This is a genomic window from Nguyenibacter vanlangensis (assembly GCF_038719015.1).
GTDB classification, from domain to species: Bacteria; Pseudomonadota; Alphaproteobacteria; order Acetobacterales; family Acetobacteraceae; genus Gluconacetobacter; species Gluconacetobacter vanlangensis.
Map to the genome: position 1 here is coordinate 3542429 of NZ_CP152276.1, position 57671 is coordinate 3600099.

General features: G+C 68.0%; 43 protein-coding genes (2 of these 43 running past the window's edge). 27 read left to right on the forward strand and 16 right to left on the reverse strand.

Translation table 11 applies throughout. The features are described from left to right. Both malQ and treY read left to right on the forward strand, forming a co-directional pair. Positions 1 to 1203, forward strand: partial view of a 4-alpha-glucanotransferase gene (malQ, locus tag AAC691_RS16525; RefSeq protein WP_342630253.1) — the 3' portion only. It extends 894 nt beyond the left edge of the window; 1203 of the gene's 2097 nt are visible here — the last part of the coding sequence; its start codon lies beyond the left edge, outside the window; its stop codon occupies positions 1201 to 1203. Beyond that, positions 1200 to 4112, forward strand: coding sequence for a malto-oligosyltrehalose synthase (gene treY / locus AAC691_RS16530; RefSeq protein WP_342627696.1), 2913 nt, complete (start codon positions 1200 to 1202; stop codon positions 4110 to 4112). Before malQ ends, treY begins: the two co-directional genes overlap by 4 nt. An 11-nt stretch (positions 4113 to 4123) precedes the next feature. Here the strand turns inward: treY and AAC691_RS16535 are convergent, their stop codons facing one another. Both AAC691_RS16535 and AAC691_RS16540 read right to left on the reverse strand, forming a co-directional pair. Then, the gene (locus tag AAC691_RS16535; RefSeq protein ID WP_342627697.1) at positions 4124 to 5446 is read right to left on the reverse strand and encodes a cation:dicarboxylate symporter family transporter; all 1323 of its coding nucleotides are present in this window, start codon (positions 5444 to 5446) and stop codon (positions 4124 to 4126) included. Positions 5447 to 5501: 55 nt separating this feature from the next. Beyond that, positions 5502 to 7898 (reverse strand): TonB-dependent receptor domain-containing protein, encoded by a 2397-nt coding sequence (locus AAC691_RS16540; protein ID WP_342627698.1) that lies wholly within the window; start codon positions 7896 to 7898, stop codon positions 5502 to 5504. Positions 7899 to 8311: 413 nt separating this feature from the next. Here AAC691_RS16540 and AAC691_RS16545 point away from each other — a divergent pair, with 413 nt between their 5' ends. From AAC691_RS16545 to AAC691_RS16565, 5 genes are all read left to right on the forward strand, one after another. Beyond that, positions 8312 to 9010 (forward strand): GntR family transcriptional regulator, encoded by a 699-nt coding sequence (locus AAC691_RS16545; RefSeq protein ID WP_342627699.1) that lies wholly within the window; start codon positions 8312 to 8314, stop codon positions 9008 to 9010. 85 nt (positions 9011 to 9095) lie between these two features. Further along, positions 9096 to 10415, forward strand: coding sequence for an allantoate amidohydrolase (locus tag AAC691_RS16550; protein ID WP_342627700.1), 1320 nt, complete (start codon positions 9096 to 9098; stop codon positions 10413 to 10415). A 31-nt stretch (positions 10416 to 10446) separates the two neighbouring features. Continuing rightward, positions 10447 to 11667: an alanine--glyoxylate aminotransferase family protein gene (locus tag AAC691_RS16555; protein ID WP_342627701.1), complete on the forward strand. Its 1221-nt coding sequence runs from the start codon at positions 10447 to 10449 to the stop codon at positions 11665 to 11667. A 142-nt stretch (positions 11668 to 11809) separates the two neighbouring features. Next, positions 11810 to 12544 carry a metallophosphoesterase family protein gene (locus tag AAC691_RS16560; protein WP_342627702.1) on the forward strand — a complete coding sequence of 245 codons (735 nt, stop codon included), beginning with the start codon at positions 11810 to 11812 and terminating at the stop codon, positions 12542 to 12544. A gap of 230 nt (positions 12545 to 12774) precedes the next feature. Beyond that, a complete protein-coding gene (locus AAC691_RS16565) occupies positions 12775 to 13521 on the forward strand; it encodes a VC0807 family protein (RefSeq protein WP_342627703.1) in 747 nt (248 codons plus the stop codon). On the opposite strand, the gene AAC691_RS16570 is transcribed toward AAC691_RS16565, so the two are convergent. Beyond that, a complete protein-coding gene (locus tag AAC691_RS16570) occupies positions 13466 to 14455 on the reverse strand; it encodes a hypothetical protein (RefSeq protein ID WP_342627704.1) in 990 nt (329 codons plus the stop codon). The genes AAC691_RS16565 and AAC691_RS16570 overlap by 56 nt on opposite strands. 61 nt (positions 14456 to 14516) lie before the next feature. On the opposite strand from AAC691_RS16570, the gene AAC691_RS16575 reads away from it, so the two are divergent. From AAC691_RS16575 to AAC691_RS16590, 4 genes are all read left to right on the forward strand, one after another. Then, on the forward strand, positions 14517 to 14843 hold the full coding sequence (locus AAC691_RS16575) for a hypothetical protein (protein ID WP_342627705.1): 327 nt from the start codon (positions 14517 to 14519) through the stop codon (positions 14841 to 14843). 369 nt (positions 14844 to 15212) lie between these two features. Further along, entirely contained in the window at positions 15213 to 16361 is a 1149-nt protein-coding gene (locus AAC691_RS16580; RefSeq protein ID WP_342627706.1) for a DegT/DnrJ/EryC1/StrS family aminotransferase, read from the forward strand. Between the two features lie 86 nt (positions 16362 to 16447). Then, complete coding sequence (locus AAC691_RS16585; RefSeq protein WP_342627707.1) at positions 16448 to 17869, forward strand: FAD-dependent oxidoreductase; 1422 nt, start codon at positions 16448 to 16450, stop codon at positions 17867 to 17869. 66 nt (positions 17870 to 17935) lie between these two features. Then, a complete protein-coding gene (locus AAC691_RS16590; RefSeq protein ID WP_342627708.1) occupies positions 17936 to 19222 on the forward strand; it encodes an acyltransferase in 1287 nt (428 codons plus the stop codon). 66 nt (positions 19223 to 19288) lie between these two features. Here the strand turns inward: AAC691_RS16590 and AAC691_RS16595 are convergent, their stop codons facing one another. Then, on the reverse strand, positions 19289 to 20053 hold the full coding sequence (locus AAC691_RS16595) for a hypothetical protein (RefSeq protein WP_342627709.1): 765 nt from the start codon (positions 20051 to 20053) through the stop codon (positions 19289 to 19291). A gap of 719 nt (positions 20054 to 20772) precedes the next feature. After that, positions 20773 to 21423 (reverse strand): LysE family translocator, encoded by a 651-nt coding sequence (locus AAC691_RS16600; RefSeq protein WP_342627710.1) that lies wholly within the window; start codon positions 21421 to 21423, stop codon positions 20773 to 20775. Positions 21424 to 21605: 182 nt separating this feature from the next. Here AAC691_RS16600 and xylB point away from each other — a divergent pair, with 182 nt between their 5' ends. The 3 genes from xylB (at position 21606) to AAC691_RS16615 (ending at position 26857) form a co-directional block, all read left to right on the forward strand. Beyond that, positions 21606 to 23066, forward strand: coding sequence for a xylulokinase (gene xylB / locus AAC691_RS16605; protein WP_342627711.1), 1461 nt, complete (start codon positions 21606 to 21608; stop codon positions 23064 to 23066). Between the two features lie 127 nt (positions 23067 to 23193). Beyond that, positions 23194 to 25137, forward strand: coding sequence for a hypothetical protein (locus tag AAC691_RS16610; RefSeq protein WP_342627712.1), 1944 nt, complete (start codon positions 23194 to 23196; stop codon positions 25135 to 25137). Next, on the forward strand, positions 25127 to 26857 hold the full coding sequence (locus AAC691_RS16615; RefSeq protein ID WP_342627713.1) for a PEP/pyruvate-binding domain-containing protein: 1731 nt from the start codon (positions 25127 to 25129) through the stop codon (positions 26855 to 26857). Before AAC691_RS16610 ends, AAC691_RS16615 begins: the two co-directional genes overlap by 11 nt. A gap of 114 nt (positions 26858 to 26971) precedes the next feature. Here AAC691_RS16615 and AAC691_RS16620 read toward each other — a convergent pair whose 3' ends face one another. Then, on the reverse strand, positions 26972 to 27667 hold the full coding sequence (locus AAC691_RS16620) for a tetratricopeptide repeat protein (RefSeq protein WP_342627714.1): 696 nt from the start codon (positions 27665 to 27667) through the stop codon (positions 26972 to 26974). A 206-nt stretch (positions 27668 to 27873) separates the two neighbouring features. Here AAC691_RS16620 and AAC691_RS16625 point away from each other — a divergent pair, with 206 nt between their 5' ends. Together AAC691_RS16625 and AAC691_RS16630 are read left to right on the forward strand one after the other, a co-directional pair. Further along, positions 27874 to 30162, forward strand: a complete 2289-nt coding sequence (locus AAC691_RS16625; protein ID WP_342627715.1) for a TonB-dependent siderophore receptor — start codon at positions 27874 to 27876, stop codon at positions 30160 to 30162. Continuing rightward, the gene (locus AAC691_RS16630) at positions 30162 to 30842 is read left to right on the forward strand and encodes a Fe2+-dependent dioxygenase (protein WP_323992993.1); all 681 of its coding nucleotides are present in this window, start codon (positions 30162 to 30164) and stop codon (positions 30840 to 30842) included. The genes AAC691_RS16625 and AAC691_RS16630 overlap by 1 nt, the downstream gene beginning before the upstream one ends. 319 nt (positions 30843 to 31161) lie before the next feature. Here the strand turns inward: AAC691_RS16630 and AAC691_RS16635 are convergent, their stop codons facing one another. The 3 genes from AAC691_RS16635 to AAC691_RS16645 all read right to left on the reverse strand — a co-directional run bounded on the left by AAC691_RS16635 (position 31162) and on the right by AAC691_RS16645 (position 36151). Continuing rightward, entirely contained in the window at positions 31162 to 32568 is a 1407-nt protein-coding gene (locus AAC691_RS16635; protein ID WP_342627716.1) for an amino acid permease, read from the reverse strand. Between the two features lie 102 nt (positions 32569 to 32670). Further along, the gene (locus AAC691_RS16640) at positions 32671 to 35040 is read right to left on the reverse strand and encodes a TonB-dependent receptor domain-containing protein (RefSeq protein ID WP_342627717.1); all 2370 of its coding nucleotides are present in this window, start codon (positions 35038 to 35040) and stop codon (positions 32671 to 32673) included. 172 nt (positions 35041 to 35212) lie between these two features. After that, the gene (locus tag AAC691_RS16645) at positions 35213 to 36151 is read right to left on the reverse strand and encodes a LysR substrate-binding domain-containing protein (protein WP_342627718.1); all 939 of its coding nucleotides are present in this window, start codon (positions 36149 to 36151) and stop codon (positions 35213 to 35215) included. A gap of 431 nt (positions 36152 to 36582) precedes the next feature. On the opposite strand from AAC691_RS16645, the gene AAC691_RS16650 reads away from it, so the two are divergent. The 7 genes from AAC691_RS16650 to AAC691_RS16680 all read left to right on the forward strand — a co-directional run bounded on the left by AAC691_RS16650 (position 36583) and on the right by AAC691_RS16680 (position 43437). Continuing rightward, the gene (locus AAC691_RS16650; RefSeq protein ID WP_342627719.1) at positions 36583 to 39048 is read left to right on the forward strand and encodes a TonB-dependent receptor domain-containing protein; all 2466 of its coding nucleotides are present in this window, start codon (positions 36583 to 36585) and stop codon (positions 39046 to 39048) included. A gap of 83 nt (positions 39049 to 39131) precedes the next feature. Beyond that, on the forward strand, positions 39132 to 40328 hold the full coding sequence (locus AAC691_RS16655; protein WP_342627720.1) for an amine dehydrogenase large subunit: 1197 nt from the start codon (positions 39132 to 39134) through the stop codon (positions 40326 to 40328). 51 nt (positions 40329 to 40379) lie between these two features. Then, positions 40380 to 41000, forward strand: coding sequence for a methylamine utilization protein MauD (locus AAC691_RS16660; RefSeq protein WP_342627721.1), 621 nt, complete (start codon positions 40380 to 40382; stop codon positions 40998 to 41000). Positions 41001 to 41054: 54 nt separating this feature from the next. Next, on the forward strand, positions 41055 to 41609 hold the full coding sequence (locus AAC691_RS16665; RefSeq protein WP_323992980.1) for a methylamine dehydrogenase light chain: 555 nt from the start codon (positions 41055 to 41057) through the stop codon (positions 41607 to 41609). Between the two features lie 38 nt (positions 41610 to 41647). Continuing rightward, positions 41648 to 42178: a hypothetical protein gene (locus AAC691_RS16670; RefSeq protein ID WP_342627722.1), complete on the forward strand. Its 531-nt coding sequence runs from the start codon at positions 41648 to 41650 to the stop codon at positions 42176 to 42178. Between the two features lie 147 nt (positions 42179 to 42325). Then, positions 42326 to 42862 (forward strand): MauE/DoxX family redox-associated membrane protein, encoded by a 537-nt coding sequence (locus AAC691_RS16675; RefSeq protein ID WP_342627723.1) that lies wholly within the window; start codon positions 42326 to 42328, stop codon positions 42860 to 42862. Further along, a complete protein-coding gene (locus AAC691_RS16680) occupies positions 42859 to 43437 on the forward strand; it encodes a thioredoxin-like domain-containing protein (RefSeq protein ID WP_342627724.1) in 579 nt (192 codons plus the stop codon). The genes AAC691_RS16675 and AAC691_RS16680 overlap by 4 nt, the downstream gene beginning before the upstream one ends. 170 nt (positions 43438 to 43607) lie before the next feature. Here the strand turns inward: AAC691_RS16680 and lepB are convergent, their stop codons facing one another. Both lepB and AAC691_RS16690 read right to left on the reverse strand, forming a co-directional pair. Next, positions 43608 to 44372 carry a signal peptidase I gene (lepB, locus tag AAC691_RS16685; protein ID WP_342630254.1) on the reverse strand — a complete coding sequence of 255 codons (765 nt, stop codon included), beginning with the start codon at positions 44370 to 44372 and terminating at the stop codon, positions 43608 to 43610. 286 nt (positions 44373 to 44658) lie between these two features. Then, positions 44659 to 44799 carry a hypothetical protein gene (locus tag AAC691_RS16690; protein ID WP_342627725.1) on the reverse strand — a complete coding sequence of 47 codons (141 nt, stop codon included), beginning with the start codon at positions 44797 to 44799 and terminating at the stop codon, positions 44659 to 44661. Between the two features lie 433 nt (positions 44800 to 45232). Between AAC691_RS16690 and AAC691_RS16695 the strand changes: the two genes are divergently transcribed. Then, positions 45233 to 46345: a class I SAM-dependent RNA methyltransferase gene (locus AAC691_RS16695; RefSeq protein WP_342627726.1), complete on the forward strand. Its 1113-nt coding sequence runs from the start codon at positions 45233 to 45235 to the stop codon at positions 46343 to 46345. Positions 46346 to 46430: 85 nt separating this feature from the next. On the opposite strand, the gene gabT is transcribed toward AAC691_RS16695, so the two are convergent. Then, the gene (gene gabT, locus AAC691_RS16700) at positions 46431 to 47708 is read right to left on the reverse strand and encodes a 4-aminobutyrate--2-oxoglutarate transaminase (protein ID WP_342627727.1); all 1278 of its coding nucleotides are present in this window, start codon (positions 47706 to 47708) and stop codon (positions 46431 to 46433) included. Positions 47709 to 48308: 600 nt separating this feature from the next. Between gabT and AAC691_RS16705 the strand changes: the two genes are divergently transcribed. Beyond that, positions 48309 to 49736 (forward strand): carbohydrate porin, encoded by a 1428-nt coding sequence (locus tag AAC691_RS16705; protein ID WP_342627728.1) that lies wholly within the window; start codon positions 48309 to 48311, stop codon positions 49734 to 49736. Between the two features lie 115 nt (positions 49737 to 49851). Here the strand turns inward: AAC691_RS16705 and AAC691_RS16710 are convergent, their stop codons facing one another. The 4 genes from AAC691_RS16710 to AAC691_RS16725 form a co-directional block, all read right to left on the reverse strand. Next, entirely contained in the window at positions 49852 to 50154 is a 303-nt protein-coding gene (locus AAC691_RS16710; RefSeq protein WP_342627729.1) for a hypothetical protein, read from the reverse strand. A 278-nt stretch (positions 50155 to 50432) separates the two neighbouring features. Beyond that, positions 50433 to 51503: a histidinol-phosphate transaminase gene (gene hisC / locus AAC691_RS16715; protein WP_176640966.1), complete on the reverse strand. Its 1071-nt coding sequence runs from the start codon at positions 51501 to 51503 to the stop codon at positions 50433 to 50435. Positions 51504 to 51693: 190 nt separating this feature from the next. Continuing rightward, on the reverse strand, positions 51694 to 52275 hold the full coding sequence (locus AAC691_RS16720; protein WP_342627730.1) for an ankyrin repeat domain-containing protein: 582 nt from the start codon (positions 52273 to 52275) through the stop codon (positions 51694 to 51696). Between the two features lie 49 nt (positions 52276 to 52324). Further along, positions 52325 to 53437, reverse strand: a complete 1113-nt coding sequence (locus AAC691_RS16725; RefSeq protein WP_342627731.1) for an MBL fold metallo-hydrolase — start codon at positions 53435 to 53437, stop codon at positions 52325 to 52327. 469 nt (positions 53438 to 53906) lie between these two features. Here AAC691_RS16725 and tkt point away from each other — a divergent pair, with 469 nt between their 5' ends. Further along, positions 53907 to 56018: a transketolase gene (gene tkt / locus AAC691_RS16730; RefSeq protein WP_342627732.1), complete on the forward strand. Its 2112-nt coding sequence runs from the start codon at positions 53907 to 53909 to the stop codon at positions 56016 to 56018. Between the two features lie 138 nt (positions 56019 to 56156). Next, positions 56157 to 57671, forward strand: partial view of a bifunctional transaldolase/phosoglucose isomerase gene (locus AAC691_RS16735; RefSeq protein ID WP_342627733.1) — the 5' portion only. 1353 nt of this gene lie beyond the right edge of the window; 1515 of the gene's 2868 nt are visible here — the first part of the coding sequence; the start codon lies at positions 56157 to 56159; its stop codon lies off the right edge, out of view.

Below are 57671 nucleotides of genomic sequence, written 5' to 3' on the forward strand. Positions count from 1 at the left end.
GTGCGGCGCGGGCCGCGCGGCGGCAACTGGCGGATCTGGCCCACCGCCCTCCGCAATCCCGGCAACCCCGAGGTCGCGCGCATCGCCGCCGAGCGCCGGAACGATGTCGGCTTCCACCTCTTCCTGCAATGGCTGGCCGCCCGCAGCCTGGACCATGCCGGCGCCGCCGCCCGCCAGGCCGGCATGCGGATCGGGCTGATCGCCGACCTGGCCGTCGGCACCGACCCGACCGGCAGCCAATGCTGGTCGGACCAGGACGATTTCCTGATCGGCGCCTCGGTCGGCGCCCCGCCCGACCCGCTCGGCCCGCTGGGGCAGAACTGGGGGCTGACCACCTTTTCGCCCGGCGCGCTGCGCACGCACGGCTATCGCGCCTTCATCGACACGCTGCGCGCCACGCTGGCGCGCCAGGGCGGGGTACGGATCGACCATGTGATGGGGCTCGAACGGCTCTGGATCATCCCCGAGGGCGCATCGGCCACCGACGGCGCCTATCTCGCCTTTCCCCGCCAGGACCTGATGCGGCTGGTGGCCCTGGAATCGGCCCGCCACGGCGCCATCGTGATCGGCGAGGATCTGGGCACCGTCTCGCCCGGCTTTCGCGGGCACGCGGCGCGGCGCGCGATCCTGGGCATGAACGTGCTGTGGTTCCAGCGCGGCGCGGACGGCGCCTTCCTCCCGCCGGAAAAATGGGGCCGCAACGCGGTGGCCATGACCACCACGCACGACCTGCCCACCGTCGCCGGCTGGTGGCAGGGCACCGACATCGCCTGGCGCAGGGCCCTGCGCCAGTTGCCCAGGGATACGCGGGCCGATGATGTCCAGGCCGCCCGCGCCCGCGACCGCGCGGCGCTTTGGACGGTCCTCCGCCCTGCCGCGGCGGCGGCCGATCGCTCCTCCGCCCAGCCCTCCGCTGCCCAGCCGTCCGCCGCCCAGCCCTCCGCCGACCCGCCGCCCGCCACGCCCGACGGCGCGGCCATGGTGACCGACGCGGCGTCGCGCTTCGTCGGTGCCACCGCCTCGCCGCTGGCCATCCTGCCGCTCGAGGACCTGCTGGGCCTGTCCGAACAGCCCAACCTGCCCGGCACCGTGTCGGGCCATCCCAACTGGCAGCGCCGCTACCCGGCGGGGCGCGACCTGCTGGCCGGCCCCGACGCCGCCCGCCGCCTGGCCCTGCTGCGCGACGGGCGCCAGGCACCATGACATCGGACCCCTCCCCAACCGGTGTCCCGGCCAAGCCGCGCGCCACTGCCCGCCTGCAATTCCATGCCGGCTTCACCCTGGATGACGCGGCCGCCCTGGTCGATTATTTCGCCGATCTGGGCATCAGCCACCTCTATGCCTCGCCCCTGCTGGCCGCCCGCCCGGGCTCGACCCACGGCTACGACACGCTCGAATACGGCCGCATCAACCCCGAACTGGGCGGCCACGCGGCGCTGGCCCGGCTGGTCGGCCGCCTCCGCGCCCGCGGCATGGGGCTGATCGTCGATATCGTGCCCAACCACATGGCCGTCGGCGGCAGCGGCAATGCCTGGTGGGACAGCCTGCTCTGCTGGGGCAGGGCCAGCCCGTACGCCCATTATTTCGACATCGACTGGTCCCCGCCCGATCCCGCGCTGCGCGACCGCGTGCTGCTGCCTTTCCTGGCCGCCCCCTATGGCGACAGCCTGGCGAAGGGCGAGCTGGATCTGCGCTTCGATCCCCGGGACGGGCGTTTTTCCTGCTGGCATCACGACCATCGCTTCCCGATCTGCCCCAATCATTATGCCGGCCTGTTCTCCGACGGCGACCTGCCGCCCGTGGCGGCCGCGCTGCTCGGCGCGCTGCGCACCGTCCCGCCCTGCGCCGCCCCGGCCTATCTGGCCGCGCTGGCCGACTGGTCCCGCGAGGCCGAGGGCGCGCGCCTGATCGGCCACGCCCTGGCCCGCCACAGCGCGGCCACGACGGCCGGCCGCGCCCGGCTGCACGCGCTGCTCGAACGGCAGCATTACCGCCTGGCCTGGTGGCGCACCGCGTCCGACCTCATCAATTGGCGGCGCTTCTTCGACATTACCGGCCTGGCCGGGCTGTGCGTCGAACATCCCGATGTGTTCGACGCGGTGCACGGCACGATCGTCGCCCTCTACGGCCAGGGGCTGATCGACGGGGTCCGCGTCGATCATATCGACGGGCTCACCGCCCCCGGCGCCTATTGCGACCGCTTGCGCCGGGCCCTGGCCGCGGTCGCGCCCCAGCGCCCGCCGGACGCCCCGCCCGGCCCGGCGATCTATGTGGAAAAGATCCTGGCCGCCGACGAGGCCCTGCCCGCGTCCTGGGGCGTGGACGGCACCACGGGCTACGATTTCCTCGAACAGGTCGATCTGCTGCTGCACGATGCAAGCGGGGGCGACGCGCTGAACGACCTGTGGGTCTGGAGCGCCGGCGGCGCCCTCAGTTTCGATGCCGAGCAACGCGCCGCCCGGCAATCGATCCTCGATCGCGGACTCGCGGCCGAATATGCGCGTGCGGTCCACGCCCTGGCCGCCCTGGCCGCGTCGGATGCGCGCACGCGCGATTTCACCCAGGCCGCCATCGCCCGCGTGCTGCGGCAGGTCCTGCTGGCGTTCCCGGTCTATCGCACCTACGCCGCCGAACGCGCGCGTGAAACCGGTGCGGCGTCCCGGCTGCTGCACGATATCTGCCGCCAGGTGCGCCCCACCCTGGCCGCGTCCCAGCACCCGCTGCTGGACTGGCTGGAACGCCAGCTCGACGGCAGCCTGCTGCCCGACACCGCCGACGCCATCGCCTGTTTCGAGCACCTGACCGCGCCCCTGGCCGCCAAGGCGGTCGAGGACACGGCCTTCTACCGCTATGGCCGGCTGCTGTCGCGCAACGATGTCGGCACCCACCCCGGCCATTTCGCCGGCACGCCGCAGGGCTTCCACGCCGCTTGCGCCGCCCGCCGTCACGACTGGCCGGACGCCATGCTGGCGACCGCCACCCATGACCATAAACGGGGCGAGGACGCGCGCGCGCGCCTGGCCGTCCTGTCGGAACCGGCCGCCGACTGGGCCCGCACCGCCATGGCCTGGTGCGAACACAACCTCCCCTTGCGCCGCCGCGCCTACGGCGTGCCGAACATCCATCGCGCCTCCGGCGCGTCGAATCTCCATCGCGCCCACGGCGCGCCTGGTCTCCATGGCGCCGACGGCACGCCGAGCTTCCACCGCGCCGACGGGGCGTCGATCCCCGACCGCGCCGACGAACTGATCCTCTACCAGACGCTGATCGGCGCCTGGCCGCTGCCCGACGCCGGCGGCGCGTCCATCCTGCCGCCCGATTTCCGCGACCGCATCGCCGCCTGGCAGACCAAGGCGCTGCGCGAGGCCAAGCGCCATACGGACTGGACGGACGTGAACCAGGAATACGAGGAGTCCTGCAGCGCCTTCCTCGACGGCCTGCTCGACGCAAAGGCATCCCACGGCTTCCCCGCGATGATGGACGCCTTCGTGTCCCGCATCGCCCCGGCCGGCGCGCTGAACGGCCTGTCGCAGACGCTGCTGCGCCTGACCGCGCCCGGCATGCCCGATCTCTACCAGGGCTGCGAATTCTGGGATTTCAGCCTGGTCGATCCGGATAATCGCCGGCCGGTCGATTACGCCGCCCGCGCCGCAGCACTCGCATCCGGCGCCGACCTGCCCGCGCTGGCCCCCCATTGGCGCGACGGCCGCATCAAGCAGCGATTGATCGCCGCCCTGCTGCGGGCCCGCGCCGACCATCCCGCCCTGTTCGCGCGCGGCAGCTACCACCCGCTGCGCGTGCAGGGCGTGCGGCGGCACCATGTGCTGGCCTTCGCCCGCCTCCTGGACGGCCAGGCCCTGCTGGTCCTGGCGCCGCGCCTGGTCCTGCCGCTCGCCCCCAGCCCGGACGACCTGTCCTGCCCGGACGGCACCTGGCGCAGCACCACCCTGGACCTGTCCGGCCTCCCCGACAGCCAGGTGGCCCGTACTTCGGGGGCCCGCACCTGGCGCTCGCTCCTGCGCCCCGGCGCGGTCTTCGACGACGCGGCCCTTCATCGCCTCGCGCCGCTCGCGGACACGCTGCCGTTCGATGTCCTGCTCAGCGCATCATAACGGCATGCCAGCTATTCTCCGCCCAGCACCTCCTCCTTCAACACGTCCTTGCCCAGCACCGCCGCGATCCGCCGCCGGTCCAGGCGCCCTTCCCAGGCGCCGATCACGACGGGCGCCACGCAATTCCCCGCCAGGTTCCCCACCGCCCGGGCGATCCCGATGAACCAGTCCACCGCCAGCAGCATCACCAGGCTGGCCGCCGGAATCGCCGGGGTCGCGGCCAGGGTGGCGGCCAGCACGACGATGCCCATCCCCGGCACGCCATGCGCACCCTTCGAGGTCAGCAGCGCGGTGCCCAGCATCACGGCGATCTGCCACGCCGTCAGGTGCGTCCCCGTCGCCTGCGCCAGGAACATCACCGCCAGCCCCAGATAGATCGACAGCGCATCCAGGTTGAAGGAATAGCCCGCCGGCACCACCAGCCCGACCACCTGCCGGTCCACGCCCATCCCTTCCAGCTTGGCCATCACGCTGGGCAGCACCGCGTCCGACGCCGTGGTGGTGAAGGTGATCGCCAATTCCTCGCGGAAATGGTTCAGGAACCGCACCGGGCTGACGCCCGACAATTTCAGGCACGTCCCCAGCCCGACCACGATGAACAGCGCGATGGCGACGAAATACAGCACCACGAATCCCGCCAGATGCGCGATGGCGTTCATGCCGTACCGCGCCGTCGTCGTCGCCATCGCCCCGAACACGCCCAGCGGCGCCAGCATGATGACGATGCGCATGATGCGCGAAAACAGGGCCGACAGCGCATCGACCAGCCGCATGATGGGCGCCCCGGCCGCGCCCATCTGGCTCAGGCAGCACCCGCTCAGGATCGCGAAGAACAGGATCTGCAATATGTTGCCCTGGGCGAACGCATCGACCGGCGAGCGCGGCACCAGCGACAGCAGGAAGGCCGTGATCCCGCCTTCGTTCAGCATATGCCCGTGGCGGGCATAGGATTCGATCATCCGCGCATCGTCGCCGCTGGGCACATAGGCCAGGCCCGCCCCGGGCCGGACCAGCATCGCCACCCCCACGGCCGCGCACAGCGCCGCGGTGGTCATCGCCTCGAAATAGATCAGCGCCTTGGCGCCCAGCCGGCCGACGGTCCGCAGCGACCCCGCGCCGACGATCCCCGTCACCACGATGCAGAACAGCAGCGGCCCCACCGCCATCACGATCAGCCGCAGGAACAGGTCGGTCGTCCAGCGCGTCTCGGCCGCCAGCCCGGGCGCCGCCAGCCCCAGCGCGCATCCCAGCGCCCCGGCCACGACGACCTGCAGGAACATGCCGGGTCGTCCGCCGCCGCTCGCCCACGCGCCGGTGTCGCTCGCCTCGCTCATCGGGGTCATCTCCTCGCGCTTGCCGGTCGGGGGTGCATCGCACCCCCTGCCTGCGTCAATAGGTGAAATTGATCCGCCCGCCGACGAAGCGCGGCAGCCCCGGGATCACGCCATAGAACGTGGCCTGCGTGCCCGCCGACAGCCAATAGCGGCGATCGGTCAGGTTCTGGCCATAGACGGTGACCGACCAATGCTGCCGGGGGGCCGCGAAGGTCAGGAAGGAATTGACCAGGAAATAGGCCGGCGAGCGATAGATGCCCGTCTGGCCGATATATTGCGGCTGGGTCTGCCGCCCGCGATAGGAATAGTCCGCGTCGAAGATCATCCGGTACTCACGGAAGACGGGCCACGTATAGGTCGCTGCCCCCGACAGCGTCAGGTTGGCCAGTCCCATGTTCACGCCGTCATAATTCGTGTTGATGGCCTGCCAGACGCCGGTCGTGGCGAAATGCGCCGTGGTGGCGCTGCGGTTCAGGCTCTGGAACTGCGAATAGACGCCGTTCTGGTAACCGAAATTCTGGGTCAGGACCAGGCCGCGGAACGGATGGGCCTCGGCATCGAACTCCGCGCCATAGATATACGAACGCGGCGCGTTCACATAGCCGCCCAGCACGCCATAGGGCGGGACCAGGATCGTCCCCAGCAATTGCTGGTCGCGATAATCATAGTAGAATCCGGCGGCATTGAAACGCAGGCGGCGATCGAACAGCATGGTCTTGAAACCGCCTTCATAGGTCAGGATCTGTTCCGGCTTGAACGGACGAAGCTGCGCCGCCTGCTGCGTGATGTTGGCCGAGAACCCGCCCGGCTTGAAGCCGCGGCTGACCATCACATAGCCCATGATGTTGCGGGTGAACTGGTACTGCGCGCCGACCCGGCCGCCGAACTGGTTGGTCAGCGCCCCGCTATTGCCGAAATTCGTCGGCGTGCCGATGACCGCGCCCGTGTTCAGGTTGTAGTTCGCGCTGGTGACGTTCAGCATCTGGCGGTCGTCGGATTCATGCTCCAGCGCGCCGATGATGCGCAGCCTGGGCAGGATCCGATAGGAAAGCTGCAGATACTGGTTGAAATTCTGCTGGTCCTGGCCATAGCGCGTCTCGTTCAGCGGCGTCGTGCCGGGACGGTCCGAGGAATCGTACCAGAAATTCTGCGCCATGCGCGATCGGCTGTAATACAGGCCGCCCTCCCAGTGGAAGCGCGCACTGGGGTCGATCGATTCCAGCCGCACCTCCTGCGAGAACACGTTCGTCTGGTTGTTGCGGAACATGTTGCCATAGGCCAGGATCGAATCCGTCTGGTTCGTCAGCTCGTGCTCGTCCACCATTTCATAGGCGCTGATGGTCGATAGCCGCCCCCACGCGAAATTCTTCGTATAGCGCGCATTCGCGCCCCAGAAGAGGTTGTCCTCGCGCGGCCTGGTATCGTTCGCGCTTATGCCCAGGATCTTCGCGAAGCGCGGATCCAGCCCCCACTCCGTCTCGTAAAGGTCCTGCGTCACCGGCACGTGGTACGAGTTGTACAGGTTGTGGCCCGACGCATATTCGGACTGGTCCGTCGTCCAGTGCCCGCCGATGATCAGGTTCGACGTGCTGTCGATGTCCCATTTCAGCTTGGCGCGCAAAGCCCCCAGGTCGGCATTGCCGAAACCCTGCCCCGCCGCATTGTGCTGGTAGCCGCCGCCGGTCAGGGACTGGCCGGACAGGCGCAGCGAGACGGACTGCGACACGGGCCCCGAGACATACCCCTCGACGCGGTTGCGGCCATAGCTGGCGATGTCCTCGGTCAGCCCCGCATGGAACCGGCGCGTGGGGTCGGCGCTGTGGAAGTCGATCTCGCCGCCCGTCGTGGCCTGGCCGTGGGTATAGCCCGACGGCCCCGGCGCGATCGAAATATCGTCGAGGTCGAACATCATGCCGGTCGTCATGATCGAGACGGGCAGCGCAACCCCGTCCAGATAGGGCATGGTCGAGGGCGTGTTGTTCTGCGTGAAATCCGTCAGCCCCACGCCGCGCAGCGTGAAGTTCAGCGCGCCCGAGCCGAAGGACGGCTGGATGGTCAGGTTTGGGGCGACGCGCTGGATGTCGGTCATGGTGCGGATGTTGCGATTGAGCAGGTCCTGGCGCGAAATCACCGTTTCCGAATGCGCGTTGTGCTGGCCCGCGCCGGTCACGCCGTGACGCGCCGACACGGTCACGGCCTCGGCCTCGGCGCGCGGCGCCGGGACGGGTGTGCGGGCAGGTACGGCGTGGGCCGCCTTGGATGCCGCGCCCCGGATCGAACCTGGGACCGAACCAGAAACCGAACCGGGGGCCGAACCCTGGGCCAGCGCCGGCAGCGGCAGCAAAAGGCCGGCCAGGATGCTGCCCAGGGTACTGTTCAGGCTCACCCGCCGCCGCAGGGACGGGCGTCGCGGCAGGCGTAAGGGGCAGGCGGGTGAAAAGGGCGGGCGCATGCGGGTTTCCTTGTCCAAATGCCAGAATCCAGAAGCGAGGGGGCGGAAATGACGGCATCTGTCATTCCCGAATCGTCGCCCGTCCCGCGGCCAGTCTGATGGCGCAATCTGATCTACAAAAAGCCACAGAAAATCGATCAATCGTTGCATACAAGATATAAGACAAGCGCCCGCAAAACGCGCCCTCTTTACACAAAGGTGACAAATTTTTTAAATCTAAAACGTAACATATTAAAAATATGAGGAAAATTTCCTCGTAATCCACTGTGCTCAGACAAAATAGATCAATTATTGTGCATAAAATAATGCATAAGAACAAATAATAATCACATCAAAATGGGACGCCCAATCGGCTCTGATCCGCCGACATCATACAGATTGCGAAATGTCGTCCCGTTGGTCATAGTCCTTGTATGCGAGACGCCGCCAAAGACGATGCACACAAGACGCCGCACCTGATCGAGGACCGCATCATTCATGCGGCGCTCTCGGGCCGCATCGCGCCCGGCGAACGGCTGGGCGAGAAGGAATTGTCCGAAATCTTCGGCGTCTCCCGCACCCTGGTGCGCGAAGCGATGATGCGCCTGCAGGCCCGTGGCATCGTCGAGGTCTCGGCCCGGCGCGGCTGGTTCGTCGTCGAACCCTCGGTGCGCGAAGCCCAGAACACCATCGACGCCCGCCGCGCGCTGGAAGTCGGCATGCTGGTCACGCTCGGCCGGGTGGACGCGGCCGCGATCCGCGCATTGCGCGCGCATGTCCACGCCGAACAGCAGGCCATCGCCGGCGGCGACCGCGCCGAACGCAGCTACCTGCTCGGCCATTTCCATGTCTGCCTGGCCGAAACCCTTGGCAATCCGGTGCTCGCCGCCCTGCTGCAGGACCTGACCACCCGCACCGTGCTGATCGCCGCCCTCTATCAATCCTCGCACGACGCGCACGAATCCTGCCGCGAGCATGACGAGATCATCGACGCGCTCGAACACGGCGACACGCAAGGCGCCGCACGGCTGATGGACACGCATCTCCGCCATGTCGAGAAGGCGCTGAACTATCGCAGCGCCTCCAACCGGCTGGACCACCTCAAGGCCGCGCTCCAGGCCACGCCGCGCTGACCCGGTTCGCGCCCCCATCTCGTGCCCTGCGGATTGCCTTCCATTCCATCTTGTATACAAGACGCTGAGCCGGCAGGATATCCTCGTGCCCCATTCCCCCCTTGCCACACCAACTCGCTCCCCCGGCGCCCGTCCCTCCGGTGATCGCCCTTCCGGTGCCCGCGCGGTATCGCGGTGCGACCTTTTGGGCGAGGTACCCTATTCGGACGTGCCGGGGCAGTTGTTCCGGCCCTATCTGGGCGGCGGGCACGCGGCGACCCTGGACCGGATCGCCGCCTGGATGGCCGAGGCCGGGATGCGCGCGCGCATCGACCCGGCGGGCAACATCGTCGGCCGGTATGAGGGCAGCATGCCCGACGCCCCGGCGCTGCTGCTCGGCTCGCATGTCGACAGCGTGCGCGACGCCGGCCGCTATGACGGCATGCTGGGGGTGATGCTGGGGATCGAAACCGTCGCCCATTTCGCCGAACGCGGCCGGCGCTTTCCCTTCGCGCTCGAAGTGATCGGCTTCGGGGACGAGGAAGGCTCGCGCTTTCCGGTCTCGATGCTGTGCAGCCGCGCGGTGGCCGGCGCGCTGGCCGGCCAGGACATGGCCCAGGACATGGTCGACGCCCAGGGCACCAGCCTGGCCGACGCGCTCGGCGGCTTCGGCCTCGACCTGGCCCGCTTCAGCCAGGCCGCGCGGCGCCGCGCCGACGTGCTGGCCTATGTCGAGGCCCATATCGAACAGGGCCCGGTGCTCGAAGCCGCGGACCGGCCGCTGGGCGTGGTCAGCGCGATCGCCGCGCAATATCGCTTCCAGGCGGATGTCACCGGGGTGGCCGGCCATGCCGGCACCATGGCGATGGATCTGCGCCGCGACGCGCTGGCCGCCGCGGCCGAAATGGTGCTGGCGATCGAACGGATCGGCGGCGGCGGCCCGCCCGACCTGGTGGCCACCGTCGGCCGGCTGGCGGTCGGTCCCGGCGTGCCCAACGTGGTGCCCGGCACGGTCGGCTTCACCATCGACGTCCGCGCCGGCACCCATGCGGTGCGCGACGGCGCGGCCCGGGCGATCCGCGCCGCCCTGTCCGAGATCGCCGCCCGCCGCCAGGTCACGCTGGACCTGGCGCAGCAGCAGGATTTGCCGGCCACCCCGTGCGACCCGGCGCTGACCGGGCTGCTGGAAGAGGCGGTGCGGCAGGCCACCGGCCACGCGCCGCACGTGCTGGTCAGCGGGGCAGGGCACGACGCCATGGCGATGGCCCGCCTGGCGCCGGTCGGCATGCTGTTCCTCCGCTGCGCCGGCGGCATCAGCCACAACCCGGCCGAGGCGGTCGACGAAGCCGACGCCGACTGCGCGCTGCGGGCGCTGACCGATTTCGTGGCGCGCTTCGCCGAAGCGCACCAGGCCGGCCGGCGCTGACGAAAAGACGAGACGGAGGAAGGAGCCGCCCATGTTCGGACAGATTGACCCGCCGCACCGGCTGCTGATGGGCCCGGGTCCGGTGAACGTGCATCCGCGGGTGCTGCGCGCGATGGCGGCGGACATGCTGGGGCAGTTCGACCCGGAGATGACGGGGTATATGAACCAGACGATGGCGCTGTATCGTCATGTGTTCATGACGGAAAACCGCTGGACCTTCCTGGTCGACGGCACGGCGCGGGCGGGGATCGAGGCGGCGCTGGTCTCGCTGGTCGAACCGGGGGCGCGGCTGCTGGTGCTGCGCGCCGGTCGCTTCGGCCTGCTGCTGTCGGAAATCGCCGGGCGCATCGGCGCCGACATCCGCACCCTCGACATCCCCTGGGGCGAAGTCGCGACCCGCGGGCAGATCGAGGCCGCGATCGTCGAGCACCAGCCGCAAATCTTCGCGGCCATCCACGGCGACACCTCCACCACCATGGCGCAGCCGCTGGACGGGGTGGGGGACATCTGCCGCCGCCACGGCGTGCTGTCCTATGTCGACGCCACCGCCACCTTGGGCGGCATGGCGGTGGCGACCGATGCCTGGGGGGTGGATGTGGTGACGGGCGGCCTGCAGAAATGCATGGGCGGCCCGCCGGGCTCGGCGCCGATCACGATCTCGGACCGCGCGGCGGCGCACATCATGGCCCGCCGCCATGTCGAGGCCGGGATCCGCACCGCCGACAGCCGCGACGGCGCGCGGCCGCGCATCGGCTCGAACTATTTCGACCTGGCGATGGTCATGGATTACTGGTCCGAGCAGCGGCTGAACCACCATACCGAGGCGACCTCCATGCTCTATGCGGCGCGCGAGGCGGCGCGGATCATGGTGGAAGAGGGGCTGGAGGCCCGCTTCGCCCGGCACCGCGCGGCCGGGGCGGCGATGGGCGCCGGGCTGCGCGCCATGGGGCTGGCCCTGTATGGCCAGGACGCGCATCGCATGACCAACGTCACCGGCGTGCACATCCCCGATTGCATCGACGGCGAGGCGGTGCGCACCCGCATGCGCGCGGAATTCGAAATCGAGATCGGCACCGCCTTCGGCCCCCTGGCGGGGAAGATCTGGCGCATCGGCGCCATGGGCTACAACGCCATGAAGCACAAGGTGCTCATCACCCTCGCCGCACTCGAAGCCTCCCTCCGCGCCGAGGGCTTCTCTCTCCCGCAAGGCAATGCCGTCGACGCCGCGCGTGCGTCCTACGCGGCCGCGTAACGCTGGCGGCACCGGCCAGGGGCGCTGCCCTTGGACCCCGCCAAAGGCCGGCGGCCTTTGGAAACCGTTTCGTTTATCAATGGATTATGGTTGAGGGGCTGCGATTCCTTGCGGCGCGGCGCGCGGGGTGTAGAATCCGCGCATGAAGATCGCGGTCATCGCGGATAGTCACGGCAATCTGCTCGCGCTGCAGGCGGTGCTGCGCGACATCGGCCGCCTGCACCCCGACCTGGTCGTCAATCTCGGCGATCTCGTCTCGGGCCCGTTCGACCCGGCCGGCAGCGCCGATGCCCAGATGGCGCTGGGTGCCGCGACCCTGGCGGGCAACCACGAACGGCAGGTGCTGGCCGGTGCGACCGGCGCCTCCGACGCTTTCGCCCGTCCCCGCCTCGCCGACCGGCACCTGGCCTGGCTGCACACCCTGCCGCCGACGCTCAGCCTGCTCGACGGCGATCTCTTCGCCTGCCACGGCAGTCCGGCCGGCGGCGATCTGGATTATCTGCTCGAAGACGTCTCCGCCGGCCACGCCGCCCTCGCCCCGGACGAAACGATCCGCCGCAAGCTGGCCGGCATCGGCCATGCCAGGGTCGTGCTCTGCGGCCACACCCATATCGCGCGCATCGTCACCGCCGGCGACGTGCTGGTCGTCAATCCCGGCAGCGTCGGCATGCCGTCCTTCCGCGACGACCGCCCCTGTCCCCACGTCATGGACGCCGGCAGCCCCCACGCCCGCTACGCCACCCTGACCCGCGCGCCGCAAGGCTGGGCGGCCACCCTCCACGCCGTGCCCTACGATCACCAGGCCGCCGCCCGCCAGGCCGAACGGAACGGCCGGTCCGAAGTCGCATTCGCCGTCCGGACAGGCCGCAGCCCGTAACCCTCCAGCCCACCCGCAACCCGCATCCGAACTGCCGCGACATTAATGTTGACAATGTTACCATTTGGCGTGATGATGACATCGTCAACATAGGATTGCGTCCATGCGTCGCCAAATCGACCGCTGATCCGCGATGTCGTCACGCTCATCGCCGCCACCCATCGCGCGCGCCAGCCCCACCACATGCCGCACGACTCACACGGCAACCCGATCGCGACAGGACTCCGCCCATGACGACGCAGCCCGCCCCGCAATCCTCCGGCCTGCTGGCCTGGTTCCGCCGTGCCGGGTGGAAGGCCGCGCTCGATGTCGGCACGAATATCGTCCTGCCGGTCCTGGTCTATGATGCCGTTCGCCCGGCCTGGGGCGCGGCCGGGGGCCTGATGGCCGCGTCCCTGCCGCCCCTGCTGTTCAGCGCGGGCGAATTCTGCCTGACGCGCCGCATCGACGCGCTGTCGTTCATCGTGCTGGCGGGCATCATGCTGTCCCTGCTGGCGCTGCTGGGCGGCGGTTCGGAAAAATTCCTGCAACTGCGTGAAAAGATGGTGACGGCCGTCATCGGCATCGCCTTCCTCGGCTCGGCCGCGATCGGCCGGCCGCTCGTCTATCCGCTCGCCCTCGCCACCCTGCGCCGCACCGCCCCTTCCGCCGCCGTCGCCTTCCAGGCCCGGCGCGACCATCCCGCGATCCGCCGCGTCATGCTGCGCATGACCCTGGTCTGGGGCGCCGGCCTGCTCGCCGACGCCCTGGCCGGCGTCGCCCTGGTCTTCGCGCTCGGCGTCCGCGCATACCTGCTGGTCGCGCCGCTCCTGTCCTATGGCAGCATCATCGGCCTCACCCTCTGGACCGCCTGGTATCGCCGCCGCGCCCTGACCGGCTTCGCGGACATCGCCGCCGTTCCCTCCTTGCGGCGCGCTGCTCTCACCGCGGATAATAATGCCGATAAGTCCGCAGCACGCTCGGAAAAGCCTGCCTGACGATGCTTCTGATGCCCAGAGCGGCACCGTTGAGGCCGAACTGGTAATTCCTCACCATGTTCCGCATGACAGTGACGGGATAGATGTCGCGGAACAAGCCGAGCGCCCCGTCGGCGGCCAGCGCCTCGTACAGAAAACTCCCCTCCGGGGGCGCCATGTCTTTCCAATATCCCATGCCCGTCAGAATATTGTTGAACAGATGCAGCGTGATGGCCTGCCCGCATTTCGCGGCGCATGCGTCGCGCCATTCCGGCAGAAGGACTTTCTGGATGTCGTAATGCTCGATCGGATAGAAAATATTAGCCGCGGCCGGGCGCAGCGTCTCGGGATAGGCCTTCGCCAGCTTGCCCAGCAGCAAGGGCCCGGTTTCGCCCCAGCGCAGATTGCGATCGGCCATGGCTTCCGCGCCGGCGATCAGCGATTGCAGCATGGCGGCGTCGCGCAGATAAAGAATCGCGCCATTGATGCCGCCCTGCTCCTCGCGCGCGACGATGTCGGGCAGGGTATACGCAATCCGGTTCGACAGCATAAGGACGTCCAGATCGACCCAGGCCATGCCATATTGCCGGATCATCACGTAACGAAACAGGTCGGAGAAATGACCCAGGGCGGGCCGGCCATTATGCAGGAACCGTCGCGTCATCTCCTCCGGCAGCACATCCGCCGCATTCGCGACCGTGACGCCGTCCGGCACGTTCTCGACCGGCTGATATGAAAACAGGGTCAGCGCATAGCCACGAAAGACGAACGACGCGGCACAGGCATGTTCGAGCGCGGACAGGCGCCCCCCATACCAGAACGTACCGAAATCGGTGGTCGGAAGGCGCGCATGATATGGCTGAAGATCCTGATTCCGGAAATCCCGATCCTGGAAATCCCGGTCCTGGAAAGACGGGTGCGCGACGGGAATGGCTTTCAACTGGGCGGACGACATTTACGCCTCGAAGGGTTTGCACGACATGATCAGGTCTTCCGCCGGGTCATAGACGCATGTCATGGCGGCATCCACCCTGCGGCATGAAAATGTTCATGAATTATTTCATGCTGACGTCCTGTCTCACGTTCGAAACAAGAGGGTCAGAACTCAGGACAATATTGATCATGTCCGTAATTTTCAAACATGCATGGAGACATTTCCGCTTCGCCATAAAAATTTCAATAACGCCAAACATCGGAAAAGTTTCCAGGTGGTAAATCTTCCTGTGCGCCGGCCGGCCCGGATCGGCCGCGCGCACCCCGCCCGCGGTCTCGCCGCGGATGCGGCAATGCCGATTCTTTCGTCTCTTTCCCCGGAACCTCCCGCCGTCCACTTCCTGCCATGATTAGGTGCTTTGAACGGAGAAAGCACTCCGCATGCACCACGCCTCGTCCGTAGAGACTCCACCCGGTCCGTCCCTCGGGCCGGGCGAACCGCCAGGGAAAGCACCAGGGAAAGCAATAGAATCGCCGCCCGGGGCTTCACGGAATTATGAAAATATATTTTTAACCATGATACAATATGACCAAAAAATAGAACAAAATGACTGTAAATATGAGGGATTAAAAAATATTGAAATTGACGATTGAGACGTGCAAGATAATACTATTCCAGTTTCAAGCTACGTGTTTTCTGACGTTTTCATAATTCAAACAAATCCAAACAGATCGAATTTTTATCCACATATAGGATCTGTATTGAAGGGATTGATTCAATGCGCGTGGGGCAGGTGCCATTTTTAGAAACCAACGTAGCTCAGCTCAGCGGCCTTTTGCGGGAAATCAATGAAATAGAAGAATCCGGGATCTATAGTAACTATGGTCCCGTGAATACGAAATTTGAATCCGCGCTTATTTCGACAGTGTTCGGCGGTGTCGGAAGCTGCGTGACCGTATGCAATGCGACCATCGGTTTGATGATCGCCCTCAAATATGTAACGCGGCATGTCGACCGGTCTCAAAAACCATATGTTCTCATGCCGTCCTTTACCTTCGCCGCCGCGGCCCATGCGGTCATATGGGCGGGCTTCACGCCGCTCTTCGCCGATATCGATCCGCAGAGCTGGACCATGAGCGCCGAGTCGGAGGCGCAGATCCTGGCCTCCCAGGCTTCGAAAATCGCGGCGATCTTTCCCTACGCCGCGTTTGGAAACGCCATCGATCTCGGGCGCTACATCGATTTTTACGAATCGTACGGCATTCCCACCGTCGTGGACGCAGCATCGTCCCTGGGCAGCCTGAATCTGGCCGGGCACGGGTTCGGCACCGGGTTTCCCTTCCCGATCGTCTTTTCTCTTCACGCCACCAAGGCGCTGGGCGTCGGAGAAGGCGGCTTCATCTACAGCGACGATGCCGGGATGATCCAGCAGCTCCGCGCCATGGGCAATTTCGGCTTCGAGCGCCCGCGCCACGCGACGATTGACGGGATCAATTCAAAAATGCCCGAGATCAGCGCCCTCCTCGGACTGGACGGGCTGAAAAGGCTGGAAGCCATCAGCCGGAAAAAGGACGAGCTGGCGCAGATGTACCGGGACTGCCTGCCGGATTTCACGTTCCAGACGGTTCTCGGCCGGCGCTCGGCCTATCAGTTCATGCCGGTACTCCTGCCCGAGCGCGGCGCGTCCCGCCGGGACCAGGTGCTTGCCCGCATGAAGGACAGCCAAATCGGCACCGCGACATATTTCTCGCCCCATCTCGCCGAACAGAAATATTTCGTCCCCAGGGCCGAAACGACGTCTCTGCCGGTCACTGACCGCATCGCGTCGGGCGTCGTATCCTTGCCGCTCGGCCACCGGATGACGTCCGACACGATTCAATTCGTATGTGATGAATTCAGGCGCAGTTGCCAGCAGGAATTCAATTGAACGGCCGCGCGTCCGGTTTCGAGGACATGCCGATAACCGAACATGATAACTGAACGCAGATAACCGGACGGAAAGTGGCGGTCGTCATGCCCGATTTTCTCTACGAGGAACGACGCTTCCAGCTCGTGATCGTCGGCGGCGGCCCGGCCGGAATCGCGCCGCTCCTGGCGGCCCACCATGCCGGGCAACTCGATGATCTTCTGTCCGCAGGGGTGGCGATCGTCGAACGGTCCGGCGCGCTGGGCGCGGGAACGATCGGTCACTACGCCATCAATTCCGACAGCAGCGGCGCCACCTTCGTCGATTGCCTGCGCAGCCCCGTCCCGACGCCCCTGACGGCTCTATACGATCATCCGCTTGCGAAAAGCCTCGCCGCGGCCGGGGACGGGGCGGTGCCGCTGCGCGATGCCGGACGCTTCCTGGCCCTGGTCGGAGCGGCGCTGGAGGCGATGATCCGCGATTACGCGGGCTGCGCGGTCCTGACATGCCACACGGCTTGTCACGTGCGCCGCGATCGGGACGGCTGGCGCGTGACGGTCCGGGACGAACACGGCAACCAGCGCGCGCTGCATGCCCGAAACGTGGTGCTGGCCACCGGCGGCCATCAGCCGGAAGAGCGCCTCGCGGCCGAACGGGTCGGCGGCGCCACGCTCGTGGATCTGTGCGGCGACCGCCTGGTCCAGTCCGGCGACGTGCTCGGCCTCGGCGGCCTGCAGCGCATGGCGGATCGCCTGTCCGGCCTGGACGACCCGCGCGTCGCCGTTGTCGGCGGATCGACCAGCGCCGCCGCGGTCTGCCACGCATTGCTGAACCGCATGCCCACGGTGCGCTTTAAGGCAGGCGGCGTCACGCTGCTGCATCGCCGCCCGCTGCGCATCTACTACCCGGATGCCCAAAGCGCCCTGGCCGAGGGCTACACCGAATTCGACGAAGAGGATATTTGCGGCATCAGCGGCAAGGTTTTTCGTTTCGCCGGTTTCCGGCTCGATTCACGCGAACTGATCATGCAGGCCCGTGGCATCGGCGGCCGCGCGCCGGAACCAAGGCTGGCACTGCACTGCCTGCGGCGATCCGCCAACCCCCAGACCCTTGACTCCCAGCCCCTCGACTCCCAGACCCTCGACCCCCAGGCCCTGGGCATACTGAATCGGGCCGATATAGTCGTCGCCGCCGTCGGCTATCGGCCGCGCGCCCTGCCTGTCATGGACATGGACGGCACACCCATTCGCCTCCTGTCCCAGACCGGGCCGCAGCAGCCGCTCGTTGACGGACAATGCCGCGTCCTGGACGGGGCCGGCACTGCCCTGCCCAATCTCTTCGGCATCGGCCTGTCCGCCGGCTTCGTTCCGCGCGGCGCCCTGGGTGGAGAGCCGAGCTTCCGCGGCCAGGCGAACGGGTTGTGGCTATGGCAGAAGGATGTCGGCGGCTTGATCGTCGACGCCGTGCGCCGCCCGCCGAAACCGGCCTCCCGGCAGCCCCTGCAAGAGAACGTGGATGCATGGAGCTGATGGCAGGAACAATCAAAAACCCCTCATATAATCCCTCATATGCTCGTGACCGGAGAAACAGGTGCCTTGAAGAACACCGAAATCGCCGATGGCGGCACAGGCGACGAAATCGCCGCCATCAACCGGGGTACGCCGGCGCGCCTGGCGGCGCTTGATTCCGTACGTGGCCTCGCCGCGCTGATCGTGGTGATCCACCATTGCTTTCTGACGCAACCCGCCTTTTGCGATTTTTTCTTCTCCACCTGGCAGACCCCGGCTCATACGCTGGGGCAATATATTCTTTTCTACACGCCGGCCCGCATCGTCTGGAGCGGTTACGAGGCCGTGACGCTCTTCTACGTCCTCAGCGGCCTTGTCCTGGCCCTTCCCTGGGCCGAACGCCGGGTGCCGGCCTACCGTACATTCGTCATCAAGCGCGTGGCCCGCATCTATTTTCCGTATTGCGCGGCGATCCTGGGCGCCGCGGTGCTGAACCTCGTCTTCAGGCGGTGGGCCGGCGTGCCGGGCGCCAGCGAATGGGTCACCAGGATGAACTGGTCGCATCCGCTCACCCTGTGGACGCTCGTGGACCATGCCCTGATGTATGGCCACCGCAACAGCGTGAACGGCGCCATCCACTCCCTGATCTGGGAAATGCGGGTCTCGCTCCTGTTTCCGTTCCTGATCCTGCCGATCGCGCGCTACCGGGCGCGGGGGGCCATCGCGGTCCTCGCGGGTCTGGCGGCCTTTGTCGTCTTCCTTCAGTTCTGTGTCGGCGGCGGCTTCGGCGCGCACGGCGCCCTGCTGTCGAGCATGGAATATCGCACGACGGACAAGCTCGGTTATGAAATCCAGTGGACGGCGTACTATGCCTGCTTCTTCGTGATGGGATCGCTGATCGGCTTCTACCTTCAGCCGATCCGCAACGCCCTGACGACATTGTCCGTCCGCGGGCGGCTGGCATTGCTGCTCGGCGGCCTGTTCGTCTTTCAGGGACATTGGTCGCAGATTCATGCCCTGCAGGAAACCATGGTCGCGTTCGGATCGGTCATGGTGATCACCGCATCCTTGTCGCCCGGCATGACCGAGCGCATCTTGCTGCGTCCGTCGCTCCGTTTCCTGGGGCGCATCTCCTACAGCCTGTATCTCGTCCATGTGCCGCTGATTCTGGCGATCGTCAGCCTCTTGCAGGCCGTGCCGTTGCCCTTCCTCCTCGCCGTCGTTCCGCCCCTCTCCATCGCCCTGGGCTGGCTGTTCCACGTGACGATCGCGGATCCCAGCGCGCGGTTCGGCCAGCGGGTCGCAAGGATGCTGGATCACCGCGGCGTCCTCGGGTCCCCCGCCCCCGCCCGTCGAAACTGGTCACAAATATGACCGGGCAAATAGGATTCGGCGGATAGGATTGGGCAAATATGATTCGGGCAAGACAGGGCGGCCAGGTCACGGCGCGCCCAAGCGCTCCCGCAGGGCCGTTCTGCCGCGTGCCAGCGCGGCACGGTAAAGGCGCCCCCGGGTGACCTCCCCCGGGAACCGCGCCAATGCCTGTCGCATGGGACTGCCGGGCAGAAAATAATCCTTCACTGCATTCGTGTTCGCCAGCAGGCTGGCAATATAGCCCGCCTTGTCGCGGACCGGATGCACGAAGGCAGGTTCCTGCACGCCAAGCGTATCAAGATCGTCTTCCAGGATCGGCGGAAACCAGTGATACCGGCTCAGGTCGCCGAATCGGGAAAGCGGCGCCGTGGCAAAGCCGCCGCGATGCAGTTCGGTCGGCACGAAGGTTTCGCTCAGCGGCCAGAAATCGATGTCCGTCCGCCGGGACATCTCGCGCCGCCGCTGCCAGAGATAGCGCAACGCCCGGTTGGAATGCATCAGGACGCAATTCAACGCGCCGCGAAATTCCTCGCTTGAATAGAGGTTTTTATGGAATCGCGTCCACCACCAGCCGTCCAGGTCGTCCCGTGGATGAAAGACGGTCTCGGCGCCGGACAGGATGGCCGCGTTCGCGAATTCCGCGATGCTGCCCAATATGCACGCGTCATACTCCACAAACAGATAATAATCATAATCGGGTATGACGTTCAGAACCTGATAGTGCGTATAGTCGGCATTCCACCACAGCAGGCTGCCTTTCTCATATCGGTCGGCCAGGCCGAGTTCCAGCATCTCGCCCTGATTCGTCCTCAGCACCTTGTCATAGGGCACGGGCCCCGCCGAGCCCGCCGTTTCGTCAATAGAAAGATATACATCGAGAGTACCGGCACCGGAGAGAAGCCGGTTCAATTGTCTGGAAATGAAGTCGTTCCACATATAGGACTTCAAAACCACCGCGCACGACGCCATAAACCCATTCCCGAATATTTAAAAATAGACACATAAGATGTCGAATCGCAGAAGACCGATAGGACGAGACTTGTCCTCGCGCGTAAAATTCGCTCTCTGACCTCATTTCGTTACGAAATTTCAAATCTTTCTACGTTCTGAACGGCGCAGGGTTTTCTGGCGCAGATTATTAAATTATTGTTAATGTGGTTGCGGCTTGCGCCGTCAGGACGATGGCCGCCCCGATCCTGTCACCACGACCGGGGCGTCCCGGATGGGCCGGCTGTCGCTGGACCTTCGGTTCCGCGTAATCGCACAGGCCACCCCCAGGTCGAGGCGGAAACACGCCGCGGAATAGATGGCGGAATAGATATCGGTCGACGCATTCAGGTTGCTGGCCGCCCGCACGCTCAGGCGCCCATTCTCGTCATGCAGCGCCGCGTTGAAATCGTTGTCCGAGGCCGAGGGCAGGGATGCAACGTCTCCCGGCGGATGCGCGCGGTCGAATTGACCCAGGTATAATTCCCCTCCAGCCCGACATGCCGCAGCATTCTCGCCGGTCCCGTCCCGGTGTCTTGGACGCCCCGACCATCCTGCCGCGCCTATGCCGGGCGGTTCTGCGTCGCCATCCGCACCGCCAGCCCGGCCAGGACCGTGCCCATCACCCAGCGTTGCAGCCGCAGCCAGGCGGGGCGCCGGTTCAGAAAGGTCGCGATCGTGCCGGCCATCACCGCGATCACCGCGTTCACCGCCACGCTCAGCGCGATCTGCGTCCCGCCCAGGATCAGCGACTGGCTCAGGATGTCGCCCCGCACGCTCCCGTGCGGCGCACGGCTGATGAATTGCGGCAGCAGCGACAGATACATGATCGCGATCTTCGGATTCAGCAGGTTGGTCACCAGCCCCATGGTGAACAGCCGCCGCGCGCTGTCCCGCGGCAGCGTCCGCACCTGGAACGGCGACCGCCCGCCCGGCCGCAGCGCCTGCCAGGCCAGATAGGCCAGATAGCCCGCCCCCGCCAGCCGCACCGTGTCATAGGCGAACGGCACAGCCAGCAGCAGCGCCGTCAGCCCCAGGACCGCGCAAAGCATGTAGATGACGAACCCCAGCGCGACACCTCCCAGCGAGACCAGCCCCGCCTTCGCCCCCTGCGAGATCGAACGCGAAATCAGATAGACCATGTTCGGTCCCGGCGTCAGCGCCATGCCCAGCGCCAGCAGGGCGAAACCGATCCATTGCGGGGCAGGGGGCATCGCGTCTCTCCTCTTGGTTCGGATCAGAAATGACCCGCGCGCCGCGCCCGGTCAAGCCGGCGCGATCACATGTCCGCGCCCCCCTCGGCGCACATCGCCGCAGCCGCTACGGTCCCGGATCCAGAATCCCAGGGCCGCCTGCATCACGGCGGCCTCGCTCCCCGCCTGCAAGGACCCGGCTCATGACCTATCTGGGACTCGATCTCGGAACCACCGCCACCAAGGCCATTCTCGTCGATGACGGCCAGACGGTACTGGCCGCCGCCACCGCCGCGTCGCAGGTGCTCCAGCCGCGCCCCGGCATCAGCGAACAGGATCCCGAAAGCTGGATCGCCGCCGCCCGCGCGGTGCTGGCGCAACTGCGCGCCGATGCGCCGCAGGCCTTCGCCGCCGTCCGCGCCATCGGCCTGTCGGGGCAGATGCACTCCGTCGCGCCGCTGGACCGGGATTGGCGTCCCCTGCGCCCGGCGCTGCTGTGGAACGACGAACGCGGCCAGGACCAGGCGCTGCGTTTGCAGCAGGCGGTCCCTGGCCTCGCCCGCATCACCGGCGTCCGCCCCATGGCCAGCTTCAGCGCCGCGAAACTGCTCTGGCTGAAAGATGACGAACCCGCCTTGTTCGCCCGGATCCGCCATGTCCTGTGGCCCAAGGATTATCTGCGCCTGTGGCTGACCGGCCAGGCGGCGTCCGACATGTCCGACGCCGCCGGCACCCAGCTCTTCGACCAGGCCGCCCGCGCCTGGTCCGCCCCGATCCTCGGCGCGATCGGCCTCGACGGCGCGACCCTGCCCCCTCTGTCCGAGGGCACGGCCCCCGCCGGCCACCTGCGCCCCGCCGTGGCGCGGGAACTCGGCCTGTCGCCGGATGTCGTGGTGGCGACCGGCGGCGGCGATACGCCCGTCGGCGCGGCGGGGCTGGGCTGCGCCGATGCCGGGCAGGCGTTCCTCTCGCTCGGCACCGGCGCGGTCTATGTCGCGGTGCGCGAATCCTACGATCCCGACCCCGATATCAGCCTGCACGATTTCGCCCACTGCCTGCCCGGCCGTTGGTATCAGATGGCCGCCATGCTCAATGGCGGCAGTTGCCTGGCCTGGGTCGCCGCCCTGTGCCGCGAACCCGACATCGCCGCCCTGCTGGACAAGGTCCAGGCGCGCGGCGCGGCACCGGGCCGCATCCTGTTCCAGCCCTATCTGCGCGGCGAACGCACCCCCTATCACGACCCCGCCGCCCGTGGCGCCTTCATCGGCCTGGACGCGATGACCGACGAAGTGGACCTCGCCCGCGCGGTGCTCGAAGGCGTCGCCTTCTCGCTGCGCCTGGGGCAGGACCTGCTGGCAGGCCGGCAATCGCCGGCCGGCCCGCTCCCCATCATCGGCGGCGGCGGACGCAGCCTCGCCTGGACCCGCATCATCGCCACCGTGCTGGACCGCCCGCTGGTCATCCCGCACAATGCCGAACACGCGGCGGCACTGGGCGCCGCCCGCCTGGCGATGATCGCCCACGGCACCAGCCAGGCCGACGCCCTGCGTCCTTTCAACCCCGCCCGCACCGTCGAACCGGACCGCGACGCGGTCCCGCTCTACGCCGAACGCTATGCACGCTTCCGGCGTCTCTACCCCGCGCTCCACGACCTGACCGCCTGAAACGGGCGCTCCTTTCACATTCCGCCCCTTTCACATTCCATCGACCGCCCGCCGGCGCGGTCGATTCCCGCCCCCGCCATGCCCACACTCCCGGGGCGGGATGGCATCCCGCGCCCGGGGAGGGGTCATGACCATTCAGAAGCAGGAAGCGGTGGCGGCACTGGCGCAACCGGCGCTGCTCCTGCCCAACCTGCTGGCCGAGGCGCTCGCCGCCAACGGCCGCATCAAGTTCGCGCTCAGTTGGCTCCAGGCGGCCGAGGCATCCGCCGGCCGCGACGACCGCCAGCCCTTCGCCGGCCTCACCGCCGAACGGACGCTCGCCGGCCTCGACCATGCCGTGCTCTACGATCCGCCCGCCCTGCTGGAACGGACACAGGCCGGCCTGCGCGTGCCGCAGGCCGGCGCCGTCATCGCCGCCCTGCTGGACGACCTGTCCCGCATGCGCCGGGCGGCCGAGGCCGGGGCGGCGGCCGGCCTCCTCGACCAGGCCGCCGCCGACGGCCTGGGTATGCGTGAGCACGCGCAGCGCGCCGCCATCCGCGTCGCGGACGATGTCCTGCCCCCCGGCCTGGTCTCGCAACTCTGCCGCGTCCCGGCCGAAGGCGCCGATTCCCTGCACCGCCTGGTCATGGACCTGCACAGGGCGATCAACGACATCGCCGCCGGCCTGGCCGAAACCGATATCGCCGGCGCCCGCGCCTATCGCCTGGACGACAGGGACCGGCAGCGCGTGGCCGCCTTCATGCGCGGGCTCAACCGCACCGCGCCGCTCAAGTTCAACCACCCGGGGCTGGCGACCAACGCCATGCGCGACGGGCCGCGCCTGATCATCCAGAACGATCTCGGCACCACCGACGCCCACGTCCTGATCGTGCAGATCGAGGGGCGGGACGAGGCCCCGCGCCTGTCGGTCCTGCACAGCGACATCCACAGGCAGCGCCTGGAATTCTTCCAGAACCGCCTGCCCGCCCTGACCTGGACGCAATCCAGCCGCCATTTGCCCGGCAGCGAACAGGGCCAGTTCACCCTCGCCACCGGCATCCTCCAGGCCGCGGACCTTCCCGCCCTCGACGCGGCGCTCGAAACCCTGGGCGCGTCGCTGGTCTTTCTCATCGACTGGAACAAGGCGCGCAAAAGCCTGCGCCATTTCGTGTCCGGCCCGGCCGCCGTCGCCCTGCTGCACTGGGCCGCCGACCACGAATACGGCCACCGCGCCTATCTCGAGGCGGGCGGCGAGACGATGATCGGCGACCTGCTGGACACCGTCTCGCAGCTCACCGGCGGGTCCTACGGCACGATGCAGCGCGCGCTGGGCCAGGACGGCACGATGGCCTTCCTGCGCGAAGCCCTGCGGACCTCCAGCGAGGCCCTGCGCAACGGGCAGTCCCCGCCCGCCATCCGCGACATGCTGCAGGCCGAGCTGATGACCCGCGTCGCCTCCATGGCCGACCGCATCCTCGACGACGCGATCGACCACGCGGCGCTGATCCTCGATCTCGGCAGCCTGGTCCACGCCGCCCTGCTGGGCAACGTGCCCGACCTGCTGGCCGCCGCCGCCCGCGCCCAGCGTTGGGAGGCCCTGGCCGACCGCCAGGTCGGGCACATCTGCGGCCTGTGCCGCGACGACAAATCCCGCCCCTGGCGCGCCATCGCCTCCCACGCCGACGACGCCGCCGACCAGTTCGAGGACGCGGCCTTCCGCCTGCAGTTCCTGCCCGCGGACCTGCCCGCCGACATCCGCGCGACCCTGCTGCAACTGGCCGCGCAGGCGGTCATGGCGGCCAAGGACTATGTCCGCCTGCTCTGTGCCCTGCGCAGCCTGCACCAGGGCATGCCCCGGCGCGAGATGCGCCTGCTGATCGGCCTGTTCGACCGGCTGCACGCCCACGAACATGCCACCGACGCGGCCGAGCGCGACGTCTTCGCCCGGCTGATGCATGCCGACCTCGACGCAAGGACCGTAACGCTCGCCACCGCCATCGCCGGGGCGCTCGAATCCGTGGCCGATGCCCTGCTCAATGCCGGCCGCCTGCTGTCCGACCACGCCGTAGGAGAGTGGTTTGCCCCCTGATCCCATCTCGACCCATCCCATCCCGGCCGTACCTATCCAGGTCGCGCCCGTCCCGGTCGACGCCATCCCGGTCATCGAACCTGGCGTGCTGCCCCCGCCCGACGGCGCGGTCGCCCAACTGGGCGGCAAGGCGTTCAACCTCATGGTCCTTGCCGCCGCCGGCCTGCCCGTGCCGCCCGGCTTCGTGCTGCCGACCACGCTTTGCGCCCAGTGGCTGGCCGCCGGCGCGCCCCCGGCCGACGCCTTCCGCGCCCTGGTCGCGGGGCCCCTGCATCGGCTGGAACAGGCGACCGGCCTCGCCTTCGGCGATCCCAACCGCCCTCTGCTGGTCTCGATCCGCTCCGGTGCCCCCGTCTCCATGCCCGGCATGCTCGACACGCTGCTCAATGTCGGGCTCACCCGCGCCACCCTGCCGGGCCTGATCGCATTGTCGGGCAATCCCCGCCTGGCCTGGGACTGCTTCGCCCGGCTGATCCGCGCCTTCGGCCAGATCGTGCGCGGCCTCGATCCGGCCTTGTTCGATGACGGGCTGACCGCCATCCTGCGCGCGGGCCAGGCCGCATCGGCCGCCGAACTCGACAGCCTGTCCCTGCGCGACCTCGCCCTGCGCTATCTCGATATTTTCGAATCCGCCGGCGGCGTCCCGTTCCCCGACACGCCGATGGACCAGCTCGCCCAGGGCGTGGACGCCGTCTTCCGCTCCTGGAATTCCGAACGGGCCCAAACCTATCGCCGCCTGCGCAACCTGACCGGCCTGCCCGGCACGGCGGTCACCATCCAGCGCATGGTCTACGGCAATTCCGGCCCGCAATCGGGCTCGGGCGTCGGCTTCACCCGCGATCCCGCCACCGGCGAACGCCGCCTCTATCTCGATTTCGCCTTCAACGCACAGGGCGAGGACCTGGTCGCCGGCCGCACCCTGGTCGCCCCCGCCGCCGAACTCGCCCGTGCCATGCCCCAGACAGGTCCGACAACGGGTCCGACAACGGGTCCGACAACGGGTCCGACAACAGCCCAGGCCCAGGCAATAACCCAGACCCTGGCACGCATCGCAACCCAGTTGGAACACCAGTTCCACGACATGCAGGATTTCGAATTCACGGTGGAAGAGGGCCAGCTCTATCTGCTGCAGACCCGCGCCGGAAAATGCGCCGCCCGGGCCCGGCTCAGGATCGCGGTCGACATGGCGCGCGAGAACCTGATCTCCATCCCCGAGGCCCTGCGCCGGGTCGAGGGGCTGGACGCCGCCGCTCTCACCCGCCGCCGCCTCGCCGGGCCGCCGCAGGACGCCATCGCGCGCGGCGTTCCCGCCGGCGGCGGCGCGGTGACCGGCGCCGTCGTCCTGAGCCGCGACGCCGCCCGCACGCTGGCGGGGCAGGGCCGCCGGACCATCCTGGTCACCACCGACCTGCTGACCGAGGATATCGACGCCATCACCGGCACAGACGGCCTGCTCGCCGCCCATGGCGGCCGCACCAGCCATGCCGCCGTGGTCGCCCGCGAATTCGGCAAGGTCGCGATCGTCGGCTGTCCCGGCCTGACCATCGCCCCGGACCGGCAAAGCTGCCGGATCGCCGGCCATCCGTTCCCCCAGGGCGCCGACATCACCCTGGATGGCGAGACCGGTCAGGTCTTCGCCGGCCATGTTCCCATGACCGAGGACCGCCCCGAGGCCGACCTGGCCCAGATCGCCGCCTGGCGCGCCGCCCCACCCGCATGAGGGCCGTAGGATCGAGCGTGGGATCTGCCCGGCAAGGACGTTGCCCTTGAACCCACCAAAGGGCGGTCGCCCTTTGGAAACCCGTTTGTTATCAAATAAATGGGGTGCAGGGCCTCAGGCCCTGCCGGGTCCAGGGCGGAGCCCTGGTGATGCCTCGGCCGCCGCCGGATGCGCCGCCAGGCGCTCGGCCACCCGCGCGCGCAGCGCCGCCGCCCCCACATGGCCCGGCCCGGCATCGCCGATGCGTGCCAGGCTGTCGCGCATCGCCGCCAGGATGTCCGGCGTCGCCGCCTCCAGCGCCAGATGCCACCAGGCGACGGCGCCGTCGATCGCGCCGTCTTCCGCCAGCATGCTGGCCAGATTGTGCTGGCCCCGGTAATCGCCCGCCTCCGCCGCGCGCCGGTACCACAGCCGCGCGGCCTCCCGGTCGCGCGGCCTGTCCCATCCCTCCTCCAGAAATCGGCCCACCAGATTCATCGATTTCGCATGGCCCGCCCGCGCGGCCGCCAGGAACAGCGCCCATGCCGCGCGCCGGTCGCGCGCCACGCCCCGGCCGCGCAGCCTCATATTGGCCAGGTTATAGCGCGCCCAATCGTCGCCGCGTTCCGCCGCCCGGCCGTACCAGCCCGCCGCCGCGGCCGCATCGGGCGCGCAGCCCCAGCCGCGTTCCAGGCAGCGGCCCAGCATGTTCATCGCGGGCGGATGGCCCGCTTGTGCCGCGACGGTGAACCAGGCCACCGCCTGCGCCGCGTCGCGCGCCAGATGCACGCCGTCCAGCAGCGCCTGCCCCAGCAGAAGCTGCGCCTCCACATGGCCGCGCGCCGCCCAGTCCAGCAGGCGCGCCCCCTCCGGCGAGACGGCCGGCCGCGCCGGCGGGCTTCTCCAAAGCCGTCCCCAGAACTGCTTTCTGGGGCGCTTCCCGATAGGCCGACAAAAAATCTGTCCAAGGCGGATTGTCACGGCGATCCCCTCGCATTACGAATGAGAATAATTCGCAATAACGTTCAGGCTCTCGCATGACAACCCATTCCGACATGTCCCCATCCTCCGGCCGGCGCCGCATGGGCGCCACCACGCTCGGCCTGGTGCTCGGCGCGGGCTGGCTGATGCCCGGCGACGCCCGCGCGGCCGAGCCGCAGCGCCCCGACCCGCGTCCCCGGGCCGGCCACGGCCTGCACGCCCCCGATCGCTCTCGCGATCACGACCGGCACCACGACCATGACCGCGACGCCGGCCATGACGCAGCCGTCCACCCCCCGGTCCGTCCGGCCGAGCACCTGCTGGTGACGGGGCAGGGGCGCGGCTACCAGCAGACGCAGCCGCATCTCGACCGGATCATGACGTCGCTGGTGGACACACCGCAGACGATCACCGAAATCCCGAAGCAATTGATGCAGGACCAGAACACCACCAACATGCTCGATGCGCTGCGGACCGTCCCGGGCATCAGCATCGCGGCGGGCGAGGGCGCGCAGCAGGGCGACAATCTGTCGATCCGCGGCTTCAACGCGCAGAATGATTTCTATCGCGACGGCATGCTCGATTTCGGCAGCTATTATCGCGACCCGTTCGATCTCGAAACCGTCGAGGTCCTCAAGGGCCCGTCAGGCAGCCTGTTCGGGCGCGGCTCGACCGGCGGCGTGATCAACGAGGTCACCAAGCGCGCCGGCATGACGCCGGTCACCGCCGGCACCCTGTCGTTCGGCACCGACGGCACCCAGCGCCTCACGGCCGATATCGGCCGCGCCGGCGCCGCGCTCGGCGGGTTCGCCTGGCGGCTGAACGCCATGGTGCAGCAGGCCGGCCTGGCCGGGATCGATCTCGCCGCGACGCGCCGCTACGGCATCGCGCCCTCGCTCGCCTTCGGCCTGAATACCGCGACGCATCTGCGGATCGATTATTTCCGCCAGCAATCCTACGACACCCAATATTACGGCACGACCTGGCTCAACGGCGTGCCGGCCCCCACGCCGCGATCCAATTTCTACGGCTATCCCGGCGACTATCTGCGTTCGGCGGTCAATGTCGGCACGATCAGGCTGGAACATGATGTCAGCCGGCACCTGACTTTCCATGACCAGGTCCGCTATTCCACCTACAATACCGCCCAGCGCGCGGTCGAACCGCAGATCCTCGGCTATACGCCCTATACGAATATCGCGCCGGCCTCCGTGCCCCTGTCGCAGATCCAGGTCACGCGCAACACCCTGGCGCTCAGCGGCCCCTCGACCCTGCTCGACAACCAGCTCGAAGGCAACGCCGATTACCGCACCGGCTCGCTGCGCCACCAGCTCCTCTTCGGGTTCGAAATCCAGCGCCAGACCGCCGACATCACCCGCTACACCTATCCGCAGACCAAAACGTCGCTGCTCGACCCGGACCAGGGCGCCGATTTCCCCTTCGCGTCGCGCCTGCGCAGCATGTCGGGCGCGACCTCGCACGATTACGCGCCCTATCTCAACTATACGATCTCCCTCGGCACCCACTGGCAGGCGATCGGCGGCTGGCGCTGGGACGACTACACGACCGACTACAAGCAGATCGTGGCCCCCGCGGTGCATGTCACGCGCCATGACAGGGTCTCCACCTGGCGCGGCGCGCTGGTCTACAAGCCGACCGCGGACAGCAGCCTCTATTTCAATTACGGCACGTCGTTCGATCCGTCGGGCGAGAACATCGCCCTGACCGCCTCGACCGCCGCCGTCGCGCCCGAACAATCCCGCACCTTCGAATTCGGCGGCAAATGGGCAATGCACGGGCTCTCGCTGTCCGCCGCCGCCTACCGGATCGAAATGACCAACGTGCGCGAAACCAATCCGGCCAACGCCACCGAAACGATCCTGGCCGGCAATTACCGCTCGCAGGGCTTCGAACTTTCGGCCACCGGCAATCTCACCAGCCGCTGGAGCGTCTTCGGCGGCTACAGCTATGACGATGTCAGCGTCATCGCCTCGCCCAACCGGCTCGAACTCGGCAACCAGCCGCCCAACGCGCCCAAACATACCGTGGCGTTCTGGACCGAATACCACCTGCCCCGGCTGCCGGTCAGCATCGGCGGCGGCGTCAACTACGTCGCCAGCCGCACCGCCAGTTCCCTCCCCATCGCCGGCACCACGGTGATCGAGCGCGCGCCCGGCTACACCACGGCGCAGGTGATGGTGAAATACCACATCACGCATTCCCTCGCCGCCCAGGTCAATATCGCCAACATCTCCAACGCGCTCTATTACAGCGCCCTGCACCCCACCCATGTCGTCGTCGGGCCGGCCCGCTCCGCCCTGTTCTCGCTCAGCGCGAATTTCTGATGCTGATCGTCATCCCCGATGTGCTGAATGCCGCCGAACTGGCGTCGTTCCGCACCCAGCTCGCCGCCGCCCCGTGGCAGGACGGCCGGACTACCGCCGGCCATCAATCGGCCCGCGCCAAGCGCAACCAGCAACTGGCCGAGGACGACCCGACCGCCCTGGCGCTGGGCGAGGCCCTGGCGCGCACGCTGGGGCGCATCCCGCTCTTCATGTCGGCGGCCCTGCCGCAGCGCATCTTCCCGCCGGTCTTCAGCCGCTACCGCGCCGAAAGCGGCGACCGTTTCGGCAACCATGTCGACAACGCCATCCGCTACGGCGCGCGCGGCACCATCCGCACCGATTTGTCCGCGACCCTGTTCCTGAGCCCGCCCGACGCGTATGACGGCGGCGCCCTGGTGATCGACGACGTCTTCGGCCCGCGTGAGGTCCGGCTGCCGGCGGGTTCGATGGTGCTCTACCCGTCCTCCTCGCTGCATCGCGTGACCCAGGTCACAAGGGGCGAGCGCCTGGCCGCGGTGATGTGGATGCAAAGCCTGGTCCGCGACGAAGGCCGGCGCCGCATCCTGTTCGACCTCGACAGCACCCTGCAGGACCTCGCCGCCGACCTGCAGGACGACCCGCGCATCCTGTCCCTGACCAATGTCTATCATAACCTGGTCCGCCGCTGGGCCGACCCCTGAGCCTGGCCGGACATGCGCGCTGGCGGCGATCCTGCGCGCGTTTCCTGCGCTTCGGTGCTCACGGCCTACAAGGCCGCTCCGCTCCGATGCTCGAAAACCCACGCCGGCCGTGCCGCTGCGCGGCACTCTCGCTCACCAGCCCACATGTCCGGCCAGGCTCCAGGAGCCCCATCTGGGACTGCGCGCTGACGGCGATCCTGCGCGCGTTTCCTGCGCTCCGATGCTCGTGGCCATCAAGGCCACTCCGCTTCGGTGCTCGAAAACCCACGCCGGGCGCGGCTCTGTCGGGCCGCTCCCGCTCACCAGCCCAAAGTCCCGGTCAGGCTCCAGGAGCCCCATCTGGGACTGCGCGCTGGCGGCAGTCCGACGCGCGTTTTTCGTGCTCCGCGCCCCGTCGCAGCGCCAGCGTCGCCCGCTCCGCCAGCACGATCAGCCCCAGCGTCAGCGCCCCCAGCACGATCTCGCGCCGCGTATGGCCGCTGGCCACCAGCATCGTCAGCAGCGCGCCGACCAGCGTAACCAGCGTGACATAGGACAGCCACGGAAAGCACCACATCGGCAGCGCCGGGACCAGCCCCGCCGCCCGCGCCCGCCGCCGCAGCCGGATCTGCGCCAGCGCGATCAGCACATAATCGAACAGCACGAACGTCCCCGTCGCGCTGACCAGAAAGGCGAACACCACGCCGGGCGACATCATCCCCGCCACGGCCACCGCCACCGCGATCACGCAGCCCGCCAGGATCGCCCGCCGCGGCGTGTTGTTGCGGCCGCGCGCCAGGAAAAAACGCGGCGCGTCCCCGGCCTCGGCCAGCTCGCACAGAATGCGCGAGGTCACGTACAGCCCCGAATTCAGCGCCGACAGGGTCGCCACCAGCATCACCCCGGTCATCAGCAGCGACGCGAACGGCATGTCGATCCGCTGCAGCGTGGTCAGGAACGGCGACCGCCCCGGCACCACCGCCTCCCACGGCGTCAGGCACAGGATCAGCCCGATCGACCCCAGATAGAAGAACAGGATCCTCAGCACCACCGACCGCGTCGCCCGCCCCACGCTCTCGGCCGGATGGCTGGTCTCGGTGGCGGCGATGGTGGTGATCTCGGCTCCGGCCATCGACAGCATGATGGCCGGAATGCAGGCCAGCAGCGCGGATCCCCCATGCGGAAACAGCCCGCCCTGTCCGGCCAGGTTCCGCGCCACCACCTGCGCGTGCGTCCCCAGCAGGGCCCAGAGGCCGATGGCGATGAAGATCACGATGGTCATGATCTTGGTCATCGAAAACCAGAATTCAAACTCGCCATATCCGCGCACGGAAAACAGGTTGATCGCCGTCATCGCGGCAATCACCAGGCATTCCGTGACAAGGAAGGGCAGGGGGACGAACGGCGCCAGGAACGACGCGGCGGCGATCGCCTCGATCCCCAGGATCGTCGCCCACATCACCCAATAGATCCACCCGCCGACGAACGCCGCCCGCGCGCCCAGCCCCCGCCGCACATGCGCGACGAACGACCCCGCCTGCGGATCGTCCACCGTCATCTCGCCCAGCATCCGCGTCACGCACAGGATGATCAGCCCGGCCAGCAGATAGGACAGGAACACCCCCGGCCCCGCCGTGGCGATCGCGCTCGACGACCCGACGAACAGGCTGGCCCCGATCACCCCGCCGATCGAAATCATCGCGACATGCCGCCCGCGCAGGACGGAATGGGCATCGGTGGTCTTCATGCGCGGCCTCCTGCGCCAAACTGCGTCGGCGGCCGATTATAGATAACGGGGTCGAAATGTCATGCGCCCGGAATTTCCCGGGCGCCCGGCGCGGCCGGGTGTTCAGAACCGCTGCGAAATCCCCGTCAGGATCGTCCGCCGCAGCCCATATTGCGGCGCCCCCACGCCGATCCCCGTGCCGTCGCGCAGTTCGTATCTCCGGTCGAACAGGTTGGTCACGTCCAGCCGCAGTTGCGTGCGCTTCAGGAACGGCACCCGGAACAGGTCCTGGAACGACTGCACCAGCGACAGGTTGAACGTCACATATTGCGGAAGCTGCATCCCGTTCGGCACCGCGCCGTCGGCCCGCAGCCCGCTGCCGTACACCATGGTGGCCGACAGGCGCATCGGGTGCCCGGTGCGGTAGAAGAGGCTGTACGCCGCCCCGGCCGACGCCGTCCAGCGCTGGTCATGGTCCAGGAAGATCCAGTGCTGCCGGATATAGGCCAGGTCCTCCGGGTCGAAATTGAACTGCGCGCTGGTGATGTCCTTGCCGATCGCCCGAGACCAGGCCATGTTGCCGTACAGCGACAGCGGCCCGCGATCGTACGATGTCGCGACCTCATAGCCGTTCACCTGTCCCCGCCGGTAATTGAATCCCGACAGGATGATCGGCGCGCCGAACTGCCCCTCGTCGATCAGGTTGTGCGCCAGCTTGTAATAGGCGTCGAACGACACCTGCCACCCCGGCAGGATCCGCTGCATGATCCCCGCGTCGAAATAATGGTCGCTCTCCGCCCGCACCGTGCTGCTCTGCGCGCTGGCCGGCGCCGCGCTGGTGCCCGTGAACTTGTCCAGCGACCCGCCGCTGACCACCTCGAACGGCGGCGGCGTGAAATAGCGCGAATACCCCGCATGCAGCGTCGTGCCCGCGCGCGGCGTCCAGACCAGGTTCAGCCGCGGACTCAGTTGCTGCTGGTGGGTATATTCCTCCACCCCATCCATCCGCAGGCCGAAATTGACCGTCAGGTCGCGCACCGGCTTCCATTCGTCCTGCGCGTACAGGCCCCAGATCCACCCGGTCAGCCCGCTGCCGTCATGGATCGCAACCGGCGTGCTCCCGAATTCCGGATTGCCCGCCGCATCCGCGCCGGTCTGCGGATAGACCAGGGAATCGGTCTTGGACACGTTCCGCTCGACGAAGACCTGATAGCCGAAGCGCAGCGTATGCCGCGGCGCCACCCGCCAGGTCGCGTCGCTCTGCGTCCCGGTCGAAAACACCGACCGCGCCGCCCGCTGGGCAATCCCGTTATAGACCAGGTCCCCCAGCATGTCGGGCGAATAGCCCAGGCTGCTATAGCGCAGAAAGGCCGAACTCTGCAGGCTGACCCGGCCGATTTCCTTCTGCAGCGACAGGATGCCGAAATCCGTGATCTCCTTCTGCCGCTCGTCCAGGCTGGCGCTGTCCACGTTGCCCGCCAGATGCTGCGCCAGCGTGCTGCCGGCAAAGGACGGTTCCTGGAACTGCGTCTGCTGGCCCGGATTGTTCGGCAACTGGTATTCCGCGTTCGACACCCCGGCGATCAGGCTGATCCGCGTATCGGCATCGGCGGTATAGCGCAGATGCCCCAGGAAATGGTACTGGTTGCTCAGGTCGTGCAGCGCGTTGAAACGCGGCGTGGTATTCTCGATTCCCACCCGGTCATGCACGAAATCCCCGGTGGCGAAGTAATCCCATTTCCCGCTCTGCCCGCCATATTGCAGCGACGGAAAGAAATAATCCCGCGCCCCGCCATAGATCGACGCCTCGCCCCCCGGATTGGTCGCGCCGTTCTTGGTGGTGATGTCGATCACCGCCGCCTGCAGAAACCCGTATTCGCTGGGCAGCGCCCCGGTGGTCATCGACAGCGAATCGGCAAAGCGCGTCATCAGCGTCTGCCCGAACACCGTCAGGCCCTCCGGCAACTGCACCCCGTCCAGCCGGAACTGCACCTCGTTATGGTCGCCGCGCACATGGATCTGCCCGTAACTGTCCTGCGCCACCCCGGGCGCCTGCAGCAGCACGCCGTTCAGCGGCGCATTGTCCCCGCCCGGCACGGTCTCGATCGCATGGCGGTCGAAGCGATAGGTCGTGGCCCCCGTATCCGGCTGCAGCGCCGCCCGCGCCCGGTCCAGCCGCGCCGTCACGGTAATCCGCTCCGGCGCCGACGCGGCCGCATCCACGCCGAAGGACGACCGTCCCCCCGCACCGTCCTCCGTCTTTGCGGCGGGCGGTGCGCCCTTCTGCCCATCCTGCTGCCCACCCTTCTGGCCCGCCTTCCGGGTGGCCTCCTCCGACGTGGCTTTCGACACGGCTTTCGACGTGGCTCTCTGGGCGGGCTGCGGGCCGGCCGGCGGCATGGCGGCCATGGCGGGCAGCGCCACCCCCGACAGCAACAGGCCGAGCGAGGCAAGACGGGCGGGTCGACGGGTCTGGAGGCGGGTCGGGAACATGCGCACTCTATCTGTCCGGTGAAGCAGGCAAAGGGAAAAGGGGGCGTGTGACGCCCCTCCGCCCGATCTCCCTAAACCGTATGATATAACGTTTCAACAAGCGGCCGAAAAAAATCCCCCCGCTTTCCGCCCGCTGTTGCCTCCCGACAACAGATCCCTCCCGGCCGCCGCGTCAGCCCTCCGGCATCGTCCCATCCGCCCGCACCGCCTCGGCCATATGCGACAGCCAGGTGCGGAACCGCACCAGCGCCGGGCGATTCCAGCGGTTTTCCGGCACGAACAGCGCATAGGCCCCGATCGCCACCCCCGGAAACGGCGCCCCCTCGGGTCCCAGCCGCACCAGCGTGCCGTTGCGCAGATCGTCTTCCATCAGAAACGGGTTGGCCAGCGCCACGCCCTGTCCCTCGCGCGCCGCCGCCAGGACCAGATGCGCATGCCACATCCGCGCCGCCGGGCTGACCTGCACGCCCGCCGCCCCGGCGCGCGCGAACCAGATCCGCCATTCGTCGCTGTCCCCTTCGGCCAGCAGCGGCAGCCCGGCCAGTCCGGCGATCGTCCCCACCGCGCCCGCCCGGCGCAGGAATTCCGGACTGGCGACCGGAAAGACCGGCGGCCGCGCCAGCTCGGCCCGCCTGATCCCCGGCGGCGCGTCATCCGCGGCCCCGTCCAGGCGATAGCGGATATCGGCATCCACCCCATCCGACCAGAAGGACGCGCGCGCGTCGCTCGGCCGCAGCACCAGGTCGATCCCCGGATGCTCGGCGCGAAACGTCCCCAGCCGCCGCACCAGCCAGTGAAAGGCGAAGCCCGGCACGCACCATACCGACAATTGCGGCGCATCGCCGCTGCGCAGCGCCTGGGTCGCCTGGGCAATCTCGTCCAGCGCGGCGGCGATCCGCTCGTGATAGGCCTTGCCCGCCTCGGTCAGCGTGCCCTGCGTGCGGTCCAGCAGCGGCACCCCGGTCCATTGCTCCAGCGCGCGCAGATGCCGGCTGACCACCGCATGATCGACCGACAGAAACTCCGCCGCCCGCCTGATGCCGCGCGTCCGTCCGAATGCCTCAAACGCCCGCAACGGGGCAAACGGGGGGAAGACGCGCCGATCCGCCATGGGACTCCACATCCAGATACTGGTGCCTTTTTGTCACCAATCCGGCAACAAAGGCAACTTCTGCGAATCATTACGTATGGCTAAGAATTCGTCGCGCAGGTTCGGGCGTACGGTCCGTCGATCAGATTGTGGCATTTCGGCAACGCAATGGAACTTTTGGAAATAAAGCGAGGGGGCTACATTCTGTTTCATACCGATATCCGATAAACCCGAGCATATGAAACGGCTATACTTTGTTCCTGCGGCCACATTCCCGGTATCCCGGGGCATCCTGGTCATTTAATTCCGGCGTTTTGCCGCAATCCCCGCATCGCTGGGATGTCCATGCCGCCCGATGTTCAAGCGAACATTGGCGGTGAAACATTTTGGTACGAATATTTGCGGCGGCAATGATTGCCCGCATGACGATGGTTGAAACTGCTGAAAGCTGAATGATGCGATTTCTGACGATGTCTCCGGCCCGCAAGACGATTCCGACAAGTTCCCGCCGCCTGCTGGCCGGAGGATCGCTGTTCCTCTTCACGCTCAGCCCGCTTCCTGCCGCCCTGTCCGCCGCCCATGCCGCCCAGCCGGCCTCCACGCCGGCTCCCGGTTCGGCCGCGCCCCACGCCCACGCGTCCGCCGCGCATCGCCGCGCCGCCGCCCGTCCGGCCGCGCGCCGCGCCGTGCCCGCCGCCACCCGCGCCGCCCGGAACGAGGATGTCAGCATCGTCGCCACCCGCGGCGTCTCGCACGATACCGAACAGGTGGTGACCCGCGCGGCCATCGAACGCATGGTCGGCGGCACCAACCCGCTGAAATCCCTGGCCCAGCTCCCGGGCGTCAGCTTCAGCTCCTCCGACGCGCTCGGCCTCGACACCTGGGGCGCCAGCATCTATCTGCGCGGCTATTTCATGGATCAGCTCGGCGTCACGCTCGACGGCGTGCCGCTGAACGACCAGAGCTACGGCTCGGTCAACGGGCTGAACATCCTCACCGCCGTCATCCCCGACGATCTCGGGCGCGAAAGCGTGTCCCAGGGCGCGGGCGCGGTGAACCTGCCGTCCAACTCCAACCTGGGCGGCACGATGCAGTTCTTCACCGACGACCCGGCCGACCATATCGGCGGCAAGGTGTCGCAGGGCTTCGGCTCCTATGCGATGTACCGCACCTATGCCCGCTTCGACAGCGGCCGGCTCAACGCGTCGGGCACCAAGTTCTTCGCCTCCTATGCCCGCGATTACGAAGGCAAGTACCAGGGCGGCGGCTCCGACTTCATGCAGCAGGCCGACGGCAAGCTGGTGCAGCCGATCGGCCATGACAGTTCGATCTCGGCCTTCTTCAACTGGAGCGACTCGGCCGTCTGGGGCTATTCCGACAAATCGCTCGAAATCCTCAACAAGCTCGGCTGGCGCGTCGAATCCTTCTACCCGAACTACGCCGCCGCCTACGCGACGGCGGCCGGCACCTACCTGCCGCCCGGCTGGGACCAGATCACCGGACAGGACCCCAAGACGGTCGCGTTCTATGATGCCGGCCAGCACACGGTCGATTATCTCGGCGGCCTGAATCTCGATTTCGCGCTGACCGACCGCCTGCGCTGGCGCACCACCTTCTACGGCCACAGCGACACGTCGTACCTGACCTATGGCGACCCGAACACGCCGTCCGCCACCGGCGCGCCGCTGTCCGAGGAAGTGTGGCAGCCCCGGCAGCAGCGCATGGGCTTCGACACCGCCCTCCAGTACCGGCTCGGCAACCACACGATCGAGACCGGCGTCTGGTACGAAAACAACATCCAGACCTCGGGCCAGTATTGGTACAACGAACCGCTGCTGGGCCAGGGCGCGCCGGTCGAGACCGTCGGCCCCTATGACGTCTACGGCCCCGCCTTCCAGCAAAGCTACAATTTCGCCTGGACCACCAACACGGTGCAGTACCACCTGATGGACACCTGGCGCCCACTGCACAACCTCACGGTCCATGCCGGGTTCAAGACGCTGGCGGTCACGACATCGGGCGGCTCGGACTACAACAATCCTGACGTGACCGGAGTCGACTCCCTGCCCAACGGCAGCCTCAGCACCGTCGGCGCCTTCCTGCCGCATGTCAGCGCCAACTGGCGCTTCCTGCCCGGGCACGAGCTCTATTTCGACCTGGCCGAGAACATGCGCTCCTACGTGGTGGGCGCGTCCGGCGCCGGCGGCTATTCCGCCTCGCCCTGGTCGGTGCAGGACCAGCCGACCTTCAAGCAGTTGCAGCACACGCTGCGGCCGGAACGCGACTGGGTCTACCTGGTCGGCTACCGCTACACGTCCAAGCGCATCATCGCCTCGCTGGACGGCTACCATTCCGACATCTCGCACAAGCTGATCTCGGCCTCGGTGGGCACGCTGAACAACCCGGTCGCCAGCGTGATCGACACCCACAGCGCGACGATGAACGGCGTCGATGCCGGGCTGACGCTGGTGCCGGTGCGCGGGCTGTCGATCTTCAACACCGTCAGCTACAACCATGCCACCTACGGCCAGAACGTCCTGGCGGGCCAGCAATACTATCCGCTGGCCGGCAAGAAGATGGTCGGCTACCCCGAATTCATGTACAAGACCAGCGCGATCTACACCTACGGCCCGGCCCAGGTGCATTTCGACGCCAATTATTATTCCAAGCGCGAATTCAGCTACCTCAACGACACGCACATCCCCGGTTACTGGCTGGCCAACGCAGGCGCGCGTTATCGTTTCGGCAGCTACGGCGCGATGAAGAACATTACGGTGGACTTCAACGTCTATAACCTGTTCAATGCGAAATATATCGCGATGATGGGCGAAAACGGCTTCCCGATGAGCGGCGACTACCAGTCGCTCGAACGCGGCGCCGTCCGGGAATATTTCGGCACCGTCACCGCACAGTTCTGATCTTGAAACATACGGCCGCCCCGCCGGCGGGGCGGCCGCGGGCACGGACATTCGGCGAAGGGGACAGCATGGCGGTACGCGACATGACGAACACGGGTTCCACGGCCAGGCGCTTCCCGGCTCTGGCTCGCGCAACCCTCGCCGCCGCCTCGGTCGCCGCCTCGGCGGCCTGCTGGAGTGCCGCACCCGCCGGCGCGGCGCCGACCCCGGTGCTCCAGGCCGAACAGAGCGACGTCGCCACCCTGCCGTCCGCCGCGGCGCACTGGTTCCTGCCGGCCACGCTGGACCAGTCCTACACCATCTATGACGCCGACGCCGGGCGCATCCTCGGCACGGTGCCCGCCAGCATCCTGGGCAATATCGCGCTTTCGCCCGACCACGGAAAATTTTACGTGGCCGATACGATCTGGTCGCGCGTCGATCACGGCACCCGCCAGGACCTGCTGCAGGTCTATGACGCGCACAGCCTCGCCCTGCTGCGCGAAATCCCCCTGCCGCCCCGCGCGCTCGCGGTCTACAAGCAGCAGGATTTCGACGTCAGCACCGACGGCAACTGGGCCTACGCCTTCAACATGAGCCCGGCGACCTCCGTCACCATCATCGACCTCGCGCACGCCAAGGTCGCCCGCACGGTCGACATCCCGGGCTGCGCCCTCATCTTCCCCTGGAAATCGGGCGGTTTCTCCAGCCTGTGCGGCGACGGCTCGCTGACCGATGTCGGCTATACGGGCGGCAACGCGATCACCATCACCCACACCCGGCCGTTCTTCGACGCCAACAATGACCCGATCTTCGAACAGGGCCTGGTCGACCATGCGACCGGCCGCGCCCTGTTCGTCTCCTATACCGGCAAGGTCTATGCGGCGACCCTGGGTCAGCATCCCGCCATCGCCGCTCCCTGGTCCATCCAGCAGGCTGCCGGCCAGCCGGCCGCCGGCACCGGGGTGCAGGAACTGGCCTGGCGTCCCGGCGGCCTGCAGCCCTTCGCCTGGAACCGCGCAAGCGGCCACCTGTTCGTGCTGATGCATGCCGGCACCTACTGGACGCACAAGACCGCCGGGACCGAGGTCTGGGAACTCGATCCCGCCCGCCACGCCCTGGTCCGCCGCATCGACCTGCCGCATCCCGCGCGCGGCATCGCCGTCACCTCCGACGCCTCGCCCCTGCTGTTCGCCACGGCCGAGGACGGCGCCGTCACGGTGCTCGATCCCGCGACCGGCGCCGTCCGCCGCACGCTCGAAGCCCATGCCGGGCCGATGAGCATCGTGCCCGACCTGTGACGCCCCCATGACGCGCCCGACATCCTCCCCGCACGCCCTGGCGGGCCGCCGATGAACCACGCCGCGCCCGGCCCGCTCGCCCTCATCGCCTGGGCCCAGGCCCTGGACTGGCTGTTGCTGCTCGCCGTGCTGCCGGTACTCCTGCTGCTGTTCCGCCGCATGCGCGCGCTGTTCGCGCGTGTCGCCCCGGTCGGCGCGCTGATGACCGCGGTCGGCCCTGCGCCCGGCCAGCGCCTGCCGGCCCGCCTGGCCCGCGCCATGGACGGCGCGCCGCTGATGGTCGGCGGCACCCGCTCCGACGGCATGCGCTCGCTGCTGCTCTTCGTATCCGGCACCTGCCCGATTTCGCGCAAGATCCTGCCGATCGCCCAGGATTTCACCCGCCGCGAATCGATCGACCTGGTCTGCCTCGGCGACGACACCGACGCCATGCAGCATGACCTGATCGCCCGTTTCGCGCTGTCCCCCGGGCGCTTCGTCAACGATCCCGAAATCGGCCGCCTGCTCGGGGTGGACAAGCTGCCCTTCGCCCTGCTGCTCGACGCCTCGGGCCTGATCGTGGCCAAGGGGCTGGTCAACACCCGCGAACATCTCGAAAGTCTCGTCGTGGCCGGCGAAACCGGCCATGTCTCCGTGCAATCCTACCTCAACGCCCGGCCCCGCGCGGCATGACGCCGCCCGCCCGGGGCCATGACGCCGCACGCGTGCAGCCAGGAGTGTAAGCCAATGCCGGTCTCTTTCCTCGACACGCTGGGTGAAACCGTCACCCGCCGCCTGGCCGCCCGTTCCTCGCGCCGCGGCGTTCTGGGGCGCATGGGTGCCGTCATGGCCACGGCCCCCGCCTTCCCCCTGCTGCCCGTCAGCCGGGCCCAGGCCGAATCCGCGCCCCCGCCCGCGCCCGTCCTCACCGATTTCGAACGCCGCGCCCAATCCACCGACCCCGCCAAATGTACCTATTGGCGCCATTGCGCCATCGACGGCATCCTGTGCGGCTGCTGCGGCGGCGGGGTGCATACCTGCCCGCCCGGCACCCAGCCCTCGCCGGTGTCCTGGATCGGCACCTGCCGCAATCCCGACGACGGGCGTTCCTACGTCATCGCCTATCGCGATTGCTGCGGCCGCAATATCTGCGCCGCCCCCAAGGCGTGCGACTGCAACACCGCCGACCGCGAAATGCCCATCTACCGCCCGCAGGCCAGCAACGACATCATCTGGTGCTTCGGCACGGCCTCGACCGCCTATCATTGCTCCACCGCCGCCATCATCGGCCAGGCCAGTTGAAGCAGGGCAGGGGGCGCATCCCGCCCCCGGGATCTTCCATGCGGTCGCGCGTCCGTCTCTCCACCCTCCTGCTGGCCGTCCTCGCCGCCGCCGCGCCGCCGCGCGGCCTCGCGCAGGCTTCCACGCCCCTCACGCCCGCCGCCATCCCGGTGGTCCCGGCGGTGCAGGCCCACTACCTCATCGGCTGCGGCGGCTGCCACGGCATCCAGGGTCGCTCCGGCCGCCAGGCGGTGCCCGACCTCGCCGGCCAGGTCGGCTATTTCCTCTGCACGCCCCAGGGGCGCGACTATCTGCTCCGCCTGCCCAACGTCGCCTTCGCCAACCTGCCGGCGCCGGACCTCGCGCGGATGATGAATTTCGTCGTCTTCACCTTCGGCGGCACCAGCGTCCCCGCCCACACCCGCCCCTACACGGCGGACGAGGTCGCGGCCGCCCGCGCCCGCCCCCTGCGTGTGGCCGACTTGCACGGCTACCGCGCCGCCCTGGTCCAGGCGGTGGTCCAGGCATGCCCCGCCGCCGCCGGGCTGCAGGAGTACGACACCGCCCAGGCCGCGCGCTCACGCCAGTGAACGCACTTTTCCCCGCCAGCGACAGGACATCCAGCGACAGGGCATGATGCACCACCCCAGCCACCCCATCCCGACCCGCTTCCGGGCCCATGCCCGGGCGTCCCTCTGCGCGGCAGCCGCACGCGCCGCCGCCTGCACGGCTCCGGCATGACCGGCGCGTCCGTCCTGCTGCCGCTCGGCGCCGCGCTGCTCGCCGGCGCCATCGGCATGCTCTATCTCGCCGCCGGCCTCGCCAAGCTGCGCCGGCATGACGATTTCCTCACCACGCTCGCCGCCTACCGGCTGCTGCCCGACGCGCTGCTCGCCCCGGCCGCCTGGGGGCTCGGCGCCGTCGAAACCGCGCTGGGCGCCGCCCTGCTCACCGGCCTCGGCGCCCGCCCGGCCGCCTGCATGGGCGCGCTGCTCTTCGTGGTCTTCGCCGCCGCCATGGCGGTCAACGTCCTGCGCGGCCGCACCGATCTCTCCTGCGGCTGCCTGCCCGGCATGGCCGGCGCCCGCCTCGGCTGGGGCGCGGTGCTGCGCACGCTCGCCCTCGTGCCGCCGGCCCTGCTGCCCGCCCTGGCCGGCCTGCCCGCGGCCCCCCTGCTGCGCCTCCAGGCGCTGGCGGCGGGCGCCTGCCTGCTGGCCCTGTCGCTGGCCGTCTCCGCCCTGTATTCCGCCGGCCCCAAGGACCAGTCCGCATGATCGCCGCCCTGATCGTCTCGCAACTCCTGCTGTTTGCGGCCCTCGCTTCCCTCATCCTCGTGGTGCTCGCCCTCGCGCGGCAGATCGGCGTCCTGCACGAACGCATCGCCCCCATCGGCCCGCAACAGGCCCATACGGGGCTCGAACCCGGCCAGGCCATCCCCCGCATCACCATGCGCACCCTCGCGGGGCAGCCCTTCCCGCTGGGCGAGGCCCTGCCCCCCGGCACGGTGCAGATGCTGCTCTTCGTCGCCCCCGACTGCCCGGTCTGCAAACGCGTCCTGCCCATCGCGCTCGATGTCGCCCGCGACCGGGGCCTCACCCCCATCCTGGTCGGCGACGGCGCCGCGCCCGAACTGGACGCCATGCGCGACCGCATGAGCCTGGCCGCCATCCCCTTCGTCACGGGGGTCGAACTCGGCCTCGTCCTGCAGATCAACCGCCTTCCCACCCTCGTGCTGCTCGATTCCAACGGCACCATCCTGGCCAAGGACGTCGTCAACACCCGCCGCCAGGTCGAAACCCTCATCCCCCCCACCGCCGGCCGCGCCATCCCCCTCCCGGCCGCCGAATAGCCACCCCGGCATGCACCTCGGCTCGGACCTCGCTTTTCAAGGTCCGCCGCAGGCTCGGCACAGTTGCCCGCACGGACTCTCGATGATGTCACGACCACAATGCGGACATGCCAGCCGGACGCCTTTCGCTCCGCCGGCCGGCGTCCGCACGGGCGTAATGGCTGGCCCGGCTATTCCACCCATTTCAGGAAACGGGCCGGGCGAATGGACGCCAGATAATCGCCCACGCCGCCGTGCGATGCCGCGCTGTCGCGCGAGGCGGTGATGACCATGACCTTGCCCTGAAGATTCCAGACCGGCAGCAAGCCCACGCCGCCTTCCGCCTGCGGCACGCGGCTGTCGGCTGAATTGTCGCGATTGTCGCCCATCACGAACAAATGGCCGGCCGGGATCGTGATCTCCGCCATATCGTCCAGCGGCGTGCCGTCCGGTGTTTTCAGCAGCAGGTGACGCGTGCCGCCGGGCAACGTTTCGGTGAAACGCTCGGCCAGGGCAATGCTGCCGTCGGACAGTTCCTCACGCGCCGGTCCTTCGTCCCTCCAGGGCAGTTCACGGCCGTTGAGCCATACCCGCCCGCCGCAAAGGCCGATCCAGTCGCCGGGCAGCCCGATCACACGCTTGACGAAGGTGATGTCGGGCCGGGCCGGGCTGCGGAACACGACGACGTCGCCACGCAGCGGCAGGCGCTGAAACAGTCGTCCGCCCCGCGGCAGGCGGTTGCCGAACGGCAGGTTGGCGGTGCTGATGCCATAGGCCAACGGCTGCGCCACCAAATAATCCCCGATCAGCAATGTCGGCTGCATGGACCCCGATGGCACGATATAGGGCGTTGCGAGCGCGACGCGGCTGAGGAGTATCAGGCCGGTGAAGATACCCCAGCTTCGGACCCATCTGAACGTCTCACGCGTTGGACGTATGTTTTGCCGCCGAAACAAGGAGCGCAGGAAGTTTGGTCGGGCCCGGAAATGACGCATGGTGAGTCCTTCTGGAAGCTGGGAGCGATCCCGGCGGATTGGGCGTTGTTTTGGGTGACTATGTGTGACTGCGCTCTTGCTTCGGCCTTTTCAGGCTGGCCGCACGCCTGCTCTTGGAGAGGCAGGGCGGCGGGTTCATGTTGTAAATGATATTAGTCATGCCGATTGTCACAGTTGTGCGGCGCAGCGGGACTGAAGCTGGATCAGCCGGTCGATGTGGACCGGCGAACATCGACCCTGCGGCAGGTCAGGCGTACAGATCGACGCCCTGGTCGACGCCGCCCTGTCCCGATCCGGAAGACGTGTTCGGCGTACCAGTGGTGGTTTGGGACAGGATATCGCCCTGCGCGTCGGTGACGGTCGTCGTCAGCGTGCCGTCGCCGTTCATGCTCGTCGTCGTCGTCGTGGCCGTGCTGGACGAAGAGGAGGACGAAGAGGACGAGCCGCTCGGCGACGCCGTACAGGCTGTCGAGCGCGCCGCTGCCGAGGCCGGAAATGGATGAGGACATCTGACAAATTCCCATGCAATGTCGGGGCGGATCGGCGGGGCCGGCCGCCCCGGACCGACTGCACGCCGATCCGGGCGAGACGGGATTCATGGCATAGGCAGAGCGGCCCGCCATGACCGGATCACCGGCAGTGCCGTCATCTCTTCAGGCTGCACATCAATCGATCCGGACACTACGACCCGGGGACAGCAGGGACAAGGGCACCGCCGCCGACGATGTGAAACGGAATGTTACGCCACACGATTCGGTCGCCGTCCTGCCAAACCGGACGCCAAAGTTGCCCTCACCCCCGCTTCCTGCCATGCAGGCGCCATGACCAAGGAGCAGGATTTCGAGATCTTCCTGGCCGCCGCCCCGGGCCTGGAAGACGTGCTGTGCGGCGAGGTACGGCTCAAGGGCTTCAAGCAACCCCGGGCCGTGCCCGGCGGCGTCGTCATCCGGGGCGGCTGGCCGGAGGTCTGGCGCGCCAATCTGTGGGTCCGCGGCGCCGGCCGCGTCCTGGCGCGGATCGAATCCTTCCCCGTCACCCACCTCGCGCAGCTCGACCGCCGCGCCCGCCGCGTGCCCTGGGCCGAAATCCTCCGCCCCGACATCCCCTTCCGGGTCGAGGCCTCCTGCGCCGGTTCGCGCATCTATCACGCCGGCGCGGCGGCCGAGCGGATCGAAACCGCCATCCGCGAAACTCTCGGCGCCCCCCACGCGCCGGATGCCGGCATCCTGGTGCGCGCGCGCATCGAACAGGATCTCTGCACCATCAGCGTCGACACCTCGGGCGACCTGCTGCACCGGCGCGGACACAAGCAGGCCGTCAACCGCGCGCCCCTCCGTGAGACCATGGCGTCGCTCTTCCTGCTGCAATGCGGCTATAACGGTGCCGAACCGGTGCTCGATCCCATGTGCGGTTCCGGCACCTTCGTCATCGAGGCCGCGGAAATCGCCTCCCGCCTCAATCCCGGCCGCTCCCGTCATTTCGCCTTCGAACAGCTCGCCACCTTCGACGCCGAGGCCTGGCAGCGCATGCGCGACGTGAAAAGCGCACGCATGCCTGCCGCCCGCTTCTACGGCAGCGACCGCGACGCCGGCGCCATCGTCATGAGCCAGGCCAACGCCGAACGCGCCGGCATCGCCGCCTGCACCGAATTCCGCGTCGCCACCATCAGCGACCTCGCCCCGCCCGCCGGCCCGCCCGGCCTCGTCATCGCCAACCCGCCCTACGGTACCCGCATCGGCGACAAACAGACCCTGGCGCCCCTCTATCGCACCCTCGGGCAGACCCTGTTGCGCCGCTTTGCCGGCTGGCGGGTCGGCATCGTCACCAGCGAACCCTCCCTGGCCTACGCCACCGGACTGCCCTTCCTGCCCACCACCGCGCCGGTCCCGCATGGCGGGCTGCGCGTGTCCCTGTTCCGGACCGCGCCGCTGTAACCGCCCAGGGCGCTACCCAGGGCGCTACCCAGGGCGCTGCCCCGGCCCCCGCCGAAGGCCGGCGGCCTTCGAAAACCGGTTCTGGTTACGCCCGCGCCAGCAAGGCCTGTTCCAGAATCCCCATCCCCTCGTCGATCAGCGCGTCCGACGCGGTCAGCGGCACCAGAATGCGCACCGTCTCGCCCTGCACCCCGCAGGACAGCACGATCAGCCCCAGCTCCGCCGCCCGGCTGCAGATCGCGGCGGCGCCGCCCGCGCGCACCGCGCCGTCCGGCTCCTCCAGGATATCGAACCCGATCATCGCCCCCGGCCCGCGCGGCGCGCCGAACGCCACCAGGTCCGCCCGGCCGCGCCACGCCTCCAGCGTTGCGCGAAGGCGCGCGCCGATCGCGCGGGCCCGCTCCACCAGCCCTTCTTCCTCAATCACGTCCAGCACCGCCAGCGCGGCGGCGCAGGCGACCGGCGCCCCGGCATAGGTGCCGCCCAGCCCTCCGGGCCCGACCGCATCCATGATCGCCGCCCGCCCGATCACCCCCGACAGCGGAAATCCCCCGCCCAGCGACTTCGCGACACAGACCAGGTCCGGCGTCACCCCCGACAAGGCGATGCCGAACAGGCTCCCCGTCCGGGCGAAGCCCGTCTGCACCTCGTCGGCAATCAGCACGATCCCATGTCTGTCGCAGACCGCGCGCAGGGCCCGCAGCAATTCGGGCGGCGCCACGCGGAACCCGCCCTCGCCCTGCACCGGTTCGATGATGATGGCGGCCACCTGCTCCGGCGGGATGTCGGCGGCAAAGACCAGCTCCAGCGCCCGCAGACTGTCCGCCACGCTGATCCCGCCGGCAGGGAAGGGGACATGGAAGATCCCCGCCGGCATGGTGCCGAACGGCGCCTTGTACGGCGTCACCTTGCCGGTCAGGGCCGAGGCCAGCAGCGTGCGCCCATGAAACCCGCCGGCAAAGGCGATCACCCCGCTCCGCCCGGTGGCCGCCCGGGCGATCTTCACCGCGTTCTCGGTCGCCTCGGCGCCGGTGGAAAACAGGATGGTCTTGGCCGGGCCGGGAAAGGGCGCCAGCGCGTTCAGCCGTTCGGCCAGCGCGATATAGGGCTCATAGGGCGCCACCTGAAACGCGGTATGGGTATACAGCGCCATCTGCCGCTGCACCGCATCCATCACCTTGGGATGCCGATGCCCGACATTCAGCACCGCGATCCCGCCCGCGAAATCGATGAAGCGCCGGCCCTCCACATCCCACAGCTCGGTATTCTCCGCCTTCGCGGCATGAATCGCCGTGGCGCTCGCCACGCCGCGCGGCACGGCGGCCGCGCGCCGGGCCAGAAGATCGGAATTGCTCGGTGCCATCGCTCTTAATCCCTGCAAGACGAGCCGCCACGCGGCCGGACTGCCCGGCTTCTACGTCCTGTCGCGCCGGCGCGGGAGACGCCGAGTAGGCGACACTGGTGACGTCCGGTCACCATCCTCCACCGGACCGCCCGCCGCGAACCGCGCAACCCGCACGCCCGATATGTGCCCAATATGCGAATGACGAAATCGAATCCCTGCTGATGCAGAAAACGAACGACGAGGAACCGGCCTTCCGCGGCCGCGCCGGGACCCGGTTCCGGATCGTCTGTCACGAGAATTTGTTCCGGAATCTGCGACCTTACCATCTTGTAAACGTGTACCGTTTCAAAACAACATGTCGGCGAATGCCGGGGCAGCACCTCAGGGGCGACACCGGCAACCGTAAGACCAAGACGCACAAGCCGCTTTCCAAATCCCCGTCACGCAACCCCCTACGCCGCAACCAGCAAGACGACCTCCCGTTTGATGCACCCGGTGTCCGGCACCGGTCTTCTCTTCGACGATGTCCTGACGACCCAAGAACAATAATCTCACCGTCCGGCGGCTCCCGGCCGTCCGGATATTCAGCCCCCTCGCGATACCGCAAGACCCACAGGCATGATGTTCACCAGATCGCTCGCCCTTCTGGCGCGCTACGCGTTGATCGCGTCGGCGTTGCTGGGTTTTTTCGCCGGCCGTCCCGCCCACGCGCAATATCGCGGCCCGATCTCCGCCACCGCCCCGACCTTCTCGCTCGACACGCCCACCGCCTATGAAAACACGCCCTTCACGCCGCCGGTCGAGCACATGTACCAGCCCTGGGCCAACCTGGTGAAGGACCTGAACCGGCGGGGCATCGGCATCGTCATCGATTATACCAGCGAAAGCGCGCTCGCCCTGGATGGCGGCAATGCCGGCGACGCCGGATACGCCCATCAGATCGGCGTCGAACTCGACCTGGATTGGAGCAAGCTGGTCGGCTGGCGCGGCTTTACGACCCATGCGGTGGCGGTCAACCGCGCCGGTCACAACATGGCCGCCGATTTCGGCGACCGGTCCCTGAACGGGTTTCAGGAAATCTATGGCGGCGGCGGCAATGTCGGCGTCCACCTGGTCTATGTCTACGGCACGCAGGATCTGTGGGGCGGACGGCTGCAGATCGCGGCGGGCAAGATGCCGGTCAATATCGATTTCTCCGCCTCGCCTTTGTTCTGTACCTTCATGAACAAATCGATGTGCGGCAACCCGAAATCCCTGACCCGCGGCGACCCGGGCTACGGCACCTATCCCGGTTCGACCTACGGCACGCGCTTTCGCCTCTGGCCCATGCACGGCATGTATGTTCAGGCGGGCCTGTACGGCGTCAATCCGGACCTCAATACCAACAGGTATGACCGCACCGGCTTCAATTTCAGCACCAATCGCTATACGGGCATCTATGTCCCGGTCGAATTCGGGCTGATTCCCACCTTCGGGCCGCACAACCTGGTCGGGCACTACAAATTCGGAGTCGCCTATGACGACGCGAACTATGCCGACAATTATCTCGACATCTACAACAACCCCGCCCCCCTGACCAGAAAGCCCTTCCGCACCGACAACGGCAAGACCCAGATCTGGGTCGAGGGCGACCAGATGCTGGTCCGCAACGGACACGGCCCGCTGAACGGGCTCTATGTCATGGCCGGCCTGGTCCGCAACGATCCCAGGACCAGCGCCTATCTGTACCAGTTCTACGGCGCGCTGGTCGACCGGGGCATATTCCACTCCCGTCCGCAGGACACGTTCGGCATCGAACTGTCACGCACCACCGCCAGCCCCGACCTCGTCGCCGCCCAGCGGATCGATTACGCGCTGGGCAGAAAACTGCCCGGCAACACCACCTATCCGCAAAGCCACCTGACGGTGCTCGAAGTCACCTATAGTTTTCACGTCGCACGCGGCCTGTCCATGCAGCCGGACTACCAGCGCATCATGCGCCCCAACCTGCAACGCAACAAACCGGCAATCGACGCGATCGGCCTCAAGGTGCACGCGGTATTCTAATTCCGGATTTCAAGTCTAGAAGCCCAGCCCCAGGACTCTCGTCCCATGACTCTGGTCCCAGGACTCCGGCCGCGCCGCCACCGCCACGGGCCCGCGGGCCCGTGGCGTCCCGCCCTCAGAACGAGCGGATGCGGCTGCGCGGCGGCCGCGGCCCGCGCGGCCCCTGGCCCTGACCTTGGTCCTGGCTCTGCGTCCCGTCGCCGCGCCCGCGCGGTCCCTGTTCCTTCAGGGCCGGCGCGGCCGCCAGTTCGGCCTCCAATTGCCGGATCCGCTTCTGCACGCTCTCGCGCAGGGTCGGGGCGGTGTGCGACTTCATCGCCGCCAACGTCTCGCGCAGGTCACGCAACTGCTTCTGCTTTTCCGCGTGCGTGCGCCGGATCGGCTGGTTGTCGGACATCTGGCCGTGGAATGCGCGCATGATGGTCGTCCATTCAATCAGTAAGTCGTTAGTGAGTAAAATCGGTAAAAAACAAACAACGTTCGGCTAGCACACGGGGCCGGGGCCCGAATTGTCACGGATCAAGGCGCGGACTCATCTCCCGGCCGGCACATGGCGCCGTCCGCGATCGGATGCCCCCCTGCGTCTATAACGCGTCTATAAGGGGACGTGCCTGTCCGGCGTTCCACACGCCCATGCCCCAGAGCGCCTATGTCCCAGACCACGCCCTCCGGACGGCGCGGTCCAGGCTGTGCCGCTCAGACCGCGTTCTGTTTCAGGATGGCGCCCAGCGCGTCGACCAGGATCCCGCACTCCGTGTCGGTCCCGACCGTGATGCGCAGCCACGCCGCGATCCTGGGGGTCCTGAAATGCCGCACGATGATCGACCGCTCCCGCAGGGCAGCGGCCAGAAAGGCGGCATCACGATCAGGATGGCGGACAAACACGAAATTCGCCTGCGAAGGCAGAACCTCGAACCCCAGGTCCCTCAGGCCGGATGTCAGCCTGATACGTGATTGTATGATCTTTCCCGTGGTCCGTGCAAGCCATTCCCGGTCCGCGATCGCCGCCGCCGCCCCCGCCTGCGCCAGCCGGTCCAGCGGATAGGAATTGAAACTGTCCTTCACCCGGTTCAGCGCCTCGACCAGTTCGGCCTGGCCGATCGCATAGCCCACGCGCAACCCCGCCAGCGCGTGCGATTTCGACAGGGTGCGGATCACCAGCAGGTTCGGAAAATGCCGCACCAGCGGGATCGCGCTGTCCGCGCCGAAATCGACATAGGCTTCGTCGATCACCACCACCCGGTCCGGATGCGCCCGCAGCAGCGTCTCGATCCGCCCCAGCCCCAGCGCGATGCCGGTGGGCGCGTTCGGGTTCGGCAGCACGATCCCCGCGCACGGGCGCAGATAATCCGCCACCTCGATCCGCATCGCGTCGTCCAGCGGCACCGGTTCGTGCGCAATGCCGTACAGCCCGCAATAGACCGGATAGAAACTATACGTGATGTCCGGCGTCAGCAGCGGCCCCTCATGCTGCAGCAGCGCATGGAACGCATGGGCCAGCACCTCGTCCGACCCGTTGCCGACGAAGATCTGGTCCATCTCCACGCCATGGGCCCGGGCGATCGCGGCGCGCAGCCCCTCCGACGTCGGATCCGAATACAGCCGCAGCGTGTCGTCGGTGGCCGCCCGAATCGCCTCCAGCGCCCCCGGCGGCGGCCCATAGGGCGATTCGTTGGTGTTCAACTTGATCAGGTTCGTCAGTTTCGGCTGCTCGCCCGGCACATAGGGCGTCAGCTTATGGACGACGGGGCTCCAGAAACGGCTCATGTCAGATTCCGCGGCTCAAACGACCGCTCCTTACTAGAATATCCCGCCCCCCGGCGAAACAGACCAGGGCGAAGCAAACGCACACGAAACAGACCCGGACGAAACAGACCCGGACGAAACAGACCCGGACGCAACAGACCCGGAAACGGGCCCGGACGCAACGGGCCCGGGGCGGATCAGGCCCGGGCGATCAGGCGGGCCGCCGCCGCGGCATCAGCGCCACGATGGCGGCCTGCCCCTGGCGTTCGGCGATGCTCCGCGCGCTGTTGCCCTCGCCGTCGCGCCGGTCCGGATCGGCTCCGCATTCCAGCAGATAGGCCACCATCGGCGTGCGGTTGAACATGGTGGCGAACATCAGCGGCGTCCGTCCCACCAGGTTCGGCGCGTCGATCTCCGCCCCGGCCGCCACCAGCCGCCGCGCCACCGCCACTTCGCCCTTGAAGGCCACGCCGGCCAGCGCCGTCGCCCCCTTGTCGTCGCGCAGATCCACCTGGGCCCCGCCCTCCAGCAGGCATGACACGGTCTCCAGATGGCTGTTGTACGCCGCCAGGATCAGCGCCGGATAACCGCGCCCATCCCGGATGTCCGGGTCCATCCCCGCCTGCAGGAACTGCGCCACCAGGTCGGCCTGCCCGTCGCGCGCCGCGTCCAGAAAAAGCTGGGCAATCTCCTCCGGGCTGTAGCGCGGCGTCTCGCCGGGCGGCGGGGCAGGGGACGTATCGCTCGGAGACGTATTGCTCGGGGGCGTATCGTTCGGGGGGGCATCGTTCATCGTAACCTCACCAGGGACCATGCCGGGCGGCTGGTCCCGCCGGCTCTTCCTACACCGACCCTACAACCTGCGGCGCCGCGGCGCGAGGCACCTCCCGCGCGGCGGCGAAATCGCGGCATTCCCCATGGCCCAGCGTCACGAACCGCCCGGGCTCCAGCCCCTCGGCGGCGCAGGCGGCGGCCAGCCGGCTCAGCGGCTCGCCGATCGGCTCGTCCGTCAGGCGGAACGTGCCGAAATGCATCCCCACCGCCTGCCGCGCCTCCAGCGCGCGAAACGCCGCCACCGCCTCCTCGGGCGTGGTATGGACGTCCGCCATCAGAAAGCGCGGCTCGTACGCGCCGACCGGCAGCAGCGCGATGTCCGGCGCGCCCAGCCGCGCGCGGATGCGCCCCCAATGGCGCCCATGCGCGCTGTCCCCGGCGAAGAAGATCGCCGGCGCCTGCGCCGCCCCCGGCGACGCGGGCCGGATGTCGAACCCGCCCCACAATGCGCGATCGCGGTCGAAGGGCGTGCGGGCCGATCCGTGCCGCGCAGGCGTGCAGGTCACGCGCAGCCCCCGGACCGCACTCTCCTCCCACCAGTCGCACTCGATGACGTCGCGCAACCCGGCCTTGCGCAGATGTCGCGCATTGCCCACCGGGGTCATCACCCGCGGCGCGTCCCGTTCGGCGAAGAAGGCCAGGCTCGGCAGGTCCATATGGTCGTAATGGCAGTGCGAGACCAGGATCAGATCCACCCGCGGCAGCGCCGCCATGCTGCGCCCGGGCGGCCGCACCCGCCGCGGCCCGGCCCAGCGCACCGGCGAACAGCGCGCCGAGAACACCGGATCGGTCAGGATCGTCACATGCGACCCGTCGCCCGCCGGGACCCGCAGCAGAAAGCTGCTATGCCCGATGAAGGTGATCCGCGCATGCCCCGCTTCGGGCGCGGCGTGCGGGTCGCCCGCCGGCGCCGGGTTCTCCAGCCGGTCGGGCCAGCCGCTCGGCCGCCCGCGCCGCGCCCATTGCCAGCGCAGGATCGACAGCAGCCCGATCCGCGGCAACGCCCGCTCCGGCGCCCCGTCCGGCATCAGGTCGGCGGGGTTGAAGAACCGGCGCCCGTCGCAATGATCCGATATGGGCAGATTCGATGCGGGCAGATCCGATGTGGGTAGATCCGACATGGGCAAACTGGCAGGCGGCATCCGGGAACCTCCCAAGGCACCGCCCACTATGCGCGCGCCCGGCTGGCGCGTAAACGCGCGCCGCCGCGCGGCCGTCTCCCGCGGCGCGCCGTATCGGCCACCCGCGCGCGGGTTCGCCCGGTCGAGCACTCGTGAAGATCGGGGGCTGGAATCCCACGCCTACCCGGCCTCTAATGCGCGCGAGACACGAGTTTGGTGCCGCCAGGTGGCTTGCCCCCGGTGGGACGTCATGAGATTGTGCGGCGAAAATTCATCCGGCCCAGGCGGCCTATGCCGCGGCCGGATGACAAAAAAATGACGATCAGGGTCCCCTCGCGGGGCAATTCCCCTTCCTCGGCGCCGAAGCATGCCCGCGTGTGCGGGGATGAACCGCGCGCGGCGCAAGGGACCGTGGGACATGGCCCTGGTCGGCTTGAAGACGGGGCAACAAAATGGAGAAGGCGGCTTAATGCGTTCCATACACACCCAGCCAGTTCGGGCCTTTGAAGGCGGGGCGGCGGGTCCGTCCGCCCAGGACCTGCTGTGCATCAACACCATCCGCACCCTTTCGATGGACGGCGTCCAGAAGGCGAATTCCGGCCATCCGGGCACGCCGATGGCCATGGCCGCCCCGGCCTACGCGCTGTGGCAGAACGTCCTGAATTACGATCCGGCCGATCCGCTGTGGCCCAATCGCGACCGCTTCGTGCTGTCGATCGGCCACGCCTCGATGCTGATCTACTCGCTGATCTACCTGGCCGGCGTCCGCGACGTGAAGCACGGCACCGTGCTCGACGCCCCGTCCCTGACCCTGGAGGACCTCAAGCAGTTCCGCCAGCTCGACTCGCGCACCCCGGGCCACCCGGAATATCACCACACCGCCGGCGTCGAAACCACGACCGGTCCGCTGGGCCAGGGCTGCGGCAACTCGGTCGGTATGGCGATCGCCGAAAAATGGCTGGCCAACCGCTTCAACAAGCCGGGCTTTCCGCTGTTCGACTATCATGTCTACACCTTCTGCGGTGACGGCGACATGATGGAAGGCGTGGCCAGCGAGGCCGCGTCCACCGCCGGCCACCTGCGCCTGGGCAACCTGACCTGGGTGTACGACAGCAACCGCATCTCGATCGAAGGCTCGACCGACATCGCCTTCACCGAAAACGTGCAGAAGCGGTTCGAGGGCTATGGCTGGCACGTGCTCGAGGTCAAGGACGCCAACGACCTGCCGGCCTTCCAGGCCGCGCTGGCCGATGCCAAGGCCGAGACCGGCCGTCCGACGCTGATCATCGTGCATTCCGTCATCGGCTGGGGCGCGCCCAAGAAGGCCGGTACCGCCGCCGCCCACGGCGAACCCCTGGGGGGCGAGGAAATCCGCGGCGCCAAGAAGGCCTATGGCTGGCCCGAGGACCAGAGCTTCTTCGTCCCCGACGGCGTGCTGGACTATTTCCAGCAGGGCCTGGGCGCGCGCGGCGCCGCCGCCTCCAAGGCGTGGAAGGACCTGTACGCCGCCTACGCCAAGGAATATCCCGAACTGGCGGCCGAACTGGCCGACATCCTGTCCGGCACGCTGCCGGCCGGCTGGGACAAGGACATCCCGGTCTATGAGGCGAATCCCAAGGGCATCGCCACGCGCCAGAGCTCGGGCGAGGTCCTGAACGCGATCGCCCCGAACTTCCCCTGGCTGATCGGCGGCTCGGCCGACCTGTCGCCCTCGACCAAGACCAACCTCACCTTCCAGGGCGCCGGCTCCTTCCAGCCGCCCGAATGGAACGGCTCCTATGGCGGGCGCAACCTGCATTTTGGCGTGCGCGAACACGCGATGGGCTCGATCTGCAACGGCATCTCGCTGGCCGGCATCCGCGCTTATTGCTCGGGCTTCCTGATCTTCTCCGATTACATGAAGCCGCCGATCCGCCTGTCGGCGCTGATGAACCAGCCGGTCATCTACATCTTCACGCACGACTCGATCGGCGTGGGCGAGGACGGGCCGACCCACCAGCCGATCGAGCAACTGGCGCAGCTCCGCGCCACCCCCGGCGTCACCACGATCCGTCCCGGCGACGCGAACGAGGTCGCCGAGGCATGGCGCACCATCCTGCCGATGACCGGGCGTCCGTCGGTGCTGATCCTCAGCCGCCAGAACCTGCCCACCCTCGACCGCACGGTCTACGCGCCGGCCTCCGGCCTGGCCAAGGGCGCCTATGTGCTGGCCGATAGCGACGGCACGCCCGACGTCATCCTGATGGCCACCGGCAGCGAGGTCTCCCTCGTGGTCCAGGCCTATGAGACGCTGAAGGCCGAAGGCGTGAAGGTCCGCGTGGTCTCCATGCCGTCCTGGGACCTGTTCGAGGCCCAGCCCAAGGCGTATCGCGACAGCGTCCTGCCCCCGTCCGTCACCGGCCGCGTCGCGGTCGAAATGGCCGCGCCGATGGGCTGGGACCGCTATGTCGGCCTCACCGGCGCCATCATCGCCATGCATGGTTTCGGCGCCTCGGCCCCCGCCGGCGAATTGCTGAAGAAATTCGGCTTCACCGTCGACGCCGTGCTGGCCGAGGCCCGCAAGCAGGCGGCCAAGGCGTGATGTCCGGCCGGGGCGCCCGCCACGGTACGGCGGGCGCCCCGGCGCATTTTTTGACGTTTCGCGACTGATGACTAGATAAGGCGGGGGTTCGGCCGGCCGGCCGGGTACAACCCGCTGCGACACCGAAGGAGCAACACCATGAACGTCGTGCAGAAGACGGGTGTTCACGGCACCACCAATCCGCTGAAGACGCTGGAATCGTTCGGCCAATCCCCCTGGCTGGACTTCATTCAGCGCTCCTATACGGAAAATGGCAGCCTGAAGAAGCTCGTTGACGAGGACGGCCTGAAGGGCGTCACGTCCAACCCCGCCATCTTCCAGAAGGCCATGGGGCAGGGCACCGACTACGATGCCCAGTACAAGGACATCCTGGCCCATCGCATCGTCGATGCCGGCACCCTGTACGAAACCATGGCCATCGACGACATCAAGGCGGCGACCAAGGTCTTGTACCCGGTCTACGAGGCGACCAAGGGCCTGGACGGCTATGTCAGCCTCGAAGTCTCCCCCTACCTGGCGCGCGACACCCACGGCACGGTCGAAGAGGCCCGCCGCCTGTGGAAGGCCGTCGACGCCCGGAACCTGATGATCAAGATCCCCGGCACCGACGAGGGCGCGCCCGCGGTGCGCACCGTGATCGCCGACGGGCTCAGCATCAACGTCACCCTGCTCTTCTCGCTCGACGCGTACAAGAAAGTGCTCGAAGCCTATATCGCGGGGCTCGAGGACCGGCACGCCAAGGGCCTGCCCGTCAGCGGCATCGCCAGCGTCGCCTCCTTCTTCGTCAGCCGCATCGACGGCAAGATCGACAAGAAGATCGACGACCGCATCGCCGCCGGCGACAAGGATGCCGAGGCGCTGAAGGCCCTGCGCGGCAAGGTCGCCATCGCGAACGCCAAGATGGCCTACCAGCACTGGCTCGACGTCACCGCCTCCCCCCGCTGGCAGGCGCTCGCCGCCCTGGGCGCGCAGCCGCAGCGCCTGCTGTGGGCCAGCACGGGCACCAAGGACAAGGCCTACAGCGACGTGCTGTATGTCGAGGAACTGATCGGCCCCGACACCGTCAACACCATCCCGCCCGCCACGTTCGACGCCTTCCGCGACCACGGCAAGGCCCGCGCCTCGCTGACCGAGGACGTCGAGGGCGCGCGCCACGTGATGGCCGAGGCCGAGCGCCTGGGCCTGGATCTCGACGGCGTCACCACCAGCCTGGTGAATGAAGGCGTCGCCTCCTTCGCCGATGCCTTCGACGACCTGCTCGGCACCGTCGCGGCCAAGCAGACCGCCCTGCTGGGCAACGCGCTGGTCAAGACCACCCTGTCCCTGCCCGCCGACCTGGACAAGGCGGTCAAGGCCAGCCTCGACGCCTGGCGCAAGGACGGCACGGTCCGCCGCCTCTGGGCGCGCGACGCCACGGTCTGGACCGGCAAGGACGAAGCCGAATGGCTCAAATGGCTCGACATCGTCGAGGACCGCCTGGCCGACCTGCCGGCGCTCGAAGCCTTCCAGGCCGAAGTGAAGCAGAAGGGCTTCAAGGACATCCTGCTGCTCGGCATGGGCGGTTCCAGCCTCGGGCCCGAAGTGCTGTCCGAAACCTTCGGCAAGCATGACGGCTTCCCGCATCTCCACGTGCTCGACAGCACCGATCCGCAG

Excerpts from the sequence above, each read along its gene's own strand:
- treY (WP_342627696.1), top strand. The coding sequence starts at position 1,200 with ATGACATCGGACCCCTCCCCAACCGGTGTCCCGGCCAAGCCGCGCGCC.
- AAC691_RS16535 (WP_342627697.1), bottom strand. The coding sequence starts at position 5,446 with ATGAGCGAGGCGAGCGACACCGGCGCGTGGGCGAGCGGCGGCGGACGA.
- AAC691_RS16540 (WP_342627698.1), bottom strand. The coding sequence starts at position 7,898 with ATGCGCCCGCCCTTTTCACCCGCCTGCCCCTTACGCCTGCCGCGACGC.
- AAC691_RS16545 (WP_342627699.1), top strand. The coding sequence starts at position 8,312 with ATGCGAGACGCCGCCAAAGACGATGCACACAAGACGCCGCACCTGATC.
- AAC691_RS16555 (WP_342627701.1), top strand. The coding sequence starts at position 10,447 with ATGTTCGGACAGATTGACCCGCCGCACCGGCTGCTGATGGGCCCGGGT.
- AAC691_RS16560 (WP_342627702.1), top strand. The coding sequence starts at position 11,810 with ATGAAGATCGCGGTCATCGCGGATAGTCACGGCAATCTGCTCGCGCTG.
- AAC691_RS16565 (WP_342627703.1), top strand. The coding sequence starts at position 12,775 with ATGACGACGCAGCCCGCCCCGCAATCCTCCGGCCTGCTGGCCTGGTTC.
- AAC691_RS16570 (WP_342627704.1), bottom strand. The coding sequence starts at position 14,455 with ATGTCGTCCGCCCAGTTGAAAGCCATTCCCGTCGCGCACCCGTCTTTC.
- AAC691_RS16575 (WP_342627705.1), top strand. The coding sequence starts at position 14,517 with ATGGCGGCATCCACCCTGCGGCATGAAAATGTTCATGAATTATTTCAT.
- AAC691_RS16580 (WP_342627706.1), top strand. The coding sequence starts at position 15,213 with ATGCGCGTGGGGCAGGTGCCATTTTTAGAAACCAACGTAGCTCAGCTC.
- AAC691_RS16585 (WP_342627707.1), top strand. The coding sequence starts at position 16,448 with ATGCCCGATTTTCTCTACGAGGAACGACGCTTCCAGCTCGTGATCGTC.
- AAC691_RS16600 (WP_342627710.1), bottom strand. The coding sequence starts at position 21,423 with ATGCCCCCTGCCCCGCAATGGATCGGTTTCGCCCTGCTGGCGCTGGGC.
- xylB (WP_342627711.1), top strand. The coding sequence starts at position 21,606 with ATGACCTATCTGGGACTCGATCTCGGAACCACCGCCACCAAGGCCATT.
- AAC691_RS16610 (WP_342627712.1), top strand. The coding sequence starts at position 23,194 with ATGACCATTCAGAAGCAGGAAGCGGTGGCGGCACTGGCGCAACCGGCG.
- AAC691_RS16625 (WP_342627715.1), top strand. The coding sequence starts at position 27,874 with ATGACAACCCATTCCGACATGTCCCCATCCTCCGGCCGGCGCCGCATG.
- AAC691_RS16630 (WP_323992993.1), top strand. The coding sequence starts at position 30,162 with ATGCTGATCGTCATCCCCGATGTGCTGAATGCCGCCGAACTGGCGTCG.
- AAC691_RS16635 (WP_342627716.1), bottom strand. The coding sequence starts at position 32,568 with ATGAAGACCACCGATGCCCATTCCGTCCTGCGCGGGCGGCATGTCGCG.
- AAC691_RS16640 (WP_342627717.1), bottom strand. The coding sequence starts at position 35,040 with ATGTTCCCGACCCGCCTCCAGACCCGTCGACCCGCCCGTCTTGCCTCG.
- AAC691_RS16645 (WP_342627718.1), bottom strand. The coding sequence starts at position 36,151 with ATGGCGGATCGGCGCGTCTTCCCCCCGTTTGCCCCGTTGCGGGCGTTT.
- AAC691_RS16650 (WP_342627719.1), top strand. The coding sequence starts at position 36,583 with ATGATGCGATTTCTGACGATGTCTCCGGCCCGCAAGACGATTCCGACA.
- AAC691_RS16655 (WP_342627720.1), top strand. The coding sequence starts at position 39,132 with ATGACGAACACGGGTTCCACGGCCAGGCGCTTCCCGGCTCTGGCTCGC.
- AAC691_RS16660 (WP_342627721.1), top strand. The coding sequence starts at position 40,380 with ATGAACCACGCCGCGCCCGGCCCGCTCGCCCTCATCGCCTGGGCCCAG.
- AAC691_RS16665 (WP_323992980.1), top strand. The coding sequence starts at position 41,055 with ATGCCGGTCTCTTTCCTCGACACGCTGGGTGAAACCGTCACCCGCCGC.
- AAC691_RS16670 (WP_342627722.1), top strand. The coding sequence starts at position 41,648 with ATGCGGTCGCGCGTCCGTCTCTCCACCCTCCTGCTGGCCGTCCTCGCC.
- AAC691_RS16675 (WP_342627723.1), top strand. The coding sequence starts at position 42,326 with ATGACCGGCGCGTCCGTCCTGCTGCCGCTCGGCGCCGCGCTGCTCGCC.
- AAC691_RS16680 (WP_342627724.1), top strand. The coding sequence starts at position 42,859 with ATGATCGCCGCCCTGATCGTCTCGCAACTCCTGCTGTTTGCGGCCCTC.
- AAC691_RS16690 (WP_342627725.1), bottom strand. The coding sequence starts at position 44,799 with ATGAACGGCGACGGCACGCTGACGACGACCGTCACCGACGCGCAGGGC.
- AAC691_RS16695 (WP_342627726.1), top strand. The coding sequence starts at position 45,233 with ATGACCAAGGAGCAGGATTTCGAGATCTTCCTGGCCGCCGCCCCGGGC.
- gabT (WP_342627727.1), bottom strand. The coding sequence starts at position 47,708 with ATGGCACCGAGCAATTCCGATCTTCTGGCCCGGCGCGCGGCCGCCGTG.
- AAC691_RS16705 (WP_342627728.1), top strand. The coding sequence starts at position 48,309 with ATGATGTTCACCAGATCGCTCGCCCTTCTGGCGCGCTACGCGTTGATC.
- AAC691_RS16710 (WP_342627729.1), bottom strand. The coding sequence starts at position 50,154 with ATGCGCGCATTCCACGGCCAGATGTCCGACAACCAGCCGATCCGGCGC.
- hisC (WP_176640966.1), bottom strand. The coding sequence starts at position 51,503 with ATGAGCCGTTTCTGGAGCCCCGTCGTCCATAAGCTGACGCCCTATGTG.
- AAC691_RS16720 (WP_342627730.1), bottom strand. The coding sequence starts at position 52,275 with ATGAACGATGCCCCCCCGAACGATACGCCCCCGAGCAATACGTCTCCG.
- AAC691_RS16725 (WP_342627731.1), bottom strand. The coding sequence starts at position 53,437 with ATGTCGGATCTACCCACATCGGATCTGCCCGCATCGAATCTGCCCATA.
- tkt (WP_342627732.1), top strand. The coding sequence starts at position 53,907 with ATGCGTTCCATACACACCCAGCCAGTTCGGGCCTTTGAAGGCGGGGCG.